Source organism: Alloyangia pacifica (assembly GCF_900116195.1).
Classification (GTDB): Bacteria; Pseudomonadota; Alphaproteobacteria; order Rhodobacterales; family Rhodobacteraceae; genus Salipiger; species Salipiger pacificus.
Genome location: NZ_FOZW01000009.1, coordinates 114,649 through 171,263, shown reverse-complemented (window position 1 = coordinate 171,263; position 56,615 = coordinate 114,649). Strand labels below are relative to the sequence as shown.

Below are 56,615 nucleotides of genomic sequence, written 5' to 3'. Positions count from 1 at the left end.
GGCATGTGGCTTTCGTCTCCTCCGACCACTCCAGCTGGCCGATCGATAACAAATACACCGACTCCATCTTCGACGCGGGGGCGGGCGTGCCCGGCATGGAAACGCTGCTGCCCGCCTTCTTCACGCTTGCGCGTGACCGCGGTCACGATCCGGCGCTGATGTGCGCGCAGATGCTTTCGGAACACCCCGCCCGCTTCTTCGGGATCGACGACCGCAAGGGCGCCATCGAGATCGGGCGCGAGGCGGATCTCGCCGTGCTCGAGGAAGGTGCCTTTGTCTGGGACGAGACTCGCGCGCAGGACGGTCTGAACTGGAGCCCCTTCCACGGCGAAACCTTCGGCGCGCGGGTCGCGGCCACCTATCTGCGCGGCGCGCCGGTCTGGGACGGCAGCGAGGTGCTGAATGCACCGGGCTCGGGGCGGCTGGTGAAACGCGCCACGGCGGGCTGGTTTGCCTGAAACGACACGCCATGCCGCCGCGCCGCGGGGCAGGGGATGAGAATGGGAAGTTGAGACGAGATATGGGTTTGATCGACGAGAACACCTCTGGGGTCTTCGTGATTTCCGTAACGCCTTTTGACGAGCAGGGAGCCATCGACTGGCAGAGCCTCGATCGGGTGACGGACTTCTACTTTGAGGCCGGGGCCGACGGGCTGACCATACTTGGGATGATGGGCGAAGCGCCGAAGATGACGCAATCCGAGGCGCTGGAAATCTCGCGCCGGGTCATTGCGCGGGCCGGGAACCGTCCGGTGGTGGTGGGTGTGTCTGCCCCCGGCCTCGCCGCGTTGCGCGAACTGAGCATGGCCGCGATGGACATGGGGGCCGCTGGCGTCATGGTGGCGCCGCCCGGCAGCCTGCAGACCGACACGCAGATCCATGGCTACTACGGGCAGGTGGTGAAGACCCTGGGGCCGGACATCCCCGTGGTGCTTCAGGACTTCCCGCTGGCCACCAAAGTCGTGATCAGCGACGAGGTTCTGGCGCGGATCATCAACGATTTTCCCTCGATCAAGATGCTCAAGCATGAGGATTGGCCGGGCCTGCAGAAGATCACCAAGATCCGGCAGGCCGAGGCGGCGGGACAGCGCCGCATCTCGATCCTCTGCGGCAATGGCGGGGGCTTTCTGGCCGAGGAAATGGCGCGCGGCGCGGATGGCGCGATGACCGGCTTCGGCTATCCCGAGATGATGGTGCAGATCGCCCGGCTGATGACCGCGGGGGAGAAAGACCGGGCGCATGACCTCTTTGACGCCTATCTGCCGCTGATCCGCTACGAGTCTCAGCCCGGACTTGGTCTTGCCGTTCGCAAGCACGTTCTGGCGCGGCGCGGCGCCATTGCCTCGCCCGCCCTGCGCGCGCCGGGCTCGGGGCTGACCGCCGCTGCCGCAGCAGAGGTCGACTATCTGATCAGCAGACAGGAACGCCGACTGAAGGAGCTTGGCTGATGGATTTCGGACTGCAGGGAAAAGCCGCTCTCGTACTTGGTGCCAGCCGCGGTCTTGGCGCCGCCTGCGCGCAGGAGCTGGCCCGCGAGGGTGTGAAAGTCTTTGCCGCCGCGCGCGACCTTGATGCGATCAGGGACTGGGCTGCGGAGTTTGGCGATCTCGTGACGCCGGTCGCGCTCGACATGACCGATGCGGAAAATGTCTCGGACCTTGCCGCGCAGATGGCCGCGCAGGGCATCGACATTCTGGTGAACAACTCCGGCGGCCCCAAGCCCGGCCCGGCCAAGGCGCAAACGCCCGAGGCCTGGGAAGAGGCATGGGCGGCGATGGCCGGTCCGATCATGACGCTGACCTCGGCGCTGCTGCCGGGCATGAGCGAGCGTGGCTTCGGACGGATCATCACCATTGGCTCGTCCGGGATCGAGGCGCCGATCCCCAACCTCGCGCTGTCGAACGGCGTGCGCGGGGCGCTGGCGGGCTGGTCCAAGACCCTCGCGGCGGAGGTCGCCGCCGATGGCATCACGGTCAACATGATCCTGCCCGGGCGCATCGCGACGGACCGCGTCGCGCAGCTCGACGAGGCCGCGTCGAAGCGCACCGGCAAGAGCGTCGAGGATGTGCAGGCAAGCTCGCGCGCGACGATCCCGGCCGGGCGCTATGGCAGGCCCGAGGAATTCGGTGCGGTCGCGGCGTTTCTCGCGTCCACACGGGCCTCCTTCGTCACCGGGTCAATGATCCGGGTCGATGGCGGCATGCTGCGTCATCTCTGACGCGGCTCTGAACGACAGGGACGGGCCGCGCAGGCCCGGTCTCGCCCCGGAAGGATCGGCATAAAGACCGGCCCCGGAAAGACCCGACTTTTCCAACACTTGAACCAAGGAGGTCTGGATGACCGAACGTGCTATGGCCGCGATGGCGGTTTTGGCAGCAGGTGCCCTTTTGGCTGGCCCCGCCGCTGCCGATTTCAAAGATGAACTTCTCAAGACCGACACCATCGTTGTCGGGACCACCGGCTCGGCGCCGCCGTTCTCGATGATCGGGGATGACGGCGAGCTTGGCGGGTTCGATGTGGCCGTGATGACCAAGCTGGCGGAAGACCTTGGCGTCAATGTCGAGTTCGAACAGCTGGATTGGGCAGGTCTTCTGCCGGGTCTCGCCTCGGACCGCTTCGATGTCGTCTCTTCGGGCGTGACCCGCACCGCCGAGCGTCTCGCGTCGGACGATCTGATCATGCTCTCGCCCTACATCATCAACGGCGTGGCGGTCACCAAACTGGCGGCGAATGACGAGATCGGCGGCTGGGACGATGTCTGCGGCAAGACCGTGGGCGTGATTCGCGGCTCCGCCGAACTTGGCCTGATCGAAGCCTCGCTGCCCGAGGGATGCCTTGGCAAGGTCAGCGAATATCCCGGCTGGACCGAGATGTCGCTCGACCTCAAGAACCACCGCATCGACTGGATCGGCATGGATTACCTCGGGCCGTCCTATCTTGCGGCCAAGGACGAGCTGATCACCGTGCTTCCCGAGGTGCGCTCGCCCAAAACCCAATCCGTTGCCGTCGCCCCGGGTGACGCGGAACTGGCCGAAGCAATGGACAAGCTGATCGCGAGCTACCGCGAGGACGGCACGCTGAACGCATTGGTCGAGGAATACTTCGGTCAGCCCGTCGATTTCACCCAGATGCCTGCCGACCCGTCCTGAGCGGGTTCCCACGAAACGCACCCAAAACAATCGGTCCCGCCCACGAAGGGCGGGGCCAAGAAACCAAAGGACTCTCCCTCATGCCGACCAAGATCGGGATCATCACCACGGGCCAAAGCCCGCGCAACGAATACGTCAGCTTCCACACCAACGCCCTCACGGCCATGGGGCTCGAGGTCGAGGTCACCGAAAAGGCCTGCCTCGACGGGCTCACCCGCGCCCAGATTGCCGAGCATGAAATCTCGCCCGCGGATGGGCTCGGGATCGGCTGCTACGTGCACAACACGACGCCCGACGATCGCCGCATGGGCGCGGGCTGGGAAGAGATCTTCGTGGCGCAGGACTGGTATCTGGAACGCGCGCAGGCGGCGATCGACGCCCATGTCGCCAACGGCGCCGAGATCATCCTGATGTGCTGCGCCGAAATGTATCCCGAAGGCGCGCTGTCCTCGCCGGTGCCGCTGCTGCTGCCCTATCAGCTGATGTTCGATCTCGTGCGGCGTCAGGCCGAAGCGCGCGGCGGGCTCAAGCTGGCGCTGCTGCTGCCGACCGAGTGGCACATCGATCAGGACCGCGCCACCTGGTCCTCGCAGCCCTGGATGGAAAACGTCGAGAGCCACTTCGGCATCGGCATCGCCACCGGCGAGGCCCTCGATCAACTGGCGCCCGAGGGTCCGTTCGATCTGGCCCTGATCTGGGGCTACGGCGACGGTCTTGCCCCGCATGACCCCGAGGATCTGCTTGCCGACATCTCGGCCCGCCTGGGCTGCCCGGTTGTCACGCCCAATGTGCTGAACGTCTTCAATGCCCGGATGTTGACCTCTCCCGCCTGGCCGGAGCGTATTCATGTCCGCCACTGACGGGCCGCTGCTCGAGGTTGCGGGACTGGAAAAGACGCTGGGCACACAGCGCGTGCTGCGCGGCGTCGATTTCACCGTCAATCGCGGCGAGGTGCTGGCCATCATCGGCGCGTCAGGGTCGGGGAAATCGACCCTGCTGCGCTGCCTCAACCTGCTGATCCGCCCCGATAACGGGCGGATCCTCTGGCAGGGGCGCGAGGTTGGCTGGGTGCAAAACGGCGGCAAGCGCATGCCCGCGCGCGAGCGTGACCTGCTTGGCTACCGCACCCAGATCTCGATGGTTTTTCAGAGCTTCAACCTGTTTCCGCACATGACCGCGCTGCAAAATGTCATGGAAGCGCCGGTGATGGTGATGAAACGGCCCCGTGATGAGGTGAGGGCCGAGGCCGAGGCACTGCTCGAGAAGGTGCGCCTGTCGCATCGCGCCGGCGCCTATCCGCATCAGATGTCGGGTGGCGAGCAACAGCGCGTGGCCATCGCCCGAGCGCTGGCCATGCGTCCCGAGGCGCTGCTGTTCGACGAGGTCACCTCGGCGCTCGATCCCGAACTCAAGGGAGAGGTGCTCTCGGTGATGCGCGACCTTGCCTCGGAAGGGATGACCATGGTGTCGGTCAGCCACGAGATGGGCTTTGTCCGCAACGTCGCCGACCGGGTGGTGTTCATGCACAAGGGCCGGGTCTGCGAGGCGGGCGACCCGAAGGACGTCCTGGCCAACCCGTCGACAGCAGAGTTGCAGGCCTTCGTGCGCAGCGTGACGGATTGAGGCGCACATGGATGTTCTTGCAACGCAGATGCCCCGTTTCCTGCAGGCAATCTGGCTGACCATCTGGCTGTTTGCGCTGATCGCCACCGTCTCGACCCTTCTGGGGCTGGTGCTGGCGCTCTTTGTCAACGGCCCGCGCGGGCGCCGCGCGCTGTCGGTCTATACGTGGATCTTCCGCGGTCTGCCCGAGCTTGTCGTGCTGCTTTTCTGCTTTCTCGCGCTGCCGCGCATCGGGATCGATCTCGGCGCCATCGGCTCGGCCTTTCTCGCCTTCGTGCTGATTGGTACCGCGTTTCACGCGGAGATCTTTCGCGCAGGCCTCGCCGCCATCGACCCGCGGCTGATCGAGACCTCGCGCAGCCTCGGCATGGGGCGCATGTTGATGCTGCGCCGCGTGATCATCCCGCAGCTCGCGCGCATCTCCGTGACCCCTTGGGCTACCTTTCTGGCGGGCAACGTGAAGATGCTGTCGCTGGCCTCGGCGGTCTCCGTCGGCGAGGTGATGATGGTCACGCGCCAGAGCCTCGCGATCTCGAGTGATCCCATGACGCTCATCCTCTTTGCCGGCGCGGTCTATGCCGCGATGGCCAGCGTGGTGATGGTCGCTGAACTGCTGCTCTCGGGGCTGATGCGCCGTCGCTATGGCCCGATCAACGGAGGCATGACATGAACTGGAATGTCGTGACGGACAACGCCGGGCTGTTGCTGGAGGCCTTCGGCACCACGCTATGGATCGCAGGCGCGACCATCGTGCTCTCGGTGGTGCTGGCCTTTCCCCTCGCGGTGATGCGGGACGGACCGATCCGGGGCCTGCGCATCCTCTCCGCCGTCTTCTCTTGGGTGATGCGTGCGACACCGGCGCTTACGCTGCTTTTCCTGACGTATTTCGGGCTGCCGCAGGTCGGCATCTATCTCGCAGCGGTTCCGGCGGCAATCGCCGGGCTCACGCTCTCGGCCACCGGGTACAACATGGAGTATATCCGGGCCGGGCTGCGCGCCGTCCCTTCGACCCAGTATGAGGCGGCACGGGCGCTTGGCATGCCCTTCCCGATGATCCTGCGCCGGGTGATCGTGCCGCAGGCGATCCGGACCATCATGCCACCGCTGACGTCGAACCTGACACTGGTGATGAAAGGCTCGTCACTGGCCGGGATGGTGGCGGTGACCGAGCTGACCGGCGCCGGGATGGCACTGATCTCGCGCACCTACCAGCCCTTCGAGATCCTCATCGTCATCGGTCTGGCCTATCTGATACTCAATGGGGCGCTGATCTGGTTGCAGCACCGCGTCGAGAACTGGTTGTCGCTGCCCGGTCAGGGCTGAACATCTCGATCCGCCATGAAGATCGGCCCGCAACCTCAGTTGCGGGCCGTTTTGTTTGTTACGCCGCGATCCGCTGGCTTAGTGCCGCGCGAAGCGCCGCGGCCGCCTGCGGAATATCGTCCGGTGACAGCCGCGCGACGTCTACGCCGAATTCGTCGCGTACCGCCGCCGCGCAGGTCTCCGTCGCGATCAAGGTTCCATCTTCCTTGATCTCGGCGATACCCCCTTTGAGCTGACCGGCGTGCGCGGTGTCCAGCGCCGCCTGCGGGTCGAGCCCGGGCACCGGCAGCACCTCCACACGATCGGCCCAGACCCGGATCGGCCAGCCGCCGGGCTTCCCGTCCGGCCCGGCGCCATGCTGATAGCTGCCGTCGTCGCGCAGCGCCGCCAGTACGGTCTTCACGCCCGAGGCCGCGGTGCGGCTTTCCTGCGGCACCTGACGTATCCGGCGGGCGCTCTCGGCCATCAGCGCGTTGAGGTCGAGCGTGTCGGTGACGTCGCACCCCTCGACAAGCACCCGAGCAAGCCAGGGGGCGGCTCCGGCACTGCCCGAGCGCTGGAACCATTCGGCCACCGAGTGATGCGCCATGATCATCGGTCGGACCGACAGCGCGGAAACGCCCATGTGCTGCGCAACCATGGCCTGCAGTTCGGCGGCCATGTTGTCGACATTTCCGATGCCAGTCAGCGGCTTCGGGCCGCCCGAGACACCGGCCGTGCGCGTCAGCACCTGGTTGGCGAAGTCAGGGAAGGGGGCGGTGATGAAGCTGCAGGAGTGCCCGGCCAGACCCAGCGCTTTCTGCACCGAAAGACCAAGCGCAAGATGCGCGGCGAGGAAGCCTCCCATGCCGGCACTGCGGATCCGCTCGAACACCTCGGGCGGCAGACCGCGGGCCATCTCGGGCACCGAGATCATCGTCGCGGCATGGAACAAGGTCCGCGGCCTGGTCCGGGAAATGACCTCGGCCAGTGCGGCGCTGTCGCCGAGGTCCAGTCCGTGCGCCTCGATGCGGACGTGGCGACCTTCCTGCAGCGCGCCTAGCGTGGCGCGCCATGCAATGCCTTCGGCGCGGGGACCATCCCGGTCGATCAGGCAGATGCGGGTGATTTCCGGACGGCGGGCAAGGTATTCGACCGCATGGGCGCCCACCGCGCCAGCACCGGTGATCATCACGTCAAAGCTCATCGCGACACTTTCTTGGTCAGGGGCTGTGCAATGCCCGGTTTCGCTGGATCCGGAGCCACGCCCAGCCGAAGCGGCGTTTGCGCGAACTTCTCGAGGAAATCCGCAAGGCCAGCCACCGTCACCTCAAGCACGGCCGCGCCAGTTTCTGCGGTGGAGGCGCCCGGGTCTCCGTAGTAGCCGCAGTCGTCGGCATGGAAGATCGCGGCCCAGCCTGCGCCGGCGTCGGTCACCGGATCGTCGGAGCATCCCGGCGCGACCCACGGCTGGATCAGCCGCGGCTGAAGACCCGCGCTGCGCTCGGCCAGCAGGGTGGCCTCGGCCGCGCCGAGGACCTGCCCTGCCAGGACCGTTTCCTGTTCGCAGGCATGGCCGGGGCGGGGCAGGTCGCCTTTCAGAAGCGCCACCATCGCGTCATAGGATGGGGCGAAGTAGTCCACCATGCCGACCGCATGGCCGTCGGTGATCATCTCGCCCACCAGCGCACGAAGCGGCGCGGAGTTGCCGCCGTGTCCGTTGACGAAGATCGCCCGCGGAAACCCGGCATCGAGCACCGAACGGGCCACATCGCGCAGCATGGACAGATAGGTGTCGAGCCGCAGCGAAATTGTGCCCGGCCAGCTGAGGTGATGCGGCGTGAAGCCGAAGGAGACGACCGGCGCGACGATCACCTCGACCTCGGTGATCCGGGCGGCGGCCATCTCGGCGACGGCGGCGCTCAGCAGGCTGTCGGTCTCGACCGGCAGGTGATCGCCATGTTGCTCGATCGAGCCGGTGGGGATGATCACTAGCGCGCCGCGGTCGCGCGCGGCGGTGATCTCGGCCCGGGTCATCTGCGACCAGATCAGGTGGCGCGGAGCGAAGTGGCGCGACGTTTCGGTGCTCATGTGCGGTTCCAGTCGGCAGGAAGGAAATCAAGATCGTTCAACGCCGGCATCAGCAGGTTGCGCAGATGCAGCACGGTCGCCCGGTGCGGCAGGATCAGCGGCGCGCCGATGGCGCGCTCGAGCGCGGGGATCTCGTCGCGGGCATCATAGGGCGCAAGGCCGACGCCATAGCCGAAGAAAAAGGCGTATTCGACCTCGGCCGCGCCAAGTGCTTGCGCCGCCTCCAGCCAGGTGGAGGTGATCGGCGAGACCACCAGCTCGATCTGCTCGGCGAAGGGGCGCGACAGCCAGTCGGCGCGGTCGTGATCGGCATGCTCGGCATCGACGATGACGCCGACCTTGGGCTTGCGCGACGACCCTTCGGCGATGGTCTGCGCCAGCGCGAACATGATCTCGCGCGGGTGGATCAGCATCGTACGGGCCGTAAGTGCGCCTTCGGGGAACTCTGCGGCGCAGGCGAGCAGAACCATGTCCACGCCGTCTTCGGTCTCCAGCCGCTCGATGGCCTGCTGCACGAGGCCGGTGGCGAACTCCAGGTCATAGAACCGGTGCTCCCAGCCATCGCCCATATGGTTGCCCTTGGCACCGGGAACGTGGACATGCGCGCCGAGGTTGGGCGTGGATTTGTCGACCTCATGCGGATCGAGATCGGCCAGCGTCAGCCCGTCATAGATGTGGCGCAGGGTGATCGTGACATCCGCCCCGAGCGCTTTGAGGAACAGCCCGTGATAGTGCAGATATTCGTCGCGCGGGCCGTGGCCGGTGGTGATGATGCCGATATGGCGCTTAGCTTGGGACATTTGAAAACTCGTTCTTGGTCTTGGGGAGGGGCTCAGCCGGCGAGGTTGACGGTCATCGGCTCCGCGGGCGGAGGATTGTCCGGATCGGCAAAGCGGGCGGGATCGGTGTGCGGGTCCGGTGCATCGCCCAGCACGATCCCGGCGGTTCGCGCGGCGCCTGCGGGGCTCATCATCACTCCATGCCCGCCATATCCGGTGTTGAGAATGACGCGCGGGGTCTCGGGCAGGGCCCCGATCAGCGGCAAGCCGTCGCCGGTGACCAGCAGGCTGCCCGAGCGGATGTGTCCGCCGCGGATCTCATGGCTGCGGTGGCCCCAGAAGGGCACAAGCGGTGCGACGGTGGCGATGGCCTGCGCAAGATAGTCCGGGTCGACCGGCGGATCGTCGGTGAAACTGTCCAGAAACAGCGTCGAGCGGAACGAGGCGGTCATCCGCGCGCCGCCATGATCGGGGCGCCAGAACGAGCCGAGATCGGCGTCGATGGTGGCCGGATGCTGGGGGTCGATCCCGTCGAGCGTGACGTATTGAATGGCCGAGCGCGAGAGCCGCAAGGGCAGAGATTGATTCAGCCCGACCATCAGCCCCGGCAGCCGCGCCGCGGTGGCAAGCACGATCTGGCCGGTGTGAATCTCGCCAAGGGTGGTGCGCAGGGTGACCGATTGATTGCCCGGACGCACCACCAGCAGATCGCAGCCCAGCAGGATATCCGCCTCCATACTCGCGAGGTATCCCGCGATGATCCGGTCGATCTCGACCACGCCATCGGCTGCACGAAAGGCACCGCCCACGACGTCTTCTGCAAGGCTCGGCACCTGCGCGCGCAGTGCGTCGGGCTGCAGAAAGGCGACGTCGTCGAGGCCCGCTGCCTGTTGCCGCCGCACCCGGTCGCGCAAAAGCTCGGCGCCCGCCGCGCTGCGGCTGGCATAGAGATAGCCCACCGGCCGATATCCCGCGTCCTGGCCGGTATGCGTGGCGAAATCGCGATAGAATTCGATCGAAGGTCGTGCCAACGCGATGGAGCCGCGGTGCTCCCATTGCGCCCGCACGCCTTCGCCCGAACGCCGAGAGGCGAGCATGGCCAGCGCCGGAAGGCGCTCGATCAGCAGCGGGCGCAGGCCGCGCTGCGACAGCGCCCATGCGGTGGCAAGCCCGGCAATGCCGCCGCCCACGATGGTCACATCGGGGTGGTCGGGAACGTCGGACAGTGAGTGGAGGAAACGTGCGGGCATCGGGAGCGCCTTACATGTCGCCGGCTTCTTTGGAGGGCGTCGCACAGACCGCGACGACGAGCCCGGCCTCGCCGATGATGTGGCGGTAGCGGTAGTTCTTCGGCAGGTACATCGCGTCGCCCTGCTTGAAGTGATGGGTCTCGCCGGTGGCCTCGACGATCTGTTCGGACCAGCCATGCAGGCAGTAGAGGATCACCTCATGCTCACCGTCGCCTTCGACCATGACGTCGAAATGCGGCATGTAGGTCGTGATGTGGAACGACATGGGCGAGCCATGCAGCTTCTTGGTGATCAGCCGGTGGCTGAACTCTTTGCCTTCGTGAACCCAGGTGAAGGCAACGTCTTCCTGGCGGGACCATTGGATTTTTTCTTCGGTCATTGGAACTTTCCTTGCTGAAGGTCGGGGTCAGGTGCTGCGGCTGTCGAGCCGATCGCGCAGCGACGACCACGGCAGCCAGAGATGCGGGCCGAGGCCGGACAGACGGGCCATCGGGATCGGGCGGGGCGGGGTGACCTGCAGCGGCAACGCCTCGGCGTCTGAGGCACCGGCAAGCCAGGGCCCGAGATCACGCCCGAGGGCGGTCGTCAGGGCGACGCCGCGCCCGTTGCAGCCGATCACGCCGACGAGGCCGGGTGCGAGCTCGGTGACCCGCGGCAACGCATCCAGCGTCGCCGCGATGGTGCCGGTCCAGACGTGCTCGGCCCGAAGTGGCGGGCAGTCGGGGATGAATGCTCTGAGCCGCGCCAGAAAACCCCGGCGCGCGAGGCCGTGACGTCCCGGAAGCGGCGCGACCATGCCACCGGTGATCAGCCGGTTATCTTCCGTCCAGCGCAGCGCAAAGGTGTGGCGCCGGGTGTCGGCGACCGGCGCGCAGGCGGGAAGAATGCGTTGGCGCAGCGCGGTTGGCAGGGGCTGGGTTGCCACCTGATAGACCTTCACCGGAACGATGGTATCGCGCATCCGGGGCTCCAGACCGCCGATCATCGCGTTGGTGGCCAGCAGCACACGCGGGGCTGTGACACTTCCACCCGGGGTCTCGGCGCGCCATTGGCCACCCTGGCGTTCAAGCCGCAGCGCCGGGCTGTCGCAATGCAGGGCGACGCCGGTGGAGACGCAAGCCCGCGCCAGCTCCCGCGCATAGGACAGAGGATTGATCTGCCCGCCGCTTGCCACGCGCAGGCCACCGTGCAGGGCCGGCAGGCCGGTCAGTGCCAGCATCTCGTTCCGATCAAGAAAGTCGACCGCGACGCCCGCCGCCCGAAGGGCGGGCAGACGGCCCTTCAGCATCGCCTCGGCCTGCGCGCTGTGACCGGGCTGCAGCCAGCCGTTGCGGGCCGTGGCCACATCCATGCCAAAGCGATCGATCAGTCCGAAGACCGCATCTCCCGATCCGGCGACCAACCGGAGCAGGCGTTCGGAGTGAGGCTGGCCGAGCGCCGCTTCGACCTCGGCCGGACCCAATGCGGACTTCAGGCTGGGGACGACGAAGCCGGTGTTGCGCCCCGAAGCGCCGAACCCCGGTCCCTGTGCCTCGATCAGCACGACCGACAGCCCCGCTTCGGCAGCGTGCAGCGCAGAAGAGAGGCCCAGGAAGCCGCCGCCGATGACCAGAAGATCGGCGTTCCGCGCGCCTTGCAGCGGCGACAGGTCAGGCGCGGGCGCGGCCAGATGCGTCCAGAGCGCGCCGTTTTCCTCACTCACAGCGCGCGTCCCGCGGTCCAGCCATCGAGTATCGCCGCCTCGGCGTCGCGCGGCGCGTAGGCATCGCCGATCACCGTGACCGGGCAGGGCAAATGTTGCAGTTCGCTTGCGAGGCGGGTGTCCGGCAGGCCTGGCAGCGCGGCTATGATCGTATCCGCGGGGATGCGCTCGGCCTCGGCGCGGGTGAAGATATTCTCCATTTCGACCCGCCCATCGGTCATGCGCCGCGGTTTCAGCATCGGCGCAAGTCTGACGCCGGCAGCGAGGACCTCGCGTGTCAGATAGGTCAAGTTCTGGATCTCGAGATGCTGGCCGATGTGCAGCGCGGCGGAGGCGAGCGTCACCTCATGACCCGAGTGTGCCAGCGACAACGCGGTGACCATGGCTGGCGCCCGGTGCATTCCGTCGAGGATCAGAACCCGCCGGCCGATCCTGTCCGACCCTTCGGACCAAGAGCGCACTGCTTCGTCCAGCGAGAGCACGCTGTCCGGCACCGCGCCCGGCAGTTCGAGCGGTCGGTTCTGCGCACCGGTGGCAAGCACCACCGCAGACGGCGCGAGAGCGGTGATCGAGGCGGCATCGGCGCGGCTGTGCAAGCGGATGTCGACGCCGAGCCGTGCGAGCTCTGACGTCTTGAAGGCGATGAGCCGGTTCCACTCACTGCGGCCGGTCGGCCGCTTCGCCAGATCGAGGCGACCGCCAAGACGTCCCGTGGCTTCGATCAGGATCACCTCATGACCGCGCAAGGCGGCCTGCAGAGCCGCCTCCATGCCGCCGGGACCGGCGCCGACCACCACCACGGGACCGGTCCGAGTCTGCGCAGCCACGACCGGTTCCACCTCACGGCCCGTGAGTGGTGTCCCGATGCAGCTGATGTGCCGCCCGCGGTAGAGCCGCCCGAAACAGGCCTGCTCACAGGCGATGCAGGGGGTGATGCGCTCTGGCTGGCCGGCTCTGGCTTTGGCGGGCAGATGCGGGTCGGCGATCAGCGCGCGGGCCATGCCCGCCATGTCTGCATCGCCCTGCGCGAGCATCTCCTCGGCGAATTCGGCGGTGTGGATACGCGTGCCGTGGATGATCGGGATATCGACGCGGTCCTTGATCTGCCGCGCCAGCGAGCGGAACGGCCCCGGCGGCAGACCCATGGGGGGTTCATGCAGCATGTTGGACACCAGATTGCCGTCGGTCCCGGCGCTGACATCGACGAAATCCAGCGCCCCGGCCTCGACCAGCCAAGGCACGACCTCGGCCATGTCTGCGGCGGTCAGTCCGCCGGGCACCAGTTCGTCGCCCGACACCCGCACGCCAAGCGGCACTTCCGGACCAATCCGCTGGCGCACCTCCGCAAGAATTTCCCGGGCAAAACGGCTGCGGCTCCACAGATCACCGCCGTAGGCGTCGGTGCGATGGTTCGAAAGCGGCGACAGGAACTGCTGCACCAAGAGCCCGTGCCCGCAATGCACCTCGATCCCGTCGAGACCTGCCTGCAGGCAGCGCTCTGCCGCATCGGCATGCGCGGTCACGACCGTGGCGATCTCTTCTACCGTCATCTCATGCGCGACTTCGCCGTATTTCTCTTCGTAGTCGGCGCTGGCCGACCAGAGCGCCACGGGGCGGGCCGAGGTCGCAAACCCCATATGCGACAGATAGCCGAAGACCTTTGTGCCATGCGCCTGCACTCGGCGCGCCAGTTCGCTCAGTCCGGGGATGATCCGGTCGTCGTAATTGCACAGAAGCCCGGTGATCCCCGGCGACGAGGGGTGCACCTGCTGGGAGCCGAGCATGATCAAGCCGACTTCGCCTTTGGCGCGCTCTTCGTAGTAGGCGATCATCCGGTCGTTGGGCGTCCCGTCGGTGGGCATGCCGGTGCCATGGCCGGTCAGGCAGACGCGGTTGCGCAGCGTGACGTTGCCCAGAGTGATCGAGGCGGTGAGATTGGGGAACTGCGTCATGTCAGGCCGTGGCGAGGATTGGAGCATCGCGGAAAGCAGCGATCTCATCCGGAGCGATGCGGGCCGCGCGCTCGGGCGTGAAGGGCGCAAGCAATGCAGCGGTTCCGGTCAGAATATCCTCTGCCACCAGCGCGCCGACCGCAGGGCTGATCTGGAACCCGTGGTTGGAAAACCCGCAGGCCAGATAGAGCCCGTCTGCCGCCCGTCCGATGAACGGCAGGCCGTCGATGCTCTGCGCTTCCGTGCCGGCCCATTGATGCACCAGCTTGTGGCGGCTCAGCCTCGGCAGGATCGCCGCGGCGCCCGCCCATTGCGCCGCGGCATGGGCATCCAGTGGCAGGGTCTGCAGTCCGCGCCCGGTGGGTCGCGCGAACCAGCGTCCGCCGATCATAAAGGCGCCGGAGCGAAGTTGTTTCAGCGACAGATTGCGTCCGACAGCGGTGACCGTGGGGGCCAGAATGTCGGGCAAGGCGAGGTCCGATAGCAGCATCTGCAGCCCGCGTGCCCGCATCGGCAGCGCGAGGCCCAGCGGGGCCACAAGCTCCGCAGTCCAGGCACCGGTCGCCAGAACGGTCTGCGGCGCCCGCAGCGCGTGTCCGCCCGCAAGAGCGCCTGTTACCTTGCCATGTTCCATGAGAAGACTTGCGGGCGCGCCAAAGTGACATGCCACACCAAGCTCCGCGCAGGCGCGGGCCAGCGCCTGCGCGGTGCGCCCCGGATGAGCCTGACCGTCGCCGGGGCTGAAGGCGCCGAGCAGCGCGGAACCGGTCACCTCGGGCGCAATGTCCCTGATCTGGGCCGCATCGACCCGCTCGGTGGCGATGCCGCCCGCCGCGTCCGCCGCCAGCCGGTTCTCGATCGCCGGGACCTCGGCTTCGGTCTCGGCAAGGTGCAGGTGCCCCCCCTGCGACAGCTCGAGGTCGGCACTCAGCGCGTCCTGCAGCCCCGGCCAGAGATCGGCGGCAATCCGGCTCAGGGGCTGTTCATGCGCATTCCGGCCCTGCGCACGTAGCCCTCCCGCGCTGGCCCAGCTGGCAGAGGGCGCGCCTGCAGCGCCGCGGGGGTCAACCAGCGCGACGCGGGCACCTGTACGGGCAAGGTTCCACGCGGTAAAGCCGCCGATCACGCCGGCGCCCATGACGATGCAGTCGACGGTACTCATGCGATTTCTTCCTGTTTGCCGTCGGCGGCGACCTGATCGCCGACGATGGCATCAGCGGCTCTGAGACTGAGAGCAAGAATGGTTAGTGCCGGGTTCACTGGCGGCAGCGACACGAAACTCGAACCGCCGATGACGGTCAGGCCCGGAGTGTCATGCACGCGGCCAAATCCATCGGTGACAGAGGTCTCCGGATCGTGGCCCATGCGGGTACCGCCGGTATCATGGGTCGAGATCGGTCCGGTCAGCGCGGGGCGACGCCAAATCCGGGCAGCCCCCATCTTGCGGGCGATCTCTTCGGCGCGGTCCTGCAGCCACGGGATCATCGCCTTTTCGTTGTCGCCGATGTCGAAGGTGATGCGTACCACCGGACGTCCCAACGCATCGGTCTGCTCGGGGTCGAGGTCCAGCCGGTTGTTGGTCGAGGGCAGGATCTCGGGGTCGATGAACAGCATCATCGTGGCGTTGTAGGAGGCCACGAAGAACTCTTTCCACGCCGCGCCGTAGCGGGGCACGTCGGGCGGCAGAACGCCCGAGGCCTCGATCGGCAGATATTGGTTGAAGGCAGCGACACGACCGCCGCGGATGAACCCCAGCCCGGTATGATCGAAGTGGTCGCAGGACAGGTCGGCGATGGCCGTGGCCTGAGCGGTCGGCCCGATGAAACGGTTGAGCTTGCGGTCGTCGAAGACGGCATAGACCGAGGGCTGCTGCCGGGTCATGTAGTTGCGCCCGACCTGATCGTGGTTGTTGCCCAACCCTTGCGGGTGCGCTTCATCGCGCGAGAGCAGCAGCAACCGCGTGTTCTCGAATGCGTAGGTCGCAAGAACCACCTGACGGCCACGCTGCACGTGGCTCTGGCCATCGGACGTGAGATAGCGCGCGCCTACTGCGCGCCCGTCCTCGGTGACGATCTCGGTCACGCGCGCGCCGGTCAAAATGGTGAGCAGCCCGCTGTCCAAAGCCTCGGGCAGCACGGTGTTCTGCGCCGACGCCTTGGCATCCACGTGGCAGCCGAAGCGTGAGCAGAAGCTGCAATAGGTGCAGGCATGCCGACCCTTGTGCGGCGCGGTGAGGATCGCGGCAGGCAGGTTGAACGGATGGTATCCGAGGCTTTCTGCGGCGGTGGCGAAGGTCTGACCCAGGCCGGAGCGGCGCAGGGCAGGCATCGGATAAGGGTGCTTGCGAGGGGCCTCGAAAGGATTGCCGCGCGTGCGGCCGTTTTCGCGCGGACCGCCGGCATGGCCGGAGACGCCCAGCAGATCCTCCGCCATGTCGTAGTAGGGTTCGAGGTCGCGGTAAGACATGGGCCAGTCGGCCAGGGTACTGTCCGCCGGGATCGAGGTCTCGCCGTACTTGGCGACGGTCTTCGAGCGGATCTCGAAATCATCCTCGTAGAAGCGCATGGCGACCGCGCCCCAGGCCACCGAATTGCCACCCAGCTCGGTTTCGAGCCCTTGGCTCATCGACGCGCGGCGCGCCGGCGCGCCGGGGCGGAGCCGCCACGTCGGCACCTCGCTGTTGAACTTCTTGGCGCCGCCGAGGTTGCGGAAGGCGGTGGCCGAGAGCTCGTCCATCGCGTGCTCACGACCCGTGCGGCTGTCGCCCGCTTCGAGGATCACCACACGTTTGCCCTGGGCGGTCAGGCGATGGGCCATGAAGCCCCCGACAAAACCGCCGCCGATGATGACCACATCCGCCTCGGGCAGCGGCTCGGACGCGGCGATGGTGGCGGGAGCGCTCTCGAGCCGGGCATCCTGGCCGAGGCTGTCCATGGATTGCGGGGCGCGGGCGACCTTGTGGCTCACCTGCTGCTCCTCGGCGCGATAGCCCGGCTGCGCGCCGGGAAAGCCGATCAGTTCCCAGCCCTTGAAGCCCCGGTTTCCGCCATGGCGCGGATCGCAGAAGAGGCCCTCGCGCAGATGCCGCCAGATGAGATCGAAAGCCGAGTAGTCAGAGGGGCGTGGCAGGGCGTCGAGGCTCGTGTCATTGGCTTCGAAGAGCGCCAGAATGCTGTCCTGCCGGTCGGTCGGTGCGGCGGCGAAATCGCCACCGGCGGCAAGATCCAGCGCCGCGATTAGCTCGGTATAAAGCGGAAGATGTTCAGCATAGGGCCCGCTCAGCGCATCCGAGACGTACCCCACAGCGCCGATCTCCGAGGCCGAAGGGCTGCCATCCGCGCCAGCGGGGAAGATCCGGTCAAAGAGCGCAGCAAGTGTGGCGGTCTGGGCGGGAGAGAGGGAGGTGGTCATCAGTGGCTCCGCAGGATGCGTTGCAGGAAGGCTTGGGTACGCGGGTGCTGCGGGCTGCGCAGAACCTGAGCGGGCGGCCCGGTCTCGACGATCTTGCCCGCATCGAAGAAGGCGACGCGGCTGGCGGTCTGGGCGGCGAAATCCATCTCGTGCGTGACGACGAGCATGGTCATCCCCTCCTCGGCAAGGCTGCGCATGACCGCGATCACCTCGCCGACAAGTTCGGGGTCAAGCGCCGATGTAGGCTCGTCAAACAGCATGAGGCGGGGTTTCATGCACAGCGCGCGGGCGATGGCGACACGCTGCTGTTGGCCGCCCGAAAGCTCAGCCGGAAAGGCTCCTTCACGACCCGAAAGGCCGACACGGTTCAGCAAATCCCGCGCGCGCTCGGTGGCCTCCGCGCGGCTGAGGCCGCGCACCGCCATTGGCGCTTCGATCAGGTTCTGCAGCACCGTGAAATGCGGGAAGAGGTTGAAGTGCTGGAACACCATGCCGATCTCGGCGCGCTGGCGGCGAATGTCGCGTTCGGGCAGCGCGCGGTCTTCGCGGGCGCCCTCGCCATAGCCGATCCGCACGCCGTCGACCCGCACCTCGCCGCTGTCAGGCGGATCGAGATAGTTGATGCAGCGCAGCAGTGTCGACTTGCCCGAGCCCGAGGCACCGATCACGGCCACGACCTCGCCGCGGTCCATGCTCAGGGAAACGCCGTCGAGCGCGGTGAAATCGCCGTATGTCTTGCGGAGATTGCTTGCGGAGACAAAAGGAGAGGGCATGTCAGCGGGCCAATCTGTAGCGCAGCCGGAGATGCCGTTCGACCCACGCCTGGAAGGCGACGAGCACACCGCTGAGCGCGAGGTACAGGACCCCGGCCAGCAGCACGAAGACATAGGGCTGGTAAGTGATCGAAGAGGCTCGGGTGGCCTCGGCGGTAAGGTCGGCGACGGATACCATGGAGGCCAGCGAGGTGCCTTTGACCATGATGATGGCGCGGGTCATGTAGGGCGGCACGATCAGTGGCAGTGCCTGTGGCAGCAGCACGCGGCGCAGCGCGTGGCCAAACGGCAGCCCGAGCGCGCGGCAGGCGGCAAGCTGGCCGCGATCGAGCGCCGAGAAGCCGCCGCGGATGTCTTCGGACATATAGGCGGCGCCCATGGCGACGAGCCCGATGGTCGCCGCGGTCATCGGCTTCATCCGCAGGCCGAGCTGCGGGCCACCATAAAACACGAAGTAAAGGACGATGAGCGCGGGCAGCAGGCGCACGGCGTTCACCAGAACGGCGAGGGCGCGCGCAAGAGGACGCGGGCCAAGGTCACGCCCCAGTGCAATCGCCGTAGCGATCGGCGTGGCCAGAACGAGCGTGAGGACCGACAACTGCACGGTGATCCAGAACCCCGACAGGAGGTCGGGCAAGTAGGGGGCGATGAGCGTGTAATCCATGAGTTACCGCCCCGCCCGGCGCCGGTTCGACCAGCGTTCGCCAAACATCTGCAGAAGCAGAAGCACGCCGTCGAGCAGCGCGTAGATCGCAGCGGCGACGATCAGCACCTCCAGCGGCCGGTAGGTGACGACGAAGATCTTCTTCGCCGCATTGGACAGCTCTGGCACTGCCACGGCGGCGGCCAGCGCGGTGCCTTTAAGGATTTCGGTGGCATGCGAGATGTAGGGCGGCAGGGCCGCGGGGATGGTCTGGGGCAGGATGATCCGCATCAGGGTGCGGTGCGCCGGAATGCCAAGTGCGGCGGCCGCTTGTGCCTGCCCCGGTGGGACCGAACGCAGGCCAGAGGCGAAAATCTCGCCGAAATAGAAAGACATGTAGGTGGTCATCGCGAGGATTGCCGCAGGCAGCGGCTGAAGCGTCAGCCCCATGATGGGCAGGCCGAAGAAAGCGAAGAACAGCAGCAGGAGCGGCGGGATGCCGCGGAAAATCCAGCTGAGCGCCAGAACCAGCGCGCGCAGCCATGGCTGCGGCGCCAGCCTGAGAAACGCGACCAGCAAGCCCCCCGGTGTTGCGAGGATCAGGACAGCCAGCGTCAGCTGGATGGTGACGCCCGCACCCTTCATGAGTGCGGGCCAGACCTCGGGGATCGTGCTGAAATCGAGTGTCACGTGACGTGCCTCAGTAACCGATCTTGCCCAGCAGATCGACTTCTGCGGTAGAGGTCGCGTATTTGCCGATCAGATCCGACAGCGATCCATCCGCGCGGTAGTTGCCCAGAAGCGTGTTCACCGCGACCAGCAGATCGGGCTCGGTGGCGTTGACGCAAAGGCTCTGCGGGAAGACCTCGAGCGCCGGACCGACCATCATCAGGTCGTCCTTGTTCGGTGCGTTTTCGAGCACCGAGAGAGCGTTGGATAGGTTCATCACCACCACGTTCGCCTGACCGTTCTGCAGACCCAGAAGCGATTCCTGCAGGCCCGGGAAGTCGGTTGCTTCGGCATCGGGCAGCGCCTTCTTCGCGCCTTCGAAGTAGATCTCGCCGCGCACGCCGCCGATCACCTCGTCCCCGATCTCGTCGAAGCTCGAGAGGCCGCCGTCCTTGAGGGCGATGCCGACGGTGGCGTTGAGGCCGGTCGGCGAGGTCATCAGGAACTGGTCGGATCCAAGACGCTCAGGGTTCCAGGACGCGCCGTCGCAGGCGATGTCGAAGCGTTTCGCCGCCAGCCCCGGCAGGATACCGGCCCATTCGAGCTGCACGAACTCGATGTCCAGCCCGAGGTCCTCGGCGAGCTTCTCGAAGAGCTCGACGTAGGAACCGCTAAGCTCCGAGGTCGCCGGGTCGACGAAGGTGCGGGGCGGAGAGGTGCCGGTGGTGCCGACCGTCAGGACGCCCTCTTTCAGCAGGTTCCGAAGCGGCCAGGGAGAGGGGTAGTTCTTGACGGGCTGAGCGTCGCCGATCGCCGCCTCGAAGGCAGCTGCCGCGTCACTTGCCGCATCTTGCGCAAACGCCGAGTGAGTCATCGCGGCGCACAGCAGGGCAGGGGCCATCAGCCCCGTCCGAAGGATCGTGGTCATTGGAAGTCTCCGTGTCGGGATATGGGTGGCTCCGGGCTGTGGTCCCGGATGTCCGGTTTGGGGCGATATGCCCGTATCGGGTCAGGCCGCTTCGGGAAGAAGCCCGGCCAGACCAAGATGCTTTTCGTACCAGTTCCATTCCTCTTCGAGGAACGCGCGGAAGGCGTCGCCGGGCAGCCAAGCGTCGGCCTGTCCGTTCCGGCTGAGGTAGTCGCGCCATGCTTGCGTGTCGCGCAGCGCGGCGAAGTGGTCATGCCAGCGCTGCTGCGCCTCGGCCGAGAGGCCTCCAGGCGCCATGAGCCCGCGCCAGAGCTGGAAGGTCACCGGCAGGCCAAGCTCGGCAAGCGTCGGCACGTCGGGGAAGCTGGGTTGGCGCTGCATGTCGAGCGCTGCGACGACAGTCATTGTACCCGCCTCCACGTGCGGCAGGATTTCCGCGGCAACACCGCAGCCCCAATCGATCCGGCCTTCGATCAGCGCGTTCCAGACCGCGGGCTCGCTTTCGGTTACGATGAATTCCACGTCGGCCTTCGTGCCTTCGGCGATGGCCAGCGAGAGCAGGTGGTTGATGCCCCCTAGAAAATAGCCGCCGGTTCGGGTTGTGGCCTGCGGCAGCGCTTCGAGGAATGCGCCGGGTTCGGCGAGTGGACTATCCGTCCGCGCGACGACGAAGAAGCGGTCTGCCACAAGACGCGCGATCGGCGTCAGGTCACGGTGGGTCAGAGACATTCCGCGCAACAGTGGCGCCTGAAGAAAGACCGGCGTGCAGGTCGAGACCAGGCGTTCCTCGCCACGGCAACTGGCCATGAAGTGCATCGAATCAACTCCGGGATCGTCCCCCTTGGGCAGGAGCGCAAGCGCGGCCATCTCGGGAAATCGCTCGGCCTGCGCGCTGCGCAGGGCCTCGGCCATGACCGGGGGAGCACTGCCCGGCGGGCCATGAACGATAAGGGTGTTTGCGCTGAAACGAGTCATGAAGTTTCCTTGGAAACGTCTTTGCTATGCTACTGAGTGTTGCTCGTGATATTTCAGATGGCAATCGAAATTTCGTTTATATTCTCGTGATATTTCGTGCAGTCTCAGCGCAACCTGCTCATAGAAATATCACCAAAAAAACATCTGCGGCAGATGCGCCGAAACGCAAACAGCCCGCACATCGGTGCGGGCTGTCGCAGGTCTGCTTGCGTTTTCTGCGGCCTCCTCAGAGGCTGATGGTTCCGGCCTGTCGGGACATCGCGAGTGATTGGAACAGGCCCTGGCGTGTCAGGTCATTGTGGCGGATCATCAGGTCTCGGGCGGCTTTTCTGTCGCGCCGCGCGAGCGCATCGACGATCTCCAAGTGATCGGTGTTGGTCTCGGAGTTCACGTCTCTCATCTGGGCGCCGATATAGAAAAAGCGTTCCAGTTCGTCGATCTGACGCGCCAAGATGTTCACCAGCCGCGAATTGCCAGAGGCGGCGGCGATGGCCATGTGAAACCGGCGGTTCGCGGCGATGAAATTCGCGATCGTCTGAGTTTCTTCCTTCTCGTAGGCCACCACGGCCAGCTCTCTGAGCTCAACGAGCATGTCATCCGTGATCTGCTCGCAGGCCAGCTCGGCGGCACCGGCCTCCAGAATCGTGCGAAGATCGAAAAGTTCGTTCATGTCGCCGAAGGTTATGGGCGAAATCTGGTAGCCACGGCGCGGAAAAGTGCGGACCAATCCTTCTTGCCGCAGCTGCGCCAAGGCTTCACGCACCGGGGTCTTGGACACGTCGAACTGCTGCGCGAGTTCTGCTTCGGAAATCTCGAGGCCGGGCGCGAGCTTGCAGGTCAGGATTTCGTCACGCAGACGCAGGTAGACCGTCCGTGTCAGGGACATCTGTTTGCGCTTGCCGTCATTGGATGGCGCGGTGTCCGCGGCTCTTGCCAAAATCCTGTCCATTACCCCTCCGATCCGGTGGCTCCCGGTTCTTCAGATTACCTTAAGATACTACGTGAAATATTACAAGCTATGACGACGACACATGGAAAGTGACTTGAAGTCACCGCGGATGGGGGGGCTTACTCCAGCGCCAAGCCAACCACTTCTCGCTGGACCTCGTCAGGGATGGCTGCCGCAGTCGAGGGTCCTCGAGATGTGCAATGATGTCGGGATCGCCAACGAAGTCCTTCTGGAACCTACACCATTCCTCGACCGACGCATAGGATAGTGCCCCAGCGCGTGGTGCAGGAGCGCCGACCTCCTGAGGGGGCAGGGCCTGACAGTGGGATTGTCCGTGACGCGGGCCAGGGCTTCAAGGCTCATGTATCGGCGCGCCACTGCCCATTCGCCATTGTCACTCGGGCCAGTGGGGTGACATGGCTCATGTCTCCGTCTCAGGGTTCAGGTGTCGCAACACAGACCTTTTCCCCGGATCGACGGTGACCGCCAGCCTCGCCTAGGGCTCCACCCGCGGCTTCCTACACCACGCGGTGGGGCGCTATCCGATGCGGAGTGTTGCGATCCCATCGTGGTACGTCGATGCGGCCGGGAGCGGTCACAGCATCAGGGCCCATTGCGCCGAAAGCCGGTAGAGTAGGCCTGCAAGAGTTGCCCTGTATGTGTCCCGTGTCCGTCTTCAAAAGGACGTCGGGCAATTTCGGAAGTCCGGGCGTCAGTGGTTCAACGCGCGTTCCGATTTGGTGGCCGGTTGCACCATCTCGGGCGGCGTTGGGCGAAAGAGTTCGCCCAACGCGATGTCTTCCGGAACCGCCTGACGGCTCCCGAAGACAGACCACAAAGTCAGTTCAGCAGGTCGGCGACGGCTCCGACCACGGCGAGGATCTCGCGGGTCTGGTCGTCGATGCGATAAACTTGGCCATCCTTCTTGTAATAGCTCGCGCCGCGCTGTTCCTTGAGCCCGTAGGCCTTGGGATCGGGCAGCTTTTCGCCGGCGTTGCCGAACTTCTGCCCTTTCTTCATCGCGGTGGGAGCTGGCTGGGCCTTGGCGCCCTGCTGGGCCTTGGCGCTCTGCTGCGCCTTGGTGCCCTGCTGCGCCTTGGGCTCGACCGACTTGCCCGGAGCCTTGGCCTGCTGCTTTGCCTGCGGCGCGGAATTGGTGGCGCAGGCCGCAGCCTTGCTGCCCGGTGCGCAGCTGTTGCCCGGGGTGGCACCTTGCGCGCTGGCCAGCGTGGCGGGGAGGGCGATCATCGCTGCACCGATGAGTCCGAGGGCGAAATTGCGCATCATTTCTTGTTTCTCCTTTATGCGTTAGGGGTTCAACGGGCGTCCCGCCCTATCCCGTCGCAGGAGCGCGAATTTTTTTTCTTGGGGCACGGCGCCGCGGGCATCCCTCCGCCGATCTTGGCTCAGCTGCCGGGGGTCTGCTTACGCCCGCCGCGGCAATTGTCCTGCCCCGAGCCGCACCCTCGTGCATGGCGGAGGCAGGACCTTTCGTGCGGGGTGTCCGTCTCCTGCCGAAATCAAGGGCAAGCGTATCAGAAACTCAGCATCGCGCGCGGAAGGTGCCGCCTTTGTGCGGCGCGTCGGGAATTCCACCTGACGAACTGGGCCGGGCCTACTGAAGTCGCGTCACTGAAAATGCTGACATGCGGGTGCCTCCATGGCGGCAGTTTGCCGCGTTGGCCTGTGCACCTGTCACGGAGAAGAAAATAATGACCGACCATTTGAAAATGAGCCGCCGCGTATTCTTGGCCTCGGGCGGCGCTCTGGCTCTGGGCACAACCGGCTTGCTCCCGGAGGCGGCCCTGGCGCTGCCCGACCCGGATATCGCGGGGTATATCGACATCCCCGAGGGAAAGCTCTGGTACCGGATCAACGGCGCGGCGCACCTTGGCGGCCCGAAGGCACCGTTGCTGTGCCTGCATGGCGGGCCGGGCGGAAATTCCCGTTCCATGATCTCGCTGCTGGCCCTGGCGGACGAGCGGGCCGTGATTTTCTACGACCAGCTGAACGGCGGAAAATCGACCTGGTCGGACGACAAGTCGACGTGGACGGTAGAGCACTACCTTGGCGAAATTCCGCAGGTGCGCGCGGCGCTCGGCCTCGACCGGGTCATCCTGGTCGGCCATTCCATGGGCACCGGCTGGTCGGTGCAATATACTGCCGAAATGGCCCCCGATGGGGTCGAGGCACTTATCCTCGGGAGCCCCTACCTGAGCACCGCTGACTGGATCGAAGACGCCAAGCTCTATCGCGAAGATCTGCCGGCAGAGGTGCGCGAAGTCCTGGAAGCCAAGGAAGCGACAGACACCTACGACGATGACTACTGGGCTGCGAGTTCGGTCTATTCCGATCGGCACTATTGTATCGCGCCCTGCGAGGTGGGCGACATGGCCAATGACGCGCCGCCCTTCAACGGCGCATTGTATGACTATGTCTGGGGCCCGTCGGATGTGAAGGTCTCCGGCACGCTGAAGGACTACGACGTCACGCCGCTGCTGGCGAAGATCGAACAGCCGACGCTGGTCTTCTCCGGGTCCGCCGATGCCGCGAGCCCCGCCACCGCGAAGCGCTACGCCGAGCGCCTGCCGAATGGGGAATTCGTGGTGATCCCCGACGCCGGTCACAACGTCTATCAGGAGCAGCCCGAAGCTGTGGTCACTGCGGTTCGCGGCTTCCTCGAGGCGCAGAATCTCTGACCCCAAAAGGGCCGGGCCCGGACGGGACAACGGCCGGTTCGCGCGGCAGCCTGCGGATGCGGACCCTCCGTTGCTCCGCCGCAGCTGCCCCGCGAAAAATCAGTAGCCGGTGGCAAAATCCACGCTTTCGGGCAGCCGGCCGTTCTCGCGGAAGGCGCGGATGTTGGCGGCCACGACCTGCGCACCGGTCCGGGGATCGGTGGGGGCGGAGATATGGGGCAGGACGGTGATGCCGGGATGGGACCAGAGCCCGGACTCCGGCGGCAGCGGCTCTTGGTCGAAGACATCGAGCACGGCGTGAGAAAGCCTGCCGGCATCCAGCGAGGAAACCAGCGCGTCGGTCGCAACGATGGGACCGCGCGCGAAGTTGATGAGCGCCGCGCCGGGCTTCATGGCGGCAAACGCCCTTTCGTCGAGCAGGCCTCGCGTCGCCTCCGTGAGCGGCAGCAGGCACAGGACGATGTCGCTGTGCGACAGCAGCTCCGCGAGCCCGTCTTTGCCGGAAAGGGAGATGATACCCGGCAAGTCCTTCTGGCTGCGGCTCCAGCCAAGCACGTTGAAATCCTGCGCGCGGATGCGCTCGGCCGAGGCTGCGCCCAGCTCGCCGAGGCCGAGGACCCCCACGGTGACGGACGCCGCGCTGCGATAGGGTTGCTGGCACCATTCACGCGCCCGCTGCTGGCGCGCGTAGGCGGGCATGTCGCGGAACAGGTAGTAGGTCCAGGCCAGCGCCGCCTCGGACATGTTTCGGGACAGCTGCGGGTCGATCAACCGCACGACGGGTCGGTTGAAGTCCGGAAGCTCGGCGACGAGGCGTTCTACCCCGGCCCAGAGGCTGTGGACCCAAAGGATGTTGGGGAGTTTGCGCAGGTCCGTCGGGTCGGGGTTGGCGACGATGGCGATCTCGACACCGGCATGATCCTCCGGGCGCATCCTGCGCAGCGACTCGATGTGTTCCGCGGGCAGGGCGGCACGCAAAAGGTTCAGCCAGTTGGTTTCGGCGTCGTCGGACAGGCGGGTGACAAGCGCGATCTTAGGGGTTGCGGACATCTTGCTACTTTCAATTCAGGTGGGAGAGCGAGAGGCAGCCGCACGTGGCTTCGGGGAATGCGACGAACTACGGTTGTGAATTGCGGCGACGCGTCAGAAGGTCCGGGTGGCCCTTCTGGTTGATGCATAGTCGGCCGTCAACGAGCTTGAGGGCATCCACCTGGCCCGGGTCGTCTAGACAGGCAGCAATGCAGATTGGCACGCACGAGCGATGCGATGCAGCATGGGATTGAGCCGTTGGCGGGTAAGTGCGCATCTGCGCGACGACTGTGGTCCTGTTCTGCATGCCGAGAACCCGTCGCGCACCTCGAGACCGCGACTTCCGTGCTGATCCGGGCTGGAGGCTGACGTGTTCCCGGCGGGGCCCGCCTGCGCTTGCTGACACCCGCCTTGGGAAAGCACCTCGACGACCGGAAAGGCTCTGGTCGTCGAGAGCGGCTGCTCCGCTTAGCGCCAGAACACCAGCCTGCGCTCGAGGAAGGAGACGACGGCGAAAAAACCGAGGCTGGCGATAGAGGCGACGAATATCGCCGCCCAGACCTGTACGAAGTCGATGACGATGACCGCCTGGTAGATCACCCAGCCAAGGCCGCCGTAGGCGCCGAGCATCTCGGTGACGATCGCGACGATCAGGCTGCGCACGGTCGACAGCCGCATCCCCGACAGGATCAGCGGCAGGGCGGTGGGCAGGCGCAGCTTCCACAGGATCGCGGCGCGGCTGGCACCGAAGCTGCGCATCAGGTTGACCGAACGCTCATCGACCCGGTCGAAGCCGGCGAGCGCCGAGACGAACATGGTGAAGCTCACCGCGACCGCCACCATGACGATCTTGGAGCTGACGCCCATTCCGAACCACAACAAGATCAGCGGAGAGAAGGCGACCACAGGCACCGAGTTGACCGCCGTGGCGGCGGGCACGATCACCTTGCGCAGCTGTGGCACGAGGGTGACGGCCAGCGCCAGGGCGACGCCAATGGCGCCGCCGAGCAGGTATCCCGCGAGCGCTTCGCCCAGCGTGTAGGCGGCGGCCTCGCCCAGCACCGCGCGGGCGGTCCAGAAGCGGGCGATGATCTCGGAAACGGCGGGCAGGATATAGCTCGGCAGATCGAACAGCCGAGCGGCAAGCTCCCAGATCGCGAAGAGGGCCAGCCCGCCGAAGACGCCGCGGGCAAGCGCGTGCTGCGAAGGGCTCATGGGATCATAGGTCACGAGCTTTCACCTCCCCAGAAGACAATGCGCTTTTCGGCAAGGCCGATGGCGCCGAAGAAGGCGATACCCAGGACCGCCGAACACAGGATGCTGGCCCAGATCGCCACCATGTTCTCGGCGTACATGCCCTGCAGCAGCAGGACCCCGAGACCGGTGGTGTCTCCGAACCATTCGCCCACGACAGCACCGGCAAGACCAAGCGCCGAGGCGATGCGCAGCGCCACGAAGATATGCGGCAGCGCGGTGGGAAAGCGCAGCTTGCGCATGATTTCGCGGTCCGAGGCGCCGAAGCTGCGCAGCAGTTGCACCTGCTTCTGGTCCACAGCGCGCATCCCGAGAAGGCAATTCACGGTAACCGGAAAGAAGGTCAGGTAGAAAACGATCACCGCCTTGGCCAGAATGGTATTGCCGAACCACATCACCACCAGAGCGCCGAAGGCGATCACCGGAATTGTCTGCGAGACGATGAAGATCGGGAAGATGGTCTCACGCAGGAAGCGCAGCCGCGAAAAGGCAACACCGATCCAGATGCCGAAGAGCGCGCCGGCCCCAAAGCCCATCAATGTTTCAAGCCCGGTGCGGATCATTGCGTCGCGATAGGCGCCGGGAGTGCGCAGGACCGCCTCGATCACCGCGCTCGGACGGGGCAGGACATAGGGGCGGATGCCGAAGGCGATCACCAGCAGCTCCACCGCAAGCAACACGGCGGCGATCGCCACCAGCCCCTTGAGAAGAGGAAGCACGGCGCCGAAGCGCCGTGCCATGGGCTGTGCGCCCGCCATATTGGCCTGAACCGTCATTCCGGCAGCCGCTCGGCCGAGGGGATCGCGTCGACATACTGGCTGTCGAAGGCCGCTGCGAGGTCGATCGGACCGCCCAGCACGTCGTAGTCCACGAGGATCTGGTGCGCGCTTTCCACCGCGTCCATATCGATGGTGAACAGGCCCTGCTCTGCGGCGGCACCGGCCAGCATGATCTTCTCGATCTCGTCGAGCATGAACTCCTGATGCGGACGCTCGAGGGTCGGCGCTTCCTGCATGATCAGGTCAATCGCCGCTTCCTTGTCGGCAAAGGTGTCGAGCCAGCCCTTGACCGTTGCGCGCATGAAGCCCTGCACCAATTCAGGGTGCTCGGCGGCAAACTCGTTGCCGACGATCAGCGTGTCGCGCGGGAAAGAGACGCCGTAGTCTTCGGGCACGAAGCGTTTCAGGTTTTCTTCGCCGACGCGGGTCATCAGCGAGTAGTACTCGTTGTAACGGGTCGCGGTGACCACATCGACCTGACCGTCGACGAAGGGCGTGACCGAGACCTGCTGCGGCTGGATGTTCATGCTCGAGCGGTCGAGGTCGTTGGCCGCCAGCATGCCGAAGAGGACGTAGTTCGCACCGGTGAACCAGGTGGTGATCGACGCGTCCTTGAAATCGGCGATCTCCTGCACCGGGCCGTCAGCCTTCGACACGAAGACGAAGGGGGTTTCCTGGTGAGCGATACCGATGCAGGTGATCGGCAGGCCCTTCTCGATCGCCGCGAAGACGGAGTCGGTGCCGCCCGAGAGACCGAAGGTGTCGGCGCCGGTGGCAACGAGGTTCTCGGTCAGTAGGTTCGGACCGCCCGGGTTGATCGTCAGGTCGAGGCCTTCGTCCTCGTAATAGCCTTTCGCCTTGGCCATGTAGAAGCCGACGAACTGCGCCTGCGGCAGCCATTTGAGGCGCAGCGACACCTCTTCGAGGTCCTGCGCAAAGGCAGGCGCGCCGACCATGGCGGTCGACAGAGCGAGTGCGGTGGAGAGGAAGGAACGTCTTTTCATAGGATTACTCCATGTTGGGGATGGGCCCGGTTTGGCCGGGCTCGGTTGCTTGGCCCTTGGTTCAGTGGGAGGCGGGGCCAAAGGTCTTCATGCTCTCTTCCTCGATCGCATCGAGCAGTTCGCGTTTGAGGGAGATGAACTCGGGGGAGGTGACGAGATCGGCACTCCGAGGGCGTGGCAGATCTACGGTGCGCGCCAACTTGATCGCGCCGGGGCGGGCGGTCATCACGAGCACCTTGTCGCCGAGGAATATCGCCTCGTCGACGTCGTGGGTGATGAACAGCACGGTGCGCTTGTGTTTCTGCCAGACCTCGAGCAGCCAGCGCTGCATCATGGTGCGGGTCAGCGCGTCGAGCGCGCCGAACGGCTCGTCGAGCAGCAGCAGATCGCGCTTGAACATGAAGGTACGCATCAGCGCGACGCGCTGGCGCATGCCCCCCGACAGTTCGTGCGGATATTTGTCGGCAAAGCCGGCAAGGCCGAACTCGGGCAGCATCCGCTGCGCCTCGGCGCGTGCCTCGGCCTTGTTTGCGCCCTCGATCTCAAGTGGAAGGATCGCATTGTCGATCACGTTGCGCCAGGCCAGTAGCAGGTCGCGCTGCGGCATGAACGAGACCCGGCCCAGCAGGTGTTTGGCGTGCACCGACTGCCCTTCGAAGCGCAGTACCGAACCGTTGTCTGGCTCTTCGAGGCCCGAGACGATGTTGAACAGGGTGGACTTGCCGCAGCCCGAGGGGCCGACGACCGTGACGAACTCTCCGGGCTGCACAGTGAGGTCCACGCCGTCCAGCGCCTGGACCTCGCCGAAGGTCTTCGAAAGCTTGCGAAGATCAAGGATCGGCTCGTCTGCGGGGGTCATGGCTGGCTCCATCGTGCTGGGGTAGGTCATTGGCATGTTCATGTGGTCAGCGCCCTTTCGAGCATGCGGAAGAAGGCGCCATTGTCGGCGCTTTCGATGATGCGCGCGTTCTCGTGGTACTCCGGCCAGCGCGATCCGAGCTTGGCGGGATGAATGGCCGAATGGCCGCGGGTGATGGTTCCCGTGGTTTCGATCCGCACCACCGCATTTCGCGAGGCGGTGATGATCGACGGGTCGATGGCACAGGCGCAGGTCAGCGTGTCGGGGTGGGTGCAGATCACCTTGCCGTAGCGCTGCTCGGCGACCTTGCGCGGTGTGTCCGAAACCTTGCGGTAGAATTCGGTCAGCGGGGTTTCATGGCCGTCGATCTGCGCCAGTTGCTCTGCGTCGAAGACCGAGGATCCGAGGGTCAGCGTCCAGGTCGAGAGCGTGATGTTGAAACCGGCGCGAAAGACGATCTCGGCGGCCTCGGGGTCGATGTAGAAGTTGAACTCGGCGCAGGGCGTGACATTGCCCACCGAATTGTCGGTTCCGCCCATGATCCACAGGTGTTTGAGCGCCTTGGCGATGCGCGGCTCGCGGCTGACGGCGAGCGCGAGGTTGGTCAGCGGCGCCTGTGCGATCATCTCGATCTCGCCCGGCGCCGCCATGATACGTTCGATCAGCGCATCCACCGCGTGCATCTCTTCGGGGCGCTGGCGGGCGCGCGGCAGGTTCGCGCCGCTCATCCCGTCCGCCCCGTGCATCTGTGCCGGCTCCCAATCCGCCAGGAGCGGACGACGTGCGCCGAGGTACACCGGCACCTCGCCGGATTTGCCGGCGGCCTCGATGGTCGCCAGCGCATTCTCGGCCTGCTGGTCGAAATCGACATTGCCGTTGCAGATCGTCACCGCCTCGAGCGTCACGCCCGGCGTCTTCATCGCCAGCAGCATCGAGAAGGTGTCGTCCCCGGCGGTGTCGGTGTCGATGATCAGCCGCATCAGTAGAACTCGAACCCCATGGTGCGGGCGTGGTAGTAAAGCCCACCATCCTGCACGATCAGGAATTCGGCGCGGGTGTCGCCGTCGTTGTGGTGGCTGTGCTTGGCCGCCGCCGGAGTGAGCAGCGTGGCCCAGGGGCTCCAGTCGCATTGCTGGTCATCGACCATCGAATAGGCCGGATCGCCCGCAACCGCGAGGGTCAGTGCTGCCGAGTTGTGCTTGTGCGGCGGCTGGAAGCTGTGCGGCTTCAGCGTGTTGAGCGACAGGGTCAGCGTCGGGGCGATGTTGCGGCTCGCCTCGGTCTGGGCCGCCGAGAAGATCAGCGCGTGACCCGAAGTGGTGTCATTCGCGTCGCGCTGGTACACCACGTCGAGCTGGTGCTCGATCTCATCCGCCGGGTAATGCACGAAACCGGTGGCCGCTTCGGAGCCGGTGATCGGGGCGGCCTTCTCGAAGGCCAGCTGCGGGTCGTTGCCTACGGCCCAGAACACAGCTGTTTCCGAGGCGTTGATCTGGCTCGCCACACCGCCCGGCAGCAGGAACACGTCGCCCTTGCCAAGCTCGGCAGTCTCGTTGCCGACGGTCAGCGTGGCGCTGCCCTCGATCATGTACCAGATCGAGGCCGTGCAGTTGAGCGTGGTATCGAGCGTCTCGCCGGCAAGCACCGTGGCGTAGCGTGCCAACATCAGCGGCGTGGTGGCGGGGAAGGGGCAGTCAAGCTCGTCCGAGAGATCGCAGAGCACCCAGCCGGTTGCGGTCTTGGCCATCGCCTTGGCAGGTTCGTCGCGCAGGATGCGCGGCGGCACCGGCGGCAGCTTGATGTTGAAGGCGTTGCCCGAGTTGAAATAGCGTCCGCGGCCTTCGGCCTCGTTTTTCGGTGCGCGCGGCAGTTGCACCGGCATTTCTGCCATATCATTGATCGTCATGACAAATCTCCATTTTCTCGGGTGGCGGAGGCGGCCTTCAGGCAGGTGTCGAGCAACACCTGCGCACCGGCGGCCACGTGGTCGGGATCGGCCCATTCATCGGGGTGATGGCTGAGGCCCCCGCGGCATGGGATGAAGATCATCGCGGCTGCGGTCAGCGGGGCCATGTGCCGGGCGTCGTGCCCGGCGGCGGACAGAAGTTCGGTGGCGGGCAGGCCGCGCGCAGCGGCACTGGCGAGTATGGCGGCGCGCAGCGCCGGCGAGAAACCGTTGGCCGGGGCGTCGACCATGCGCCGCACCGCTGACGTGCAGGGGGACGCTTCTTGCTCCGCCGCTGCTTCGAGCGCGGCACCAACGCGGTCGAGCACGGCATTCTCGGGGTGGCGCAGGTCGATGCGAAAGCGCACGGTTGCGGGCACGACGGAGGGCGCGTTGGGTTCGACCTCGACCCGGCCGATGGTGAAGCGGATGTCTGGCCCGGCCTCCAGCGCCGCGGCCTGCATCGCCAGCGCCACGCGGGCAAAGGCTTGTACCGCATCGGCGCGGCGCTCCATTGGCTCGGTGCCGGCGTGGGCTTCCCGGCCCGAAAGCGTGATCTCGTAGGTCTTCTTGCCTTGAATGCCGGTGACGGCGCCGATCACCAGAGCGTCGCGCTCCAGCCGGTCAGCCTGTTCGATATGCGGCTCGATATAGGCGTGCAGCGCGAAGCCCGGCTCATGCCGCGGCACCTGCGGGAAAGTCTCGGCCAGGAGGTCGAGCTCGGCGCCGACGCTGATGCCCTCGGCGTCGCGAACGGCGCGGATATCGTCAAGGCTGCGGTGCCCGGCGAACACCTCCGAGCCCATCATGCCGGGGGCGAAGCGTCCGCCCTCCTCGTTCATCCACGCGACGAGGGTGATCGGTCGCGGCGGGGTGATGCCGGCGTCATGCAAGGTTTCCAGCACCTCGAAGGCGGCCAGCACACCATAGACGCCGTCAAAACGTCCGCCGGTCGGTTGGCTGTCGAGGTGCGAGCCGATCAGCACCGGTGCGCCCTCGGACGCACCGGGCAGGGTTAGGAACAGATTTCCTGCCGTATCGAAGCTGGCAGTGACGCCGATTGCCTCGCCCCAGCCGATGAGCCGCGCCATCGCCGCGCGATCCTCGGCGGAGAGGGCCTGCCGGTCTACCCCGTCGTCATCGCGGGCACCGATCTCGGCCATCGACATCAGCCGCGACCATAGGCGCTCACCGTCGATGCGGGGCAGGGTGTCGATGTTGCGGTCCATCAGGGTCATCGCTCAGTCCGTCCGCATCACTTGGCCGGGGTCGGCGCGCACGTCGCGGCGGCCCCAGGCGCCGGCTTCGACCATCGCGAGAAACTCCGCGAGGTGGCGGTTGAACATCTCCGGCTCTTCGAGGTTGAGCGTATGGCCGGTCTTGGGCAGGACCAGCAGCCCCGAGGCCGGCATGGTCTTTTTCAGGAAGATGCCCGGTTGCAGGCAATGATCGTCCTCGTCCCCGACCATGATGAGTGTCGGAAGATCGCAGGCCTTGAGGCCATCTTCGAGATCCCAAAACGATGGGCGCCGCGCCTGCACGCCACGCATGGTGTTGGCGGCGCCGATCTTGTCGTGCCGGGCAAGGCGGGTGACGAATTTCAGGTGCTCGCGCGGGTCCTTGTTCTCGAACTGCACCCGGCTGGCACCGCGTCCGTAGATCTCGGCAAAGCCCTCGGGATCGGCTTCGAACTTGTCGGCCACGGTCAGCGAGACACCGCGGAAATACTCCTCGGTCTCCTTCTCACAGCCATAGCCGGCGCCGGCGACGGTCAGCGAAAGTGCCCGCTCGGGGTAGCTGAGGCCAAAGTGCACGGTGGCGAAACCGCCCATCGACAAACCGACGATATGCGCCTTTTCGATGCCGAGGTGATCGAGCACTGCGATGGCGTCATCCACCGCGATGGCCTGGGAGTATTTGTCGAGATCGGCGGGGATGTCCGACGGCGCATAACCGCGGGCCGCATAGGTGATGCAACGGTGACGGCGCGCGAAAGCGCTCATCTGCGGCTCCCATGCGTCGTAGTTGCCGCCGAACTCGTGGATGAAGAGGACCGGCGAGCCGGTCTCTCCTGCGGTTTCGTAGTAGAGCTTCGTGCCGTCTTTGGCGGTAGCGTACATGATGCGCCTCTCAGAACAGGGCCGGAACGTCGGTCAGGCCCTTGGCCGTCTGGACGTAATCCGCGAGTTTCGCTGCCAGCTTGTCCGCCCATGCCTCGGGCACGGTGGTCGAAACCTTGATAAAGCGGCTGCCGAAGGCTTCGGTGTGATAGGCGCCCTGACGGATCATCACGCCGTCAAGCCGCGCCGCCTCGACGATGGCTTCGGGCGTTGCGCCACAGCCGGCGATCTCGATCACCAGGAAGTTGCCATGCGAGGGCCAGACCGGCACCGACATGCCAAGCGCCTCTGCGGCGTCCTTGATCTTGACCTTGTTGGCCTGATCGATGCGCCGCACCTGGGCCATCCACTCGGCCTTGACCTTCAAGCCAGCCAGCGCGCCGCGCTGTGCCACCACCGAACCGCCAAGCACCGACGTCGACGCGGCTGCGAATTCCGCGATCAGCTCGGGGCTGGCGAGGATGCCGCCGATCCGCATGCCGGCAAGGCCGAGCCATTTGGAGAAGCTGAAGGTGCAGATACAATTTTCTGTATCCACAGAAATCGCCGGCGTATGCCCGTCCGCGAAATCGCGGTAAGTGCAGTCATGCACCAGCAACGCGCCGTGTTCCTTGGCGATGGCGGCGAATGCGGCGATCTCTTCGGCACTGTAGGTCACGCCCAGCGGGTTATTCGGGTCGACCACGTAGACGATGGCGCAGCGCTCGTCGATGTGTGCCCGCAGCATCTCGGGGGTCAGCTTGTAGTTGGTTTCAGGCCCGTAGATCGGCGTCTGCACCACCTCGGCGCCCTGCTGCTCGGCGAAGAGACAGGGCCATTTCCATGTCGGGTCGGTGGTGACCAGCGTGGTGCCCGGCTTGGCCCGCGCGCGGCAGACCAGCGACAGCGCGTTGACGCCGCCCTCGGTGACCAGCGCCTCGAGCCCCGGTACGCCGAAGTCGTCGACGATCGCCGCCCGCAGATCCTCGAACCCGAGGGGCGGCGCATAGGCGTTGAATTCGCCCTTGGTGATCGACTCGATCATCGCCGCGGTGACGGCCGGATGCGCCGGAATGTGGTTGGTGTTCTGTCCCATCCACGCCAGATCCGGCGTGTTGAACAGATCGTCGAAGTAGCGGTTGCGTACGGCAAGCGTGCTCATCAGATCACCGAGCCGCGTGCGGCAATCCCGCCGTCGATGGTCACCACGGTGCCCGAGATGTAGCCGGCTTTGGGCGAGGCGAGGAAGGCGCAGAGGTCGGCCACTTCCTGCGCGGTGGCAGGGCGCTTGCCAGGGTATTTGTCATAGAGCTCTTCCCAGCGGCTTTCGTCGCCGAGCATGTCGATGGCTTTGCGTTTCATGATTTTGAGCATGCGATCGGTGTCAACCGGACCGGGGTTCACGCCGACGACGCGGATGCCCTCGTCGAGCGAGCGGCCGCCAAGCGCCTTGGTGAAGGACATCAGCGAGGCATTGCCGGTGGAGCCGGCGAAATAGGAGGCGTCCCAATTCTCGCCCGAGTTGCCGATCACGTTGATGATCACGCTGTCCGCCTTGCTCTTGCGCTTTTGCCAGAACAGCCGCGAGAGGGTGATGTAGCCAAACACTTTCAGCTCGAAACCACGGCGCAGCGCCTCGTCGGTGACGTCAGTGATCGAACCTGCGGGGATGTCGCCGGCGTTGTTGATCAGGATATCGTAGTCGCCAGCGGCGGCATCCAGCGCGGTCATCGCCTCGGCCGAGCCGAGATCGGCGGGATGGATGGTGACGGAGACGTCGTATTTGGCGTCGATCTCTGCCTTGAGCGCGGCCAGCGCCTCGCCGTTGCGCGCCGCCAGATGCAGGTTGCAGCCCTCTTCAGCCAGCGTCAGCGCGCAGCTGTAACCGATCCCTTTCGAGGCACCCGTGATCAAAGCGGTCTTGCCGGACAGGTCGAGTTTCATTCGTGTCTCCTAGTGTATGCAGAACTGGTCTATTTGCATACATGACGATTGGTCTCTGTCCATAGATCAATTTGCACCGGCCTAAGAAATCCAGAACTTTTCAAAAAATTATGCTGAACCGGGCTGAAATCTTCGCTCCCTGCCTCAACGGAAGGCATTCTCTAGGAAAAGGTGCTCAATTTGCCGCCTGACAGAGTAAAGTGTCCTGAAGCGTCCACGGCGTATACAGAATGACACTTTACGGATGCGGAAATCTCCGCTCTGAGTCGCCCTGCCAGCGAGCACACCACACTGGCGGAAAGGACTTTCATGGCACAGGTCAGACTCGTCGATCTCGGCAAGACCTATGACGGCGCGAGCGCCAACACGATCAAGGGCCTCGATCTCGAGGTTGCCGACGGCGAGTTTCTCGTGCTTGTCGGACCTTCGGGCTGCGGCAAATCCACCACGCTGCGGATGATCGCCGGGTTGGAAGAGCCGACCGCTGGCGAGATCTGGATCAGCGACCGCCGCGTCGACGGGCTGGAGCCGCGCGAACGCGACATCGCGATGGTGTTTCAGAACTATGCGCTCTATCCGCACATGACGGTGGCCCAGAACATGAGCTTCGGGCTGCGGCTGGCAAAAGTCCCAAAGGCAGAGATCCGGCAGCGGGTCGAAACCGCAGCCGAGACACTGGGGCTGCGCGACTATCTGAACCGACACCCCAAGGCGCTTTCGGGCGGTCAGCGGCAGCGCGTCGCTATGGGGCGTGCCATCGTGCGCGAGCCCGGGGTTTTCCTGTTCGACGAGCCGCTGTCGAACCTCGATGCGCAGCTGCGCGGTCAGATGCGGACCGAGATCCGCCGATTGCATGACCGACTGTCGGCCACCACGGTCTATGTCACCCACGATCAGGTCGAAGCGATGACGCTGGCCGACCGCGTGGTGGTGCTCAAAGATGGCAGGATCGAACAGCAGGGCAGCCCGCAAGAGTTGTACGACCGGCCCGCCACCCGCTTTGTCGCCGGGTTCCTCGGCTCGCCACAGATGAACATGCTGAGCGGCGAGGTGCGGCAGGGTGCGCTCGATTTGGGCGGCGGCAGCCAGTTGGCGCTGTCCGCCGACCGGGCCGCGCCGCTCGAAGGGCGCAAGCTTGATGTCGGCATCCGCCCTGAGGCTTTCCGTCTGGCGGCACCTGAGGTCGCGGTGATCCACGGCCGCGCCGAGATGGTCGAGCTGCTGGGGGCGACCTCGTTGGTGCATTTCGTCCATGCGGGTCAGGCCTGCACGGCGCTGCTGGAGCCCTCCGAGGCGCCGCGCGCCGGCCAGCCGCTGCATCTGGGGCTCAGCCCTGACCGGATTTCCCTTTTCGACGCGGATTCGGGCCGCGCCGTCTGAACCACAAGAGCTGCAATGCCATCCCTACGCCCGACAGGAGAGCCCAACATGAAACACGTCCTATTCGCTGCCCTTGCAGGTGGTACGGCGCTGACCGCGCTGCCGGCCCTTGCCCAGCAGTCCGAATGCACCGCTGAACCGGTCACGCTGCGTATTCTGCGCACGCCGGGCAACTATCCCTATCCCGCCGCGATCGAAGCGTGGCAGCAGGAACATCCCTGCGTTTCCTTCGAGATCAACGAGGTGCCTTTCGCCCAGCTTGGTGACACCATTGCCGTGCAGGCCGCCTCGGATGATCCGCCCGACATTCTGGTCTATGACGGCCCCAATACCCAATCCTACGCCAAAGCCGGGATCCTGCTGCCGGTCACCGACTACCTGCCCGAGGGCTGGGACGACGATATCCTGCCCGCGACCAAGGCCGAGCACAGCTACGAAGGCGAAGTCTATTCGCCCGGTATCGAGCAGACCACCGTGGCGATGTATTACAACAAGGCGCTGACTGATGCCGCCGGCGTCACGCCGCCGCAGACCCTCGATGAAGCCTGGACCTGGCCCGAGGCGCTGGAAGCGTTCAAGGCCTGTCAGCAGGGCGAAGCCGGTGCGCCGTCGGTCTGGGGGCTCGGACCGACCCGCTTTGGCAATGGTCAGCCGGGGTTGGTCTATCAGGATCTGATCTACCAGCGCTCGAACGGCGATCCCGAAGCCGATCCGGAAAGCACCGCCTACAAAACCTTCTGGGCGATGGCCCCGGACGGCTCGACCGTCGAGGGCTATCTCGATACCCCCGAAGCGATCGAGGCGCTGACCTTTTACCGGGCGCTGTTCAACGAAGAGGGGGTCGCGCCGAAGGTCGGCATCCCCAACGCCTTCTTTGACGGCAAGGCCTGCTTCTACATCGACACGCCCGCTGCTGGCTCGGCTTTGCTGAAGGATCCGGTGATCGAGTGGGGCATCACGCCGATGCCCTACTTCAAGTCGCCGGTGGTGCACACCGGATCGACCACCATCGGTGTGACCGCCCGGTCGAACAACCCCGAGATCGCGGCGCAGTTCGCCGTCGACATGAGCTGGGGCGAGCTGGCGTATATGAACGTCAGCCAGCGCGGCAACCTGCCGACGCTCAAGTCGCTGTTCGACCGCTTCCCGATTTATCAGGACTACCCGATGAAGGTGTTCGTCGATCAGCTCGAAGAGTGGGGCCAGCCGCGTCCGCCCAGCCCGTACTTCGCGCAGTACGACCGCGTCGTGACCGATGCGCTGCGCTCGGTGGCCTTTGGCGGCGATCCCGAAGAGGCAATGCAGAACGCCGAGCGTGAAGTCGCGCGGGCGATGCGCCGCTAACCACCACATCCCGACTTCCGGGCGTCCCCCGTGACGCCCGGCCCTTTTTCTGAACATCCGGAGCAGGCATGACCGCGATAGACCGACAGATGGACGCCCCGAGAGCGGCACCGCGCCCCGCGCGCAACGCACGCCAGCGCAAGGACACGCGCACCGCCTTCGCCTTTCTCGCGCCGTTTCTGATCCTTCTGCTGGTCTTCCAGTATGTGCCCCTGGCGATGATGGCGAAGAACGCCTTCATGGACTACTCGCTGCTCAATCCCGATGCGGCGAAGTTCGTCGGCATGCTGAACTTCGAAGACATGTTCTACTTCGATGACGCCCGCGAAAGCCTTGCCGCGACGTTCCTCTTCGCGCTCATCGTGGTGCTGATCGTCATCCCGCTGGGCTTCGTCCTTGCGCTGTTTCTCAACTCGACACTGCCCGCGCGGGCATTGGTGCGCACCATCATCATGCTGCCGGTTGTGACATCGGCGGTGGTGGTCGCGACCATGTGGAACTTCCTGCTCGATCCGTCGAACGGGCTGATCAACGGCGTGATCGCGCTGTTCGGGCTGCCGCGGCAGCCCTTCCTCACCTCCCCGAACCAGGCGCTGATCATGATCTCGGTGATGACCGCATGGCAACAGGTCGGCTTTGCCACCATCCTGTTTCTCGGGGGTCTGCAGGGCGTGCCCAAGGAGCTGTCCGAGGCCGCGCGCATCGATGGCGCAACGCGCTGGCAGGTCTTGTGGAACATCACCGTGCCTCTGCTGTCACGCACCACGCTGTTTGTCGTGGTGATCATGACCGTATTCTCTCTGCAGGCCTTTGCCCCGGCGTTCCTGATGACCGACGGCGGCCCGAACAGCAGCACCAATCTCATTGTCTACCACATCTACAAGATGGCCTTCGTAATGCAGAACGCGGGCTATGCCTCAGCGTTGTCGCTGGTGCTGCTGCTGATCGTGCTTGGCATCTCGCTGCTGCAGATGTGGCTTCTTCGAGCGAAGTGGAACTATTGATGACCGCCCTGCGCCGACCGCTTGCCCTTACGCTGATCCTGCTCCTGATCCTGGCCTGTTTCTTCGCGCCGTTTCTGTGGATCGTGTCGAACTCGTTCAAGCCGCAGCTTGGCATCTTCTCTGACGTCACGCCGATCAGCTGGCGCACCTTCCTGCCGCTCGAGCCAGTGCTCGACAACTATCGCAGCCTGTTCGAGCGCACCAACATCCTGCGCGCCCTGCTCAATACCGCGATCGTGTCGGTCGGGCAGGTGACGCTGACGCTGATCCTCTGCGCGATGGCTGCCTACGCGCTGACCCGCATCAAGTTCCGCGGATCGCAGGTGGTGTTCGTGGTGATCCTGCTGACCTTCCTGTTGCCGGTGGAGGCGATGCTGGTGCCGCTGTTTCAGGTTGTCTCAGGGCTCGGGCTTGCCAACTCGCTGCTGGGCGTGATGATCCCGTGGATCGCCTCGCCGTTCGGGCTGTTCCTGCTCAAGCAGGCCTTCGAGGAGCTCCCGCGCGATCTTGAGGATGCGGCGCGGATCGACGGTGCCGGCCATGTCCGCACCTTCTTCTCGATCATCCTGCCCAACGTGAAGGTTCCGCTGCTGACCCTTGGTCTGGTGACGTTCCTGTTTTCGTGGAACAGTTTCCTGTGGCCGCTGGTGATCGCGCAGAACCCCGACATCCAGCTCATTCAGGTCGCCATCGCGCAGCAGGGCTCGCCAACCCAGCTTCCCAACTGGGGGGAGACCTTCGCCGGCGCCACCGTGGCGACGCTGCCGCTGATCCTGCTCTTCCTCGTCCTGCAAAAGTATTTCACCCAGGGCATGGCGATGAGCGGCATCAAGGGCTGACACCGCGCACAGACAAAAAAAGGACCCCTAAAATGACCGAATATCCAAAGCCCGAACGCTACTCGGACAACGAATGGGAGGCCCGCGTCTCGCTCGCGGCGGCCTATCGCATGGTGGCGCGGCTGGGCCTCGACGACCTCATCTACAACCATATTTCGATGCGGGTTCCGGGCACCACGGACCAGTTCCTGATCAACCCCTACGGCCTGCTCTTCAGCGAGATCACCGCGTCGTCGCTGGTGAAGATCAACACCCGTGGCGAGGTCATCGAGGACACCGAATACACCGTCAACAAGGCCGCCTTCGTGATCCACGCCGCGGTGCACAAATCCAGCGAGACCGCGCATTGCGTGCTGCATACCCACTCGGACGCGTCGACCGCGGTGTCCGGTCAGCCGGACGGGCTTCTGCCGCTGAGCCAGTTCGCCATGCGGTTCTACAACCGTCAGGGTTTCCATGACTACGAGGGCGTGGCGATCGACGAGGCCGAGCAGCAGCGCATCGTCGCCCACCTTGGCGACAACCCGGTGATGCTGATGCGCAATCACGGCATCCTCACCGTCGGGCGCACCGCGGGCGAGGCCTTCATGCTGCTCTATTATTTCGAGCGCGCGGCGAAGATCCAGTTGCAGATGCAGGCCGCCTGCGCCTCGGGCGTGCCGCTGGTCATTCCCGATCACGACGTCTGCGAAAAGGCGGCGCGACAGTTCTGGGAGCTCAAGGGAGATATCCTGATCCCCGGCGAGCGCGAATGGCCCGCCCTAATGCGCGATCTCGACCGCGTCGATCCGGGTTACCGCGCATGAGCCGCCAGATCCGCTTCGGCCTGTTCCTGCTCGGCACTGGCAGCCATATCTCCGGTTGGCGGATGCCGGGCGCCATCGACGGCTTCGAGAATATCGCCGAGATCACCGCGATCTGCCAGGAGGCAGAACGCGGGTTCTTCGACCTGATCTTCATGGGCGACAACCTCAACGCCGATCCGTCTGCGCACCCGTCCTACTGCTCGCGGCTTGAGCCGATGACCATGCTCTCTGCGGTGGCCATGGCGACCAAGCACGTGGGGCTGGGGGCGACTTCTTCAACCACCTATGGCGATCCGTGGACGCTGGCCCGGGCCTTTGCCTCGCTCGATCACATCTCGGGCGGGCGGGCGGCCTGGAACTCCGTGACCACCTCGAACCCGCAAGCGGCGGCCAATTTCGGCACCACCCATCCCGATCACGCCCGGCGCTACGAGATGTCGGCAGAGTTCATCGAGGTGGTGAAGGAGCTCTGGGGCGCTTGGGAGGAGGGTGCTCTGGTCAAGGATGCCGAGAGCGGGAAATACTTTGACACAGGCAAGATCCGCAGCATCGATCACGAGGGGCCGTTCTTCAAGGTGAAAGGGCCGGTGAACATCTCGCGCCCGCCGCAGGGGCGGCCGCTGATCCTGCAGGCCGGCGGCTCCGAGGCCGGTCAGGAGTTGGCGGCCAAGCATGCCGACGTGGTGTTCACCGTAACCCAGGATCGCGCCGAGGCAGCGGAATTCTACGCCGGCCTCAAGGCACGGCTACCCAAGAACGGGCGCGCCGAAGGCGACCTCGTGGTGCTGCCCGGGGTGATGCCGGTGGTCGGTCGCACCGAGGCGGAGGCGCGCGCCAAGCTCAGCCGCCTGATGAGCTTCGTCGACGACGAGACCGCGCTCGGCATGCTGTCGGAGCGGTTCAACACCGATCTCAGCGGCTATGACCTCGACGGGCCAATCCCGGATCTGGGCGAAAACGACGCCTATCATGCCTTCGCAAAGGCGATGCTGTCCAAGGCCAAGCGCGAGAACATGACGCTGCGCGACCTCTACGCGCTGGTGGCCGCCGCGCGCGGGCACTGGGTGCTCTGCGGCTCAGCCGAACAGGTGGCCGACACGCTGCAGGAATGGTTCGAGAGCGGCGCCGCCGACGGGTTCAATGTCATGCCCGGCTGGTTCATGGACGGGTTCACCGATTTCATCGACCTGGTGGTGCCCATCCTGCAGGAGCGCGGCCTCTATAAGACCGGCTACGCGGAGGGAACTCTGCGCGACAAGCTCGGTCTGCCCGCTTGATCCGGCACAGCGCCGATACGCCCGCGGGCCCGGTCCGGGTGACCGCGGCCGGCGGGCAGGGGCGCCCATTGCTGCTGATCCACGGTTGGGGCGGGCAGGGGGCGCAATGGACAGCGCTTCTGCCCGCGCTCGCCGAGCGCTTCCAGGTACTGGTTGCCGATCTGCCGGGCGGTCCCGACGCGCCGCTGTCGGGGGCGGTCAGCATGGAGAGGCTGGGGCAGGGAGTGGCGACGCTGCTCCGGCAGGCGAAGTTGCGCGAGGTGGTGATCGTCGGGCACTCGATGGGCGGCCCGGTGATGGTCGAGGCCGCGCTGGCCGCTCCGGATCGCATCTCCGGGCTGCTCGGTCTCGATACGCTGGCCGACCGGATGTTCTATGGCGGCAGCAGCGCCGCTGAAATCGCCATGCGCCGTACCGCCTTCGCGGCGGATCTGGTCCGTCAGACCCGCGCCATGATCTTTGCCATCGCGGCGCTCGGCACGCCGGAGCCGGTAAAGGAGGCAATCTGCGCCAGCGTGTTGCGCGCACGGCCCGAGGATCTGCTGGCGCTGCGCGACGCGCTTTTCGCCTGGCGGTGCGGCGAGCGCCTGCCGCGGCTCGCCGTTCCGTTGCGGCTGCTCAACTCCGCCGAGGTTACCGCAGCCCATGCGCGCGATCCGCTGCCCAGCCTCGCAAGAGTGCCCCAGACCGTCTATGGTACGGGCCATTTCCCGCAGATCGAAAGCCCAGACCGACTGCTGCCGGCTCTGCTGGCTGAACTTGACCAATTTGGAATTGACTGAGATGAATCCCATGGGGGAGGAACTGTATATTCCAATTCGCTTTTGGGTATACTGTAGCTCCCTTCCCTTCGGCCTAATCCAGACGTCTACCTGATGCAGGATCCTATTTAATGAACCAGATCATCGACACGCGTGCGGAAAAGGCCCGTCTTCGCCAGCCGACCCGCTCGGAGGAACTGCAGGACGATCTCAAGCGGCTGATCGTCGGGGGAGAGATGAAGCCCGGCGACCGACTCGACGAGACCGAGATCGCCAAGCGTTTCGCGGTGTCCCGTACCCCTGTCCGCGAGGCGATAAAGGGACTCGTGGCCAGCGGCCTCGTCGAGGTGCGGGGGCGTCAGGGGACTTTCGTTGCCACCCTCTCCATCCCGATGCTGATCGAGATGTTTGATCTCATGGCTGCGCTCGAGGGGCTCTGCGCGCGGCTTGCCGCCCGGCGCGCGACCCGTGAAGAAAAGGACCGCATGCTCGGTATACAGGCCCGGCTCGAGCATGCCTTCGCCGACAATGATCCCGAAGCCTTCTATGCGATAAACGAGGAATTCCACGATCTGCTCTACACGGCGGGGCACACGCATTTCCTTGCCGACCAGACCGTTGCTTTGCGCCTTCGCCTGTCTCCCTACCGCCGGCAGGTGACCTTTCAGCCCGGCAAGATGCGAGCAACGCTGAGCGAGCACAAGCGGATCATAGAGGCCATAGATGCGGGCGATCCCGACGAGGCGATGTCGGCGGCCAGCGAACACGTCCGCCTGCTGGGCGATCACCTCTCGGATTTCATCGCGACGATCCCGCCGCATCTGTTGGGTTGATCTTGGTCGGGCAGCGCTCCGGAAGCGGGCCGCGGATTCGTGTCGCCCGATAGCCCGGGAACGTTTCGCAGTTCGCGCCGCCAACCCGTCATCGCGAAACAGCCGTAAAATTCCAGCTTCCGGTGGTCCGGCGCGGGGGAGCAGAGCTGGCCGACCATGCTTTGGCATTTAACCCGGACCACTCGATGGGGTCAGCCCTGCTCCATGCAAGGCCCGCCAAATCTGGGCTTATCAAAGCCACTGAAGGATGAACGCGCTAGAACAGTTTGCCCCGCGCAGTTACTGGCCAGATCGTTTCTACCCGACCGTCACGAACGCCGATATAAAAGTCGTGAAGGTTGCAAGTGGGATCGCAATGTCCTGGAACCAGCATCAGCCTGTTGCCAAGCGCCAACTTCTCTTCAGGATCTTCAATTGTCCCGTGTTCGTCTGAGGCGCCGGTATAGCGCAGGCCGGGCACGTCGATCCGTGGTAGCCCGCTGTCGACGGCAAGGGCCTTCAGCCCTGCGTCACAAATCGCGCGCCCCGGAACGGGTCGGCTCATAACTTCGGTCAGGACGAATAGCGCGTTCTCCATGCCGCCGGGTCGCTCACCGCTGGCTTCGCTCACGCGGTCATAATCGGCATCCATGAAAATATAGGACCCGCACTGAAGCTCGTTCACGGCTCCAAGATCAGCATCCAGAACGAAGGAGCCCGTGCCCGCCCCGCCTATCGTCTCGCAGGAGAGGCCCGCCTCCCTCAGGGCGGTGATCGTGGTTTTCGTGGCTTTGGCGGCACTTCGTGCTGCCACGCGCCTCTCTTCTGCACAGGCAATATGCTGAAGCGATCCCTGGTAGGCCTGCAGGCCATTGAAGCGAAGTCCATCCGATGCATCGACAAGACGGGCCAGTGTGACCGCCTCGGATCCCGGCTGCACACCGCAGCGCCGGGCACCGCAGTCGATCTCGACAAGCAAACCGATCTCGACGCCCGCCGCAACGGCGGCGGCGGAAATCTGGGCGACCTGCGCGGGATCATCCACGCAGACCTGTACCTTCGCGTGCTCGGCCAGTCTTGCCAGCCGAGCGGCACGCGCCTCGCCCCAGATCTGGTTCGACACCAGCACGTCGGTGATGCCGGCCCGCACGAGAGCCTCGGCCTCGGATACCTTCTGGCTGCAGATGCCCACGGCGCCGCCGCTTTCGATCTGCAGCTTGGCGATATCGGCTGACTTGTGGGTCTTGGCGTGGGCCCGTAGCCGCAAGCCCCTGGCGGCGACAAAGCGCTTCATGCGCATCAAGTTGCGGTCGAAGGCATCGAGGTCGATCACCAGGGCCGGTGTGAACACCTTGGACAGGGGATCGCCGATGCGGGCGGGGACGTCGTATCCGGGATCGGGCGGGTCTTGAAACATTTCGGGGTCCTTAGGGGCTGGCGAAGCGTGTGGGCAGGAACGGGGCCGGGTCGACGAATGGCGTCTTGCCGGACATCATCTCGGCAACGAGGCGACCGGTTGCGGCGCCCATCGTCAAGCCTTGGTGCCCGTGTCCGAAGGCGAACCACAGTCCATCGTCCCTGCCGGCAGGGCCGATCACGGGCAGCATGTCCGACACGCAGGGCCGCCCGCCCATCCAAGGATCGTCCTCGACCCGCGCGCCGAGCGGGAACATGGCGCGGGCGATCTCTTCGGCGCGCGTGATCTGGATGGGGGTTTTCGGTGCGTCGATCCTGCCGACTTCGGCGCCGGTCGTCAGGCGGATGCCCCTCTGCATGGGTGCCAGCAGGAAGCCAGTCTCAAGATCGGCGATCCAGTTGTTCAGCGGTTTGTCCGGGCATGGCTGGAAGTGCCGGTGGTAACCACGCTTGACGAAGAACGGAATTCGATAGCCCAGCTGCCGGGTCAGAGTGCCGGACCATGCGCCGGTGGCTAGCACCGCCTGCGGTGCGTTGGCGACGACCGCGCCACTTGGATCGCGGATTTCCCACATGTCGGCCCTGCGTTCAAGCCGGGCCAGCTGCGCCTTCAACATGGTGCCGCCAGCAGCCACGAAGGCATCGGCATAGGCTTCATTCAGCTTGCCCGGATCGCGCACCGTCCATGTATCGTTCCAGTGCAGGGCCCCCCGGAACCGCTCGGTCAGATTGGGTTCGAGCGCGGCGACGGCGTCCCCATCTAGGTGCCCGAAGGATACGCCGTAGCCCTCCTGGTTGCGCCGGGCCGCGGCCAGACCTGCGGCAAGGCCAGCGTCGCTGCGGTATAGGTCGAACCAGCCGTCGCGCCGTATCAGGTTGGCGGCGCTCTCACCGGCCCAGTCGATCTGTTCGGCATGGGTGACAAGCGCCTGCGTGATCAGGGTGGAATAGGCCCTGGTGCTGCCGGCATGCGCCGCCGGGGCGGAATTCCTCCAGAAGCGGAACAGCGCCTCGGCGAAGCCAGGCAAGGCGGTCGGATGGTACCGGATCGCGATCCCACGCCGCAGGACAATGTCGAGGATTCTCGAAAGCGCGCGAGGGAAGGCATAGGGCGCGACGGCCTCCTTCTGCAGGACCCCGGCGTTGCCGAAGGAGGCCCCGCCCGCAGGCCCCGTCTTGTCCATGAGCGTGACCTGCCAGCCGCGTCGCTGAAGCTGAAGCGCGATGGACGTACCGACAAACCCCGCGCCGATAACCACGGCGCGGGGCTGGGAGGTCGGGGTGGCCATCATGCCGCCTCGGTGCGGGTGGTCGCGGACAACTCGGCGAAGCTGTCGCGCACATATTCTGCCGCGCGCAGCGCCATGGCCGAGATCGTCGGCGTGGGGTTGACCACGCCGCCGGTCGGCAGGACCGATCCATCGACGATGAACATGTTTGGTACGTCCCAGGATTGCTGCCAGCTGTTCACCACGGAGGCCTCGGGCGCGTCGCCCATCCGGCAGGTGCCGATCATGTGCCAGGCAGGCGTGCGGTAGATGCCATCCTTGTCGCGGTAGTCGGTTAGGGCGATCTCGTAGGCCCCGGCGGCTGCACCGATGTCTTCCAGCCTGTCGAGCATGTAGTTCATCATGCGCCGATCGTTTTCACCGGGTTCGTAGTGCATCCGTGCGATCGGGACGCCATCTTCGTCGACGACCTTGTCGTCCAGGAAGACCCTGTTTTCGGGATTGGGAAGGTCGTCGCCGATGGCAAAGAGGCCGATGGAATGGCCGAAGTGCCGCTCAAACCAGTCGTGGTGGCCCTTGCCCCAAGGGGCACGGGTGCCGGTGTGCCAGCCCGCGGTCATCTCGCCCGCCGAGGGGGTGGACGTCAGGCAGTTGAAGTTGAAGCCATTGACGAAACCGCGGCTGACATCGGTTTCGGCAAACTGCCTGCTAAACATCGAAGCAACGTAGCCCATGTGGCCGTTGACGGGTTCATCCACCCACATCTGCGCACCCACAAGTGTGTGGTGCAGCAGGTTGCGTCCGACCATCCCGGAAGAGTTGCCGATGCCTGAGGCCAGCAGGAGTCGAGGCGTCCCGACACCGTTGGCCGCCACGATCACCACCCGTGCCCGGGTCCGTTCGAGTGCGCCGGTGATCCGGTTCTTCCAGACCACGCCGGTTGCGCGCCCATCAGGGCCGGTCTCGATCCGCAGGACGCGCGCGTGGGTCTTCAGCTCGGCTCCGGCTGCCAGAGCCTTCGGCCAGACGGATTGCGAGTACAGGGTCATGGAACCGCGTGGGCAGCCATTGCAGAGGCCGCAGCCATTGCAGCCGGGCCGGCCATCGTAGTCCTCGGAGATCACTCCGGCTTCCGCGGGCCACCAGTGCCAGCCCAGTTTGTCGAAGGCCTTGGACAGGCGCTGCGCGGCGGGCGTGAAGGGGAGAGGGCCGGTGGGGCAGGCCGGCCGTGGCGGCATCGCCGGGTCGCCATTCAGTCCGCTGGTGCCCAGAAGGCGGTCGACCCGCTCGTAGAAGGGCGCGAGATCCTCGTAGCTGATCGGCCAGTTGGGCTGAAGACCGTGTTCGTCTCCCTTGCGAAAGTCGGACGGCCTGTAGCGCGGCCAGATCGCACCGTAGACGTTGGTCGACCCGCCCACCCCGTTCCACATCAGCACCTTGCTGGCATCGCTGTCGACAGGGTAGTCGTCGGGATGGCTGCGGGCGTTGACGTCGGGGTTCCAGCTGCTATTGCGCTCCCATCCCCAGTCGGAATGGGTATGGACGAACTCCTTGCGCTCGATCCATCCGCCCTGTTCGAGGCAAATCACGTCAAGGCCCGCCTCCGCAAGAACCTTGGCGTTGATCGCCCCTGTCGCGCCCGAGCCGATGATGAGAACGTCGCGAATATCGTCTTTGGCAATCATCTTTGAAGTCCCCATTTGGTCGTGATGCGGGTATCAAGTTCCAGCCCCGAGATATCGACGGGCCGGACGTCCTTGGTGGCGATGTAGTGACCTCGGCCGTGGGTCGGCGTCTGGGTTTCGAGATCGAACTTCGGCAGGTCGTAGCCCTTGATGTGCGGTCTCAGGCTATAGGGCGTGCCTCTTGCTGCAATCAGCGCCACAACGCTCGCGTCCTCGTAGTAGGCGAAGTAGGACGCGTCTTGCAGCCAGCCGAACAGATCGGGATCATTGCTTTCGAAGGCGCTGACCGCGTCGGTGCGGGCGGCGTCGGACTGGTCCAAAAGGGGAAGGCCATGCGCGCCCAAGGTCTCCGCCAGCTGGGCAAGGGTATCTTCGCCCTTCGCCTCAATGTAGCGGCGGAGCACGGCGTGTTGCACGCCGACCGCGGCGCCGGAGGGCCAGGCGTCATTGCCGGGAAGAAGCACGTCGGCCAGCGAGGCAAGTGCCTGTGTCAGGCGCATCTGCGCCGCAGGGGATGGGTGGGTCATGTGCGGACCTTCCTGTCAGCCGTAATTCGGGAGGGGGATCGAGACCATGCGCAATTCGGTCATGGCCTCGAGCGTGTGGCGCCCGCCGATCCGCCCGATCCCGGACGAGGTGCCGGAGCCGCCACCGAAGGGCATGTGGATTTCCCAGTAAGTAGTCGCGGCGTTGATGTTGACGATGCCGGCGCAGATCTCGCCCGACATGGCGAGGGCGGTCTCGATATCGGCGGAGAAGATCGCCGCCGACAGCCCGTATTCCGTGTCCTTCGCGACCTCCAGAAGAGCTTCGTCTCCGTCCAGCGCGATAACGGGAACCACGGGGCCGAAGGTTTCCTCCCGCGCGATCCGCATCTGCGGGGTCACGTCGGATAGGACTGTCGCGGCATAGAACATCTCGCTGCCGAGTTCGGGCAGGGCCTTGCCGCCGGCGAGGCAGGTGGCCCCTTGGGCGATAGCCTCGGCAACATGTTCGACGGTCTTGCGCGCGACGCCGGGGTTGTTGAGCGGCCCCATCGTCGTGCCCTGGTGCATCGGGTCGCCGGGATGAATTTTGACTGCGATCGCGGCGATCTTTTCGGCCAGGGGGGCGGCGATCCGGCTGTCGGCGAGGACGCGCCCGGTGGCCGCACAGATCTGGCCGGCGTTACCGAAGGCGCCCCGAGCTGCGGCCTCGGCCGCGGCATTGAGGTCGGCGTCGTGGCGCACGATGAGAGGGCCGTTGCCGCCCAGCTCGAGCATCATCGGCTTGCCTGCGCCGCGTTCCGCGATGCGCCGCCCCGTTGCGGCCGAGCCGGTGAAGCCAATCGCCTGGGTACCGGGGTTCGCGACGATCTCATCTCCGACTGTGGCGCCTTCCCCAAGGACCAGGTTGACCAGCCCTTGGGGCAGGCCAGCCTCCGCCAGTACCCGCATGAAGGCCACGGCCACGAGGGAGGTCGTGGGCGCAGGCACCCAGACCACGGCGTTGCCGGTGGCGATGGCTGGGGCGAGGTATTCCGTCGGGATGTTGACCGGGAAGTTCCACGGGGTGATCACCGCATAGACGCCACGCGGGAAGCGGCGGGTGAAGACATGCCGGCCCGGCGTTTCGCCGGGAATGGTTTCGCCGGTCATGTACTTGACCAGTTCGGCGTTCATGCGGAAGCCATCCGCGGCCTTGCCGACCTCGCCCTTGGCCTGCGCAAGGGGCTTGCCCTGTTCCATTGACAGGATCCGGGCAAGGTCTTCCTGCGCGGCGTCGATCGCGGCTCCAAGTCTTTCGCACAGGGCCGCGCGGTCCCAAAGCGGTACGCGCGCCCAAGGTTTCTGCGCCTTGGCAGCGGCGGCAATCGCCCGCTGGGCGGTCTTGCGGCTGCTCTTGGGCAATTGGGCCAGGACCGCGCCGTTGGCCGGATTGACGACGTCGAAGCTCGCCTCCTCGGTGTTCTCCCAGTGCCCGCCGATATAATTCCCCGGCTGGGCCACCAGGGGAAGCACAGGGCGTTCAAGCGTGGTGGTCATCCGTCGATCCTTTCCTCGAGCAGAGTTTTCTCGCGATGGAACCAGGCGCCGCCGATGACGCAGCCGTCGGCGAAGATGCGGCTGTCGTGGGTCACCACTTCGCCCATCACGTCTTCCAGCGGATAGCTTCCGCGGCGCAGCGACAGCACCGAGGCATCGCCCTCGGTTCCGATGGCCAGAGACCCCAGCGAAGGACGACGGATCGCGCGGGCCGGTGTCTCGGTCGAGGCGCGGATGATCTCTGTCAGGGGCATGTCGAGGGGCAGGAACTTCGACAAGGTGGTCACCTGGTCGTAGGCCGGACCGTCGATGCATAGCGCATGGACATCGGAGGAGATCACGTCGGGCGGGAAACCGTTGGCCATCATGCCGCGGGCGGTCTTCCAGCTGAACGACCCCATTCCGTGGCCGATGTCGAAGTAGACGCCGCGTTCTCGTGCGGCCAGCACGGCCGGTTTCACCTGCCCATCGCCCGTCAGCGGAGAGTTGGGGAAGGGGCGGAAGCAGTGGGTCAGCACGTCACCGGGGCGCAGCATGTCCACCACGGCCTCGTAACTGGGCGGCGGCTCATCGATGTGGCACATCAGCGGCAGCCCCGTCTCGTCGGCGACTTGAAGAGCGATTACGAGAGGGTCGATCCCGGATGGTCCCGACGCGTGGCGACCTATGCGGACCTTGATGCCGATGATGTTCTCGGGGTCGCTGTTGGCAACTTCGACGGCATCGCGGGGAGCCATCAGGCGGGCGTCGTGGCTTTCGCCGATCATGATCCGCTTCGAGAAGCCATAGATCCCGGCGAAGGAGATGTGCAGATAGGCCAGGATACGTGACCGCGAGGGCTCGATCACGTGCTTGAGGAAGCCAGGGTAGTTGCCGGGGCCGGCACTGCCGGTATCGACGGCGGTGGTGACGGCGGTGCGGCGGGCGAAATCGTCGGCATCGATGCCAAGAGAGGTGCCACCCCAATAGACGTGGGTGTGCAGGTCGATCAGGCCGGGGGTCACGATATGGCCGGACAGGTCCGAAACCTCACGGGCGGTGCCTTCGAGTGAGGTCCCAAGCGCCGCAACCTTGCCGTCCTTGAAGCCGACATCCATTACCGCGTCGATGCCCTGGGCCGGGTCGATAACCCGTCCGTTCCTGAGAAGTAGGTCGAAAGTCATCTTAGAGTTCCTGAGTAGGGAGCTGCATCGGCCGGAAGTCCGCCCGACGGAAGAGTGGCGCGCGATCAGATCGCGGCGCCGCTTGTGCTGTCGAAGCGGTAGACACGATGATCCTCGGCGCGCAGGGTGACTTCCGCGCCGGGCGCCAGGCCGTCGATGTCGCTTGCAGTAGCCTTGATCATCGCCCCGCCGATCTCGACATCGAGGAAATAGTGAGGACCCGCGGGCTCGATGAGCGTAAGGCGCCCATCGAGAGAGAAACCGCCGCTACCACCGAGCGTCAGATCATGGGGGCGCACACCAAGGGTGACCGCCCCGGGGTGGCCCGCGTCGGGCAGCATGTTCATGGTGGGTGAGCCGATGAATTCCGCGACGAAGCGGTTGGAGGGCTTGCGGTAGATCGTCATTGGGTCGGCGAACTGCTGAAGGTGGCCGCCTGCCAGCACCGCGATGCGGTCGGACATGACCATCGCCTCTTCCTGGTCGTGGGTGACGAAAAGCACGGTCAGGCCAAGCTCCCGGGCGAGGCGCTTGATCTCGGTTCGCATGTGGACGCGCAAGGACGCGTCGAGGTTCGACAGCGGTTCGTCCATTAGCAGCGCGGCAGGGTTGCGCACGACCGCGCGGCCCACGGCGACACGCTGACGCTGGCCGCCCGACAGTTCTGCCGGGGACCGGTCGAGCAACTTCGTCAGCCCCAGCATGTCCGCGGCCCAGTTGACCTGCCCGTGGATGGTCTCTGCGTCGATCTTCTGGCGACGCAGGGGGAAGGCGATATTCTCGCGCACGCTCATGTGGGGGTAGAGGGCGTAGTCCTGGAAGACGAGGGCTATGTTGCGGTCGCGCGGGTTGCGCGCTGCGATGTCCTGCCCGTCAAAGAGGATCTGTCCGTCAGTGATCTCTTCCAACCCGGCGACGCAGAAAAGCAGTGTGGACTTCCCGCATCCCGAGGGGCCGAGGAGAGAGACGAATTCCCCTTCGTGGATGTCGAGGTTGAGCGAATGAAGAACCTTGGTGTCGCCATAGGCCTTGCTGACGTTCTGGATGGTGATGGATGACATTGGGAACTCCTAGCCTTTGACGGCGCCGGACAGCGCGCCCTGCACGAGGTATCTTTGGAAGACGAAGGCGATGATTACCGGCGGCAGAACCGAGAGAACGGAGGCCGCGAAGAGGGGCCCGTACTCGTGGAAGCGTGCCTGTGACAGGAAGCCGGCCAGAACCACGGGGATGGTCTGCGCGTCCGGGGTCGAGGTGAGGATCATTGCGAAGAGGAACTCGTTCCAGCTGACGAGGAAGCCGAAGATGCCCGCGGCCACCAGTCCGGGACGGATCACGGGAAGAAGCACGCGCACCATCATCTGGAAGCGGGAACAGCCATCGATGATCGCGGCCTGGTCCAGGCTTTTGGGGACGCCCTCGAAGGTGCTTTTCATCATCCAGGCGATCAGCGGCAGCAAGATCGACAGGTGGGCGATGACCAGACCGCTGCGGGTGTCCAGAAGCCCGGCCATGCGGAACAGCACGAAGAAGGGCAGGACCAGCGTCAGAGCCGGCGTCATTCGGGTGAACAGCATTGTCCAGAGACCCGCCTGGAAGATCTTGGCCTTGGGCCACCGGGCGAAGACGTACCCTGCGAAGGGCGCGATGCTGACCGCGATCAGGACCGAGATCGCGCCGACAAGGAAGGAGTTCAGCAGCGAGAGCGGAACCCGCTTGGCCTGGGTCGACGTCGTGCCACCGTCGGGGAACAGGACAGCCTTGAAGTTGTCGAGGGTGACGCTCGAGGGCACCAGGGAGGCAGGCAGCTTGATCAGGTCGGTGGCCGGGGTCAGGCTCATGAGGAGGAGGAGGAGCACCGGAACTGCCGACCAGATGAAGAGCATCCCGATGCCCAGCCGGAACCCTGCACGGCCCAGCCATGTCTTCACGGCAGGAGAGAGAAGGGCAGGCCGGATCGCCGGGGCCGGCAGATCGTACGGACGGCGGATCCGATTGGAACCATGGCTCCCCAGCGAGGTCTTCTCGTCCGCCGGCAGGTCCACCGATCTTGCGGCACGCCTGCGGCGCGGGCCCAGCACGAGCACAATGATCACGGCCGCGACGAAGGACAGCGCGGTCAGGATATAGAGGATCGCCGCGCCTTCGCCGAAGCGGAGAAACTGGAACGAGGTCACGTAGCCCAGCCAGGCAAAGACGGTGGTGGACTGGCCCGGCCCGCCGCGGGTCATGATCCAGATGATGTCGAAGGCCATCAGGGCGTTGATTATGGTCAGGATCGACACGAAAAGCAGCGAAGGTTTCAGCCAAGGCAGCGTGATCAGGTAGAAGCGCTGCACGGGACCTGCGCCGTCCAGCATGGCGGCGCGGTGGAGGCTGGAGGGCATGGATTGGAGTCCGGCCAGCAGCATAAGCGCCGTCAGCGGCGCCTGGTTCCACACGTGTGTCAGTGCCACGAGGTTCAGCGCACGCGCACCATCGCCCAGCCATGGCATGGTCAGCGCGCTCAGCCCGAGGTCATTGAGCAGCGCGTTCAGAGATCCGAAGTCCCCGGCGTATATGAAGGACCAGAGGACGCCGACAGAAATCGGCGCCATGGCCCAGGGCACCAGCATGACCGATCGCATGATACCACGACCGCGAAAGGCCGTGTTCAGTAGCAGGGCCATGCCCAGGCCGATTACCGTGGTGCCGACCAGCGAGAAGCCGACAAAATACAGCGTCCGGGCGAAGGCGTCCCAAAACTCTGGGTTCTCGAGGACGATCCGGAAGTTTTCGAGACCGGCGAAGGAAGTCTTCCGCGTGATGGGGTTGGTGCGGTGCAGGACCAGCCAAAGCGAGTAGAGAAGCGGCAAGCCCACGACCAGAGCAACCAGCAGCAGCGTGGGAAGCGTGGCCAGGTAGGCGAAGAGAGGGGGGCCGGCCTTGCGGCGCCTGGACGTGCGGTGCGGCTTCGGGCGTGCCGAGAGATCTGTGGTCGAGACCATGGGAAATCCTTGGCTGGAGCGAAAGGTCACGAGGAAGACAAGAGGCATTCCATCGAACGAGGGAGAGGCAGGCGGCGTGACGCGCACGCCGCCACCGGTGTCACTCGTATTCGGACTTCAGACGCTTGGCCTGGGAGGCAAGCTTCTCGACCAATTCGTCGGTAGTGCCGGTGCCGCGAATGTACTCTTGGGCCTGCTGCATCATGTACAGGTCCCATTCCGAGAACCAGATTTCCTTGGCGATCGAGCGGGCCGTCGCTTTCTCGATCTGGGCGTTGGTCACGTCCAGATCACGCCACCTGCTGAAGCTTGCGACCACGTCGGGATCCGCCATCAGTTCCTTGTGCGCCGAGCCAAGGCCGAAGGTCAGCGCCCACTTCTTGCAGACGTGGTATTCGCCATCCTGGGCCTTGCCGCCGAAGAACTGGAGCATGTTCCACACTCGGTCGGCGTCGGCATTGGCGCCCATCAGGTAGGTCGCTGTCCAGGAGAAGGTGGATTGCGTCGTGCCGGGCATCAGGGCGTTCTTCACCTTGCCGGCGATCTGGGACAGCTCGGGGTCGTTGAAGACGCTTTGATTGTAGTCATGGTGGAAGGTGAAGACGTGTGCGCCAGAGGAGAAGGCGGGGATGCCCTCGTTCGGCTGGGTCATGATGTCCTCTACGACGAGGCCCTCGGCGTAGAGGCTGCGGTAGAATTCCAGCACCTTGCGCAGCGCGTCATCGTCGACGAAGTTTCCGTCGGCATCGAAGACCTGCGCGCCCTCAGCGTACCAAGTGCCGAAGAGGGACCACGACAAGGCCGGCCACTGCTGGCTCCACGAGCCGTTGAACGGTGCCGCAGAGATCCCCTGTTCCTTTAGCGCGCGGCAGGCATCGAGCAGCTCATCCAGCGTCGTGGGCACCGCGAGGCCGGCCTGCTCCAGAGCTTCGGAATTGTACATGAAGGCAAGGTGCCCCGCGTAGTAGGGCATGGCGGCGAAGCGACCGTCCGGCAGCGAAAGCGAAGACAGCGAAGCGGGGTAGAGACCTTCCTTGATTTCTTCGACGCCGGGCAGGCCTTCGAGGTCGCGGGTCCATCCTGCAATGTTCCAGCGTGCGACGCGGTCTTCCTCGGCATAGAGCATGTCGATGGCTTGACCGCCCAGCAGCTTGGTCTCGGCGATCGGGGGGTAGTCGCCGCTGACAAGTTCGTAGGCGACATTCTCATCGTAGAGGTCTTGGAAAATTGCGACGTTCTCTTCGACCATCTGTGGCTGGAACTGCCAGCCGATGAAGCTGATCGGGGTATCCGGTGCGGCCATAGCCGCGCGCCCGAAGAGGCCGGATGAGGTTACCCCCAGGGCGGCGCCTCCCATCAGAACGCTGCGTCGATTTGCGAGGAATTGGTTCAGTTTGTCAGTCATGAGCTTATTTCCCTGTCCTGGCGTCGCTGCGCCTTCTTGTTTACGACCGCGCCGGATCGCGGGGCCGGTCTTAGGGGCAGGAGAGGAAACGGGGCTCGTGCGTGTCCAACTTTTTCGCACTCTCACGGCGAAAAAGTTTCATTTAAAGATCAAAATTGTCGCTTATGGTGAAATGTTCCGCGTGAGAACGGCCTAAAAATTGCATTTTTCCGTCAATCAGCGAGGGGGCGCATCTCATCGTCTGCGACGTTGGACACGAACTGATGCTTGAGTCGGCGGAGCGTTTCGAGAGATTTTTCCCGCGTTCGCGTCGCGACGCCGAGAGCAAGCACGTCAATCGCGTAGAGCATCGCGTAGCGGGCGGATGTCGGTCCAAGAACGTCACCGCTGTCGTGGGTTTCAACGGGAACAGTAAGATCCGCCATTTCTGCCATCTCGGTTTCGGGGGGACAGACTGCAAGACTAAACGCGCCATATTCTCGTGCTATTTGCATGGCTTCCAGGCTGGAGCGGTTGTTGCCACTCAGCGAGCAGACTACGATCAACGTGTCTGACTCCATGGTTGCGGCGAGCATCGACTGCATGATGCCGTCGCGGCAAGGAACGACGGTCTTGCCCAGGCGGAAGAAGCGGTTCTGGAACTCTTCGACGAGCCAGCTAGATACGCCACCGCTGC

At 65.2% G+C, this 56,615-nt stretch carries 54 protein-coding genes (2 of these 54 only partly in view); 17 read left to right on the top strand and 37 right to left on the bottom strand.

Translation table 11 applies throughout. The features are described 5' to 3' along the window. The 8 genes from BM397_RS18800 to BM397_RS18765 all read left to right on the top strand — a co-directional run. Window positions 1-458: the 3' portion of a dihydroorotase gene (locus BM397_RS18800; protein WP_092429426.1), read on the top strand. It extends 901 nt beyond the left edge of the window; the window shows 458 of its 1,359 coding nt (coding positions 902-1,359); its start codon lies off the left edge, out of view; the stop codon is at window positions 456-458. Window positions 459-520: 62 nt separating this feature from the next. Next, window positions 521-1,447 (top strand): dihydrodipicolinate synthase family protein, encoded by a 927-nt coding sequence (locus tag BM397_RS18795; RefSeq protein WP_092429424.1) that lies wholly within the window; start codon window positions 521-523, stop codon window positions 1,445-1,447. After that, a complete protein-coding gene (locus BM397_RS18790; RefSeq protein WP_092429422.1) occupies window positions 1,447-2,217 on the top strand; it encodes an SDR family oxidoreductase in 771 nt (256 codons plus the stop codon). The genes BM397_RS18795 and BM397_RS18790 overlap by 1 nt, the downstream gene beginning before the upstream one ends. Before the next feature lie 118 nt (window positions 2,218-2,335). Then, window positions 2,336-3,148 carry a substrate-binding periplasmic protein gene (locus BM397_RS18785; protein WP_092429420.1) on the top strand — a complete coding sequence of 271 codons (813 nt, stop codon included), beginning with the start codon at window positions 2,336-2,338 and terminating at the stop codon, window positions 3,146-3,148. Window positions 3,149-3,228: 80 nt separating this feature from the next. Continuing rightward, window positions 3,229-4,008 (top strand): AroM family protein, encoded by a 780-nt coding sequence (locus BM397_RS18780; RefSeq protein WP_092429418.1) that lies wholly within the window; start codon window positions 3,229-3,231, stop codon window positions 4,006-4,008. Continuing rightward, a complete protein-coding gene (locus tag BM397_RS18775; protein ID WP_092429416.1) occupies window positions 3,995-4,771 on the top strand; it encodes an amino acid ABC transporter ATP-binding protein in 777 nt (258 codons plus the stop codon). Before BM397_RS18780 ends, BM397_RS18775 begins: the two co-directional genes overlap by 14 nt. Window positions 4,772-4,778: 7 nt before the next feature. Further along, window positions 4,779-5,441 carry an amino acid ABC transporter permease gene (locus BM397_RS18770; protein WP_092429414.1) on the top strand — a complete coding sequence of 221 codons (663 nt, stop codon included), beginning with the start codon at window positions 4,779-4,781 and terminating at the stop codon, window positions 5,439-5,441. Beyond that, window positions 5,438-6,094, top strand: coding sequence for an amino acid ABC transporter permease (locus tag BM397_RS18765; RefSeq protein WP_092429412.1), 657 nt, complete (start codon window positions 5,438-5,440; stop codon window positions 6,092-6,094). Before BM397_RS18770 ends, BM397_RS18765 begins: the two co-directional genes overlap by 4 nt. A gap of 58 nt (window positions 6,095-6,152) precedes the next feature. On the opposite strand, the gene BM397_RS18760 is transcribed toward BM397_RS18765, so the two are convergent. The 16 genes from BM397_RS18760 to BM397_RS18685 form a co-directional block, all read right to left on the bottom strand. After that, on the bottom strand, window positions 6,153-7,280 hold the full coding sequence (locus BM397_RS18760) for a saccharopine dehydrogenase NADP-binding domain-containing protein (protein WP_092429410.1): 1,128 nt from the start codon (window positions 7,278-7,280) through the stop codon (window positions 6,153-6,155). Continuing rightward, window positions 7,277-8,164 carry a creatininase family protein gene (locus BM397_RS18755; protein ID WP_092429408.1) on the bottom strand — a complete coding sequence of 296 codons (888 nt, stop codon included), beginning with the start codon at window positions 8,162-8,164 and terminating at the stop codon, window positions 7,277-7,279. The genes BM397_RS18760 and BM397_RS18755 overlap by 4 nt, the downstream gene beginning before the upstream one ends. Continuing rightward, window positions 8,161-8,964: an AroM family protein gene (locus BM397_RS18750; protein WP_092429406.1), complete on the bottom strand. Its 804-nt coding sequence runs from the start codon at window positions 8,962-8,964 to the stop codon at window positions 8,161-8,163. The genes BM397_RS18755 and BM397_RS18750 overlap by 4 nt, the downstream gene beginning before the upstream one ends. A gap of 32 nt (window positions 8,965-8,996) precedes the next feature. Next, on the bottom strand, window positions 8,997-10,193 hold the full coding sequence (locus BM397_RS18745) for an NAD(P)/FAD-dependent oxidoreductase (protein ID WP_092429404.1): 1,197 nt from the start codon (window positions 10,191-10,193) through the stop codon (window positions 8,997-8,999). A 10-nt stretch (window positions 10,194-10,203) separates the two neighbouring features. Next, complete coding sequence (locus BM397_RS18740) at window positions 10,204-10,572, bottom strand: ectoine synthase (protein WP_092429402.1); 369 nt, start codon at window positions 10,570-10,572, stop codon at window positions 10,204-10,206. Between the two features lie 27 nt (window positions 10,573-10,599). Continuing rightward, window positions 10,600-11,895 (bottom strand): NAD(P)/FAD-dependent oxidoreductase, encoded by a 1,296-nt coding sequence (locus tag BM397_RS18735; RefSeq protein WP_176806834.1) that lies wholly within the window; start codon window positions 11,893-11,895, stop codon window positions 10,600-10,602. Then, complete coding sequence (locus BM397_RS18730) at window positions 11,892-13,847, bottom strand: oxidoreductase (RefSeq protein WP_176806832.1); 1,956 nt, start codon at window positions 13,845-13,847, stop codon at window positions 11,892-11,894. Before BM397_RS18730 ends, BM397_RS18735 begins: the two co-directional genes overlap by 4 nt. Before the next feature lies 1 nt (window position 13,848). Beyond that, on the bottom strand, window positions 13,849-15,009 hold the full coding sequence (locus BM397_RS18725; protein ID WP_092429396.1) for an NAD(P)/FAD-dependent oxidoreductase: 1,161 nt from the start codon (window positions 15,007-15,009) through the stop codon (window positions 13,849-13,851). Then, a complete protein-coding gene (locus tag BM397_RS18720) occupies window positions 15,006-17,258 on the bottom strand; it encodes a GMC family oxidoreductase (RefSeq protein WP_092429394.1) in 2,253 nt (750 codons plus the stop codon). Before BM397_RS18720 ends, BM397_RS18725 begins: the two co-directional genes overlap by 4 nt. Then, on the bottom strand, window positions 17,258-18,031 hold the full coding sequence (locus tag BM397_RS18715) for an amino acid ABC transporter ATP-binding protein (protein WP_092429392.1): 774 nt from the start codon (window positions 18,029-18,031) through the stop codon (window positions 17,258-17,260). The genes BM397_RS18720 and BM397_RS18715 overlap by 1 nt, the downstream gene beginning before the upstream one ends. 1 nt (window position 18,032) lies before the next feature. Further along, a complete protein-coding gene (locus BM397_RS18710; protein WP_092429390.1) occupies window positions 18,033-18,695 on the bottom strand; it encodes an amino acid ABC transporter permease in 663 nt (220 codons plus the stop codon). A 3-nt stretch (window positions 18,696-18,698) separates the two neighbouring features. After that, window positions 18,699-19,364: an amino acid ABC transporter permease gene (locus BM397_RS18705; protein WP_092429388.1), complete on the bottom strand. Its 666-nt coding sequence runs from the start codon at window positions 19,362-19,364 to the stop codon at window positions 18,699-18,701. A 10-nt stretch (window positions 19,365-19,374) separates the two neighbouring features. Then, a complete protein-coding gene (locus BM397_RS18700) occupies window positions 19,375-20,271 on the bottom strand; it encodes a substrate-binding periplasmic protein (protein WP_092429386.1) in 897 nt (298 codons plus the stop codon). A gap of 81 nt (window positions 20,272-20,352) precedes the next feature. After that, on the bottom strand, window positions 20,353-21,246 hold the full coding sequence (locus BM397_RS18695) for a tripartite tricarboxylate transporter substrate-binding protein (RefSeq protein WP_092429384.1): 894 nt from the start codon (window positions 21,244-21,246) through the stop codon (window positions 20,353-20,355). Between the two features lie 226 nt (window positions 21,247-21,472). Beyond that, the gene (locus BM397_RS18690) at window positions 21,473-22,195 is read right to left on the bottom strand and encodes a GntR family transcriptional regulator (RefSeq protein WP_092429382.1); all 723 of its coding nucleotides are present in this window, start codon (window positions 22,193-22,195) and stop codon (window positions 21,473-21,475) included. Between the two features lie 840 nt (window positions 22,196-23,035). Next, window positions 23,036-23,482 (bottom strand): hypothetical protein, encoded by a 447-nt coding sequence (locus BM397_RS18685; RefSeq protein WP_092429380.1) that lies wholly within the window; start codon window positions 23,480-23,482, stop codon window positions 23,036-23,038. 425 nt (window positions 23,483-23,907) lie between these two features. On the opposite strand from BM397_RS18685, the gene BM397_RS18680 reads away from it, so the two are divergent. Continuing rightward, window positions 23,908-24,894, top strand: coding sequence for a proline iminopeptidase-family hydrolase (locus BM397_RS18680; RefSeq protein WP_176806830.1), 987 nt, complete (start codon window positions 23,908-23,910; stop codon window positions 24,892-24,894). 99 nt (window positions 24,895-24,993) lie between these two features. Here BM397_RS18680 and BM397_RS18675 read toward each other — a convergent pair whose 3' ends face one another. From BM397_RS18675 to BM397_RS18625, 11 genes are all read right to left on the bottom strand, one after another. Then, window positions 24,994-25,944 (bottom strand): 2-hydroxyacid dehydrogenase, encoded by a 951-nt coding sequence (locus tag BM397_RS18675; RefSeq protein WP_092429375.1) that lies wholly within the window; start codon window positions 25,942-25,944, stop codon window positions 24,994-24,996. Between the two features lie 447 nt (window positions 25,945-26,391). Beyond that, window positions 26,392-27,153, bottom strand: a complete 762-nt coding sequence (locus BM397_RS18670) for an ABC transporter permease (protein ID WP_218124919.1) — start codon at window positions 27,151-27,153, stop codon at window positions 26,392-26,394. Beyond that, entirely contained in the window at window positions 27,150-27,917 is a 768-nt protein-coding gene (locus tag BM397_RS18665; protein ID WP_218124918.1) for an ABC transporter permease, read from the bottom strand. The genes BM397_RS18670 and BM397_RS18665 overlap by 4 nt, the downstream gene beginning before the upstream one ends. Window positions 27,918-27,949: 32 nt before the next feature. Then, entirely contained in the window at window positions 27,950-28,960 is a 1,011-nt protein-coding gene (locus BM397_RS18660; RefSeq protein ID WP_092429371.1) for an ABC transporter substrate-binding protein, read from the bottom strand. Between the two features lie 61 nt (window positions 28,961-29,021). Beyond that, on the bottom strand, window positions 29,022-29,819 hold the full coding sequence (locus BM397_RS18655) for an ABC transporter ATP-binding protein (RefSeq protein ID WP_092429531.1): 798 nt from the start codon (window positions 29,817-29,819) through the stop codon (window positions 29,022-29,024). Window positions 29,820-29,857: 38 nt separating this feature from the next. Further along, window positions 29,858-30,799 carry a nucleoside hydrolase gene (locus BM397_RS18650; protein ID WP_092429369.1) on the bottom strand — a complete coding sequence of 314 codons (942 nt, stop codon included), beginning with the start codon at window positions 30,797-30,799 and terminating at the stop codon, window positions 29,858-29,860. After that, complete coding sequence (locus BM397_RS18645; RefSeq protein ID WP_092429367.1) at window positions 30,799-31,725, bottom strand: cupin domain-containing protein; 927 nt, start codon at window positions 31,723-31,725, stop codon at window positions 30,799-30,801. The genes BM397_RS18650 and BM397_RS18645 overlap by 1 nt, the downstream gene beginning before the upstream one ends. Next, entirely contained in the window at window positions 31,722-33,002 is a 1,281-nt protein-coding gene (locus BM397_RS18640; protein WP_245696200.1) for a hydantoinase/carbamoylase family amidase, read from the bottom strand. The genes BM397_RS18645 and BM397_RS18640 overlap by 4 nt, the downstream gene beginning before the upstream one ends. Before the next feature lie 3 nt (window positions 33,003-33,005). Further along, on the bottom strand, window positions 33,006-33,884 hold the full coding sequence (locus BM397_RS18635; RefSeq protein WP_092429365.1) for an alpha/beta fold hydrolase: 879 nt from the start codon (window positions 33,882-33,884) through the stop codon (window positions 33,006-33,008). Window positions 33,885-33,894: 10 nt separating this feature from the next. Continuing rightward, window positions 33,895-35,025 (bottom strand): pyridoxal phosphate-dependent aminotransferase, encoded by a 1,131-nt coding sequence (locus BM397_RS18630; RefSeq protein ID WP_092429363.1) that lies wholly within the window; start codon window positions 35,023-35,025, stop codon window positions 33,895-33,897. Next, window positions 35,025-35,807: an SDR family oxidoreductase gene (locus BM397_RS18625; protein ID WP_092429361.1), complete on the bottom strand. Its 783-nt coding sequence runs from the start codon at window positions 35,805-35,807 to the stop codon at window positions 35,025-35,027. Before BM397_RS18625 ends, BM397_RS18630 begins: the two co-directional genes overlap by 1 nt. A 309-nt stretch (window positions 35,808-36,116) precedes the next feature. Here BM397_RS18625 and BM397_RS18620 point away from each other — a divergent pair, with 309 nt between their 5' ends. The 8 genes from BM397_RS18620 (at window position 36,117) to BM397_RS18585 (ending at window position 44,051) form a co-directional block, all read left to right on the top strand. Beyond that, window positions 36,117-37,187 (top strand): ABC transporter ATP-binding protein, encoded by a 1,071-nt coding sequence (locus BM397_RS18620; RefSeq protein ID WP_092429359.1) that lies wholly within the window; start codon window positions 36,117-36,119, stop codon window positions 37,185-37,187. Between the two features lie 48 nt (window positions 37,188-37,235). Continuing rightward, window positions 37,236-38,531: an extracellular solute-binding protein gene (locus BM397_RS18615; RefSeq protein ID WP_176806828.1), complete on the top strand. Its 1,296-nt coding sequence runs from the start codon at window positions 37,236-37,238 to the stop codon at window positions 38,529-38,531. A 68-nt stretch (window positions 38,532-38,599) separates the two neighbouring features. Beyond that, on the top strand, window positions 38,600-39,535 hold the full coding sequence (locus BM397_RS18610) for a carbohydrate ABC transporter permease (protein WP_092429355.1): 936 nt from the start codon (window positions 38,600-38,602) through the stop codon (window positions 39,533-39,535). After that, entirely contained in the window at window positions 39,535-40,374 is an 840-nt protein-coding gene (locus BM397_RS18605; RefSeq protein WP_092429353.1) for a carbohydrate ABC transporter permease, read from the top strand. Before BM397_RS18610 ends, BM397_RS18605 begins: the two co-directional genes overlap by 1 nt. 32 nt (window positions 40,375-40,406) lie before the next feature. Then, complete coding sequence (locus BM397_RS18600) at window positions 40,407-41,180, top strand: class II aldolase/adducin family protein (protein ID WP_092429351.1); 774 nt, start codon at window positions 40,407-40,409, stop codon at window positions 41,178-41,180. Beyond that, on the top strand, window positions 41,177-42,457 hold the full coding sequence (locus tag BM397_RS18595; RefSeq protein ID WP_092429349.1) for an LLM class flavin-dependent oxidoreductase: 1,281 nt from the start codon (window positions 41,177-41,179) through the stop codon (window positions 42,455-42,457). The genes BM397_RS18600 and BM397_RS18595 overlap by 4 nt, the downstream gene beginning before the upstream one ends. Before the next feature lie 68 nt (window positions 42,458-42,525). Next, a complete protein-coding gene (locus BM397_RS18590) occupies window positions 42,526-43,239 on the top strand; it encodes an alpha/beta fold hydrolase (RefSeq protein WP_176806826.1) in 714 nt (237 codons plus the stop codon). 110 nt (window positions 43,240-43,349) lie between these two features. Then, complete coding sequence (locus BM397_RS18585; RefSeq protein WP_092429345.1) at window positions 43,350-44,051, top strand: GntR family transcriptional regulator; 702 nt, start codon at window positions 43,350-43,352, stop codon at window positions 44,049-44,051. A gap of 256 nt (window positions 44,052-44,307) precedes the next feature. Here the strand turns inward: BM397_RS18585 and BM397_RS18580 are convergent, their stop codons facing one another. The 10 genes from BM397_RS18580 to BM397_RS18535 all read right to left on the bottom strand — a co-directional run. Continuing rightward, the gene (locus BM397_RS18580; RefSeq protein WP_092429343.1) at window positions 44,308-45,447 is read right to left on the bottom strand and encodes a DSD1 family PLP-dependent enzyme; all 1,140 of its coding nucleotides are present in this window, start codon (window positions 45,445-45,447) and stop codon (window positions 44,308-44,310) included. A 10-nt stretch (window positions 45,448-45,457) separates the two neighbouring features. Then, window positions 45,458-46,735, bottom strand: coding sequence for an NAD(P)/FAD-dependent oxidoreductase (locus BM397_RS18575; protein WP_092429341.1), 1,278 nt, complete (start codon window positions 46,733-46,735; stop codon window positions 45,458-45,460). Next, the gene (locus BM397_RS18570) at window positions 46,735-48,360 is read right to left on the bottom strand and encodes a GMC family oxidoreductase (RefSeq protein WP_092429339.1); all 1,626 of its coding nucleotides are present in this window, start codon (window positions 48,358-48,360) and stop codon (window positions 46,735-46,737) included. Before BM397_RS18570 ends, BM397_RS18575 begins: the two co-directional genes overlap by 1 nt. Beyond that, window positions 48,357-48,887, bottom strand: coding sequence for a hypothetical protein (locus BM397_RS18565; RefSeq protein ID WP_092429337.1), 531 nt, complete (start codon window positions 48,885-48,887; stop codon window positions 48,357-48,359). The genes BM397_RS18570 and BM397_RS18565 overlap by 4 nt, the downstream gene beginning before the upstream one ends. Window positions 48,888-48,902: 15 nt before the next feature. Next, on the bottom strand, window positions 48,903-50,384 hold the full coding sequence (locus BM397_RS18560; protein WP_092429335.1) for an aldehyde dehydrogenase family protein: 1,482 nt from the start codon (window positions 50,382-50,384) through the stop codon (window positions 48,903-48,905). Then, entirely contained in the window at window positions 50,381-51,547 is a 1,167-nt protein-coding gene (locus BM397_RS18555) for an amidohydrolase/deacetylase family metallohydrolase (RefSeq protein WP_092429333.1), read from the bottom strand. Before BM397_RS18555 ends, BM397_RS18560 begins: the two co-directional genes overlap by 4 nt. A 65-nt stretch (window positions 51,548-51,612) precedes the next feature. After that, complete coding sequence (locus BM397_RS18550) at window positions 51,613-52,608, bottom strand: ABC transporter ATP-binding protein (protein WP_092429331.1); 996 nt, start codon at window positions 52,606-52,608, stop codon at window positions 51,613-51,615. Window positions 52,609-52,617: 9 nt separating this feature from the next. Further along, a complete protein-coding gene (locus BM397_RS18545; RefSeq protein WP_092429329.1) occupies window positions 52,618-54,534 on the bottom strand; it encodes an ABC transporter permease in 1,917 nt (638 codons plus the stop codon). Between the two features lie 100 nt (window positions 54,535-54,634). Further along, window positions 54,635-55,939 (bottom strand): ABC transporter substrate-binding protein, encoded by a 1,305-nt coding sequence (locus tag BM397_RS18540; RefSeq protein ID WP_092429327.1) that lies wholly within the window; start codon window positions 55,937-55,939, stop codon window positions 54,635-54,637. A 212-nt stretch (window positions 55,940-56,151) separates the two neighbouring features. After that, window positions 56,152-56,615 carry the 3' portion of a MurR/RpiR family transcriptional regulator gene (locus tag BM397_RS18535; RefSeq protein ID WP_176806824.1) on the bottom strand. It continues 430 nt past the right edge of the window, so only the last 464 of its 894 coding nucleotides appear in the window; its start codon lies beyond the right edge, outside the window — the gene reads right to left on this strand; the stop codon is at window positions 56,152-56,154.

Coding starts and splice junctions, on each gene's coding strand:
- BM397_RS18655 (WP_092429531.1), bottom strand. CDS start 29,819: ATGACCCCCGCAGACGAGCCGATCCTTGATCTTCGCAAGCTTTCGAAG.
- BM397_RS18740 (WP_092429402.1), bottom strand. CDS start 10,572: ATGACCGAAGAAAAAATCCAATGGTCCCGCCAGGAAGACGTTGCCTTC.
- BM397_RS18555 (WP_092429333.1), bottom strand. CDS start 51,547: ATGACTTTCGACCTACTTCTCAGGAACGGACGGGTTATCGACCCGGCC.
- BM397_RS18620 (WP_092429359.1), top strand. CDS start 36,117: ATGGCACAGGTCAGACTCGTCGATCTCGGCAAGACCTATGACGGCGCG.
- BM397_RS18560 (WP_092429335.1), bottom strand. CDS start 50,384: ATGACCACCACGCTTGAACGCCCTGTGCTTCCCCTGGTGGCCCAGCCG.
- BM397_RS18660 (WP_092429371.1), bottom strand. CDS start 28,960: ATGAAAAGACGTTCCTTCCTCTCCACCGCACTCGCTCTGTCGACCGCC.
- BM397_RS18755 (WP_092429408.1), bottom strand. CDS start 8,164: ATGAGCACCGAAACGTCGCGCCACTTCGCTCCGCGCCACCTGATCTGG.
- BM397_RS18595 (WP_092429349.1), top strand. CDS start 41,177: ATGAGCCGCCAGATCCGCTTCGGCCTGTTCCTGCTCGGCACTGGCAGC.
- BM397_RS18615 (WP_176806828.1), top strand. CDS start 37,236: ATGAAACACGTCCTATTCGCTGCCCTTGCAGGTGGTACGGCGCTGACC.
- BM397_RS18630 (WP_092429363.1), bottom strand. CDS start 35,025: ATGAGCACGCTTGCCGTACGCAACCGCTACTTCGACGATCTGTTCAAC.
- BM397_RS18795 (WP_092429424.1), top strand. CDS start 521: ATGGGTTTGATCGACGAGAACACCTCTGGGGTCTTCGTGATTTCCGTA.
- BM397_RS18625 (WP_092429361.1), bottom strand. CDS start 35,807: ATGAAACTCGACCTGTCCGGCAAGACCGCTTTGATCACGGGTGCCTCG.
- BM397_RS18695 (WP_092429384.1), bottom strand. CDS start 21,246: ATGACTCGTTTCAGCGCAAACACCCTTATCGTTCATGGCCCGCCGGGC.
- BM397_RS18710 (WP_092429390.1), bottom strand. CDS start 18,695: ATGGATTACACGCTCATCGCCCCCTACTTGCCCGACCTCCTGTCGGGG.
- BM397_RS18645 (WP_092429367.1), bottom strand. CDS start 31,725: ATGACGATCAATGATATGGCAGAAATGCCGGTGCAACTGCCGCGCGCA.
- BM397_RS18745 (WP_092429404.1), bottom strand. CDS start 10,193: ATGCCCGCACGTTTCCTCCACTCACTGTCCGACGTTCCCGACCACCCC.
- BM397_RS18550 (WP_092429331.1), bottom strand. CDS start 52,608: ATGTCATCCATCACCATCCAGAACGTCAGCAAGGCCTATGGCGACACC.
- BM397_RS18750 (WP_092429406.1), bottom strand. CDS start 8,964: ATGTCCCAAGCTAAGCGCCATATCGGCATCATCACCACCGGCCACGGC.
- BM397_RS18715 (WP_092429392.1), bottom strand. CDS start 18,031: ATGCCCTCTCCTTTTGTCTCCGCAAGCAATCTCCGCAAGACATACGGC.
- BM397_RS18680 (WP_176806830.1), top strand. CDS start 23,908: ATGACCGACCATTTGAAAATGAGCCGCCGCGTATTCTTGGCCTCGGGC.
- BM397_RS18665 (WP_218124918.1), bottom strand. CDS start 27,917: ATGGCACGGCGCTTCGGCGCCGTGCTTCCTCTTCTCAAGGGGCTGGTG.
- BM397_RS18730 (WP_176806832.1), bottom strand. CDS start 13,847: ATGACGCAGTTCCCCAATCTCACCGCCTCGATCACTCTGGGCAACGTC.
- BM397_RS18610 (WP_092429355.1), top strand. CDS start 38,600: ATGACCGCGATAGACCGACAGATGGACGCCCCGAGAGCGGCACCGCGC.
- BM397_RS18540 (WP_092429327.1), bottom strand. CDS start 55,939: ATGACTGACAAACTGAACCAATTCCTCGCAAATCGACGCAGCGTTCTG.
- BM397_RS18700 (WP_092429386.1), bottom strand. CDS start 20,271: ATGACCACGATCCTTCGGACGGGGCTGATGGCCCCTGCCCTGCTGTGC.
- BM397_RS18640 (WP_245696200.1), bottom strand. CDS start 33,002: ATGACCCTGATGGACCGCAACATCGACACCCTGCCCCGCATCGACGGT.
- BM397_RS18545 (WP_092429329.1), bottom strand. CDS start 54,534: ATGGTCTCGACCACAGATCTCTCGGCACGCCCGAAGCCGCACCGCACG.
- BM397_RS18770 (WP_092429414.1), top strand. CDS start 4,779: ATGGATGTTCTTGCAACGCAGATGCCCCGTTTCCTGCAGGCAATCTGG.
- BM397_RS18635 (WP_092429365.1), bottom strand. CDS start 33,884: ATGTACGCTACCGCCAAAGACGGCACGAAGCTCTACTACGAAACCGCA.
- BM397_RS18600 (WP_092429351.1), top strand. CDS start 40,407: ATGACCGAATATCCAAAGCCCGAACGCTACTCGGACAACGAATGGGAG.
- BM397_RS18790 (WP_092429422.1), top strand. CDS start 1,447: ATGGATTTCGGACTGCAGGGAAAAGCCGCTCTCGTACTTGGTGCCAGC.
- BM397_RS18565 (WP_092429337.1), bottom strand. CDS start 48,887: ATGACCCACCCATCCCCTGCGGCGCAGATGCGCCTGACACAGGCACTT.
- BM397_RS18775 (WP_092429416.1), top strand. CDS start 3,995: ATGTCCGCCACTGACGGGCCGCTGCTCGAGGTTGCGGGACTGGAAAAG.
- BM397_RS18760 (WP_092429410.1), bottom strand. CDS start 7,280: ATGAGCTTTGACGTGATGATCACCGGTGCTGGCGCGGTGGGCGCCCAT.
- BM397_RS18585 (WP_092429345.1), top strand. CDS start 43,350: ATGAACCAGATCATCGACACGCGTGCGGAAAAGGCCCGTCTTCGCCAG.
- BM397_RS18720 (WP_092429394.1), bottom strand. CDS start 17,258: ATGACCACCTCCCTCTCTCCCGCCCAGACCGCCACACTTGCTGCGCTC.
- BM397_RS18685 (WP_092429380.1), bottom strand. CDS start 23,482: ATGATGCGCAATTTCGCCCTCGGACTCATCGGTGCAGCGATGATCGCC.
- BM397_RS18575 (WP_092429341.1), bottom strand. CDS start 46,735: ATGGCCACCCCGACCTCCCAGCCCCGCGCCGTGGTTATCGGCGCGGGG.
- BM397_RS18605 (WP_092429353.1), top strand. CDS start 39,535: ATGACCGCCCTGCGCCGACCGCTTGCCCTTACGCTGATCCTGCTCCTG.
- BM397_RS18580 (WP_092429343.1), bottom strand. CDS start 45,447: ATGTTTCAAGACCCGCCCGATCCCGGATACGACGTCCCCGCCCGCATC.
- BM397_RS18570 (WP_092429339.1), bottom strand. CDS start 48,360: ATGATTGCCAAAGACGATATTCGCGACGTTCTCATCATCGGCTCGGGC.
- BM397_RS18765 (WP_092429412.1), top strand. CDS start 5,438: ATGAACTGGAATGTCGTGACGGACAACGCCGGGCTGTTGCTGGAGGCC.
- BM397_RS18690 (WP_092429382.1), bottom strand. CDS start 22,195: ATGGACAGGATTTTGGCAAGAGCCGCGGACACCGCGCCATCCAATGAC.
- BM397_RS18725 (WP_092429396.1), bottom strand. CDS start 15,009: ATGAGTACCGTCGACTGCATCGTCATGGGCGCCGGCGTGATCGGCGGC.
- BM397_RS18675 (WP_092429375.1), bottom strand. CDS start 25,944: ATGTCCGCAACCCCTAAGATCGCGCTTGTCACCCGCCTGTCCGACGAC.
- BM397_RS18650 (WP_092429369.1), bottom strand. CDS start 30,799: ATGCGGCTGATCATCGACACCGACACCGCCGGGGACGACACCTTCTCG.
- BM397_RS18785 (WP_092429420.1), top strand. CDS start 2,336: ATGACCGAACGTGCTATGGCCGCGATGGCGGTTTTGGCAGCAGGTGCC.
- BM397_RS18780 (WP_092429418.1), top strand. CDS start 3,229: ATGCCGACCAAGATCGGGATCATCACCACGGGCCAAAGCCCGCGCAAC.